Source organism: Kocuria sp. (genome assembly GCF_030538595.1).
GTDB lineage: Bacteria > Actinomycetota > Actinomycetes > Actinomycetales > Micrococcaceae > Kocuria.
Window position 1 is genome coordinate 1 of record NZ_JAUNTS010000007.1, and the last position, 57,671, is coordinate 57,671.

At 63.8% G+C, this 57,671-nt stretch carries 50 protein-coding genes and 1 tRNA gene (1 of these 51 running past the window's edge); 18 read left to right on the forward strand and 33 right to left on the reverse strand.

What is annotated here, in order from left to right:
* Positions 1–296: 296 nt before the first annotated feature.
* The 5 genes from Q4G32_RS07225 to Q4G32_RS07245 form a co-directional block, all read right to left on the reverse strand.
* Positions 297–395 carry a 30S ribosomal protein bS22 gene (locus Q4G32_RS07225; RefSeq protein ID WP_005504750.1) on the reverse strand — a complete coding sequence of 33 codons (99 nt, stop codon included), beginning with the start codon at positions 393–395 and terminating at the stop codon, positions 297–299.
* 195 nt (positions 396–590) lie between these two features.
* On the reverse strand, positions 591–1,544 hold the full coding sequence (locus Q4G32_RS07230; protein ID WP_303350366.1) for a FadR/GntR family transcriptional regulator: 954 nt from the start codon (positions 1,542–1,544) through the stop codon (positions 591–593).
* Positions 1,545–1,572: 28 nt separating this feature from the next.
* Positions 1,573–2,919: an NADP-specific glutamate dehydrogenase gene (gene gdhA, locus Q4G32_RS07235; protein WP_303350368.1), complete on the reverse strand. Its 1,347-nt coding sequence runs from the start codon at positions 2,917–2,919 to the stop codon at positions 1,573–1,575.
* 131 nt (positions 2,920–3,050) lie between these two features.
* A complete protein-coding gene (locus tag Q4G32_RS07240) occupies positions 3,051–3,440 on the reverse strand; it encodes an ArsR/SmtB family transcription factor (RefSeq protein WP_303350370.1) in 390 nt (129 codons plus the stop codon).
* 97 nt (positions 3,441–3,537) lie between these two features.
* Complete coding sequence (locus Q4G32_RS07245) at positions 3,538–4,653, reverse strand: acetoin utilization protein AcuC (protein ID WP_303350581.1); 1,116 nt, start codon at positions 4,651–4,653, stop codon at positions 3,538–3,540.
* A gap of 549 nt (positions 4,654–5,202) precedes the next feature.
* On the opposite strand from Q4G32_RS07245, the gene Q4G32_RS07250 reads away from it, so the two are divergent.
* The 4 genes from Q4G32_RS07250 to Q4G32_RS07265 all read left to right on the forward strand — a co-directional run bounded on the left by Q4G32_RS07250 (position 5,203) and on the right by Q4G32_RS07265 (position 9,487).
* A complete protein-coding gene (locus tag Q4G32_RS07250) occupies positions 5,203–6,630 on the forward strand; it encodes a TrkH family potassium uptake protein (RefSeq protein ID WP_441327478.1) in 1,428 nt (475 codons plus the stop codon).
* A complete protein-coding gene (locus Q4G32_RS07255) occupies positions 6,623–7,297 on the forward strand; it encodes a potassium channel family protein (RefSeq protein ID WP_303350372.1) in 675 nt (224 codons plus the stop codon). The genes Q4G32_RS07250 and Q4G32_RS07255 overlap by 8 nt, the downstream gene beginning before the upstream one ends.
* Before the next feature lie 60 nt (positions 7,298–7,357).
* On the forward strand, positions 7,358–8,458 hold the full coding sequence (locus tag Q4G32_RS07260; protein WP_303350374.1) for an alpha/beta hydrolase: 1,101 nt from the start codon (positions 7,358–7,360) through the stop codon (positions 8,456–8,458).
* Positions 8,459–8,575: 117 nt separating this feature from the next.
* Entirely contained in the window at positions 8,576–9,487 is a 912-nt protein-coding gene (locus Q4G32_RS07265) for a CPBP family intramembrane glutamic endopeptidase (protein ID WP_303350376.1), read from the forward strand.
* A 34-nt stretch (positions 9,488–9,521) separates the two neighbouring features.
* On the opposite strand, the gene proC is transcribed toward Q4G32_RS07265, so the two are convergent.
* The 8 genes from proC to Q4G32_RS07305 form a co-directional block, all read right to left on the reverse strand.
* Positions 9,522–10,508, reverse strand: coding sequence for a pyrroline-5-carboxylate reductase (gene proC / locus Q4G32_RS07270; RefSeq protein ID WP_303350378.1), 987 nt, complete (start codon positions 10,506–10,508; stop codon positions 9,522–9,524).
* Between the two features lie 51 nt (positions 10,509–10,559).
* On the reverse strand, positions 10,560–11,423 hold the full coding sequence (locus tag Q4G32_RS07275; protein WP_303350380.1) for a sugar phosphate isomerase/epimerase family protein: 864 nt from the start codon (positions 11,421–11,423) through the stop codon (positions 10,560–10,562).
* Between the two features lies 1 nt (position 11,424).
* Entirely contained in the window at positions 11,425–12,405 is a 981-nt protein-coding gene (locus Q4G32_RS07280) for a Ppx/GppA phosphatase family protein (RefSeq protein WP_303350381.1), read from the reverse strand.
* A 9-nt stretch (positions 12,406–12,414) separates the two neighbouring features.
* The gene (gene topA, locus Q4G32_RS07285) at positions 12,415–15,231 is read right to left on the reverse strand and encodes a type I DNA topoisomerase (RefSeq protein ID WP_303350383.1); all 2,817 of its coding nucleotides are present in this window, start codon (positions 15,229–15,231) and stop codon (positions 12,415–12,417) included.
* Between the two features lie 217 nt (positions 15,232–15,448).
* A complete protein-coding gene (locus Q4G32_RS07290; protein ID WP_303350385.1) occupies positions 15,449–15,913 on the reverse strand; it encodes a pyridoxamine 5'-phosphate oxidase family protein in 465 nt (154 codons plus the stop codon).
* 76 nt (positions 15,914–15,989) lie between these two features.
* Positions 15,990–17,717: a DUF7059 domain-containing protein gene (locus Q4G32_RS07295; RefSeq protein ID WP_303350387.1), complete on the reverse strand. Its 1,728-nt coding sequence runs from the start codon at positions 17,715–17,717 to the stop codon at positions 15,990–15,992.
* Positions 17,714–18,622: an oxygen-dependent tRNA uridine(34) hydroxylase TrhO gene (gene trhO, locus Q4G32_RS07300; protein WP_303350389.1), complete on the reverse strand. Its 909-nt coding sequence runs from the start codon at positions 18,620–18,622 to the stop codon at positions 17,714–17,716. Before trhO ends, Q4G32_RS07295 begins: the two co-directional genes overlap by 4 nt.
* 66 nt (positions 18,623–18,688) lie before the next feature.
* Positions 18,689–19,144 carry a pyridoxamine 5'-phosphate oxidase family protein gene (locus Q4G32_RS07305; protein WP_303350405.1) on the reverse strand — a complete coding sequence of 152 codons (456 nt, stop codon included), beginning with the start codon at positions 19,142–19,144 and terminating at the stop codon, positions 18,689–18,691.
* A gap of 263 nt (positions 19,145–19,407) precedes the next feature.
* Between Q4G32_RS07305 and Q4G32_RS07310 the strand changes: the two genes are divergently transcribed.
* On the forward strand, positions 19,408–21,747 hold the full coding sequence (locus Q4G32_RS07310; protein WP_303350407.1) for a DEAD/DEAH box helicase: 2,340 nt from the start codon (positions 19,408–19,410) through the stop codon (positions 21,745–21,747).
* Positions 21,748–21,750: 3 nt separating this feature from the next.
* Here the strand turns inward: Q4G32_RS07310 and Q4G32_RS07315 are convergent, their stop codons facing one another.
* The 7 genes from Q4G32_RS07315 to ssd all read right to left on the reverse strand — a co-directional run bounded on the left by Q4G32_RS07315 (position 21,751) and on the right by ssd (position 27,416).
* A complete protein-coding gene (locus Q4G32_RS07315; RefSeq protein WP_303350410.1) occupies positions 21,751–22,209 on the reverse strand; it encodes an Rv3654c family TadE-like protein in 459 nt (152 codons plus the stop codon).
* Positions 22,196–22,690 carry a TadE family type IV pilus minor pilin gene (locus Q4G32_RS07320; RefSeq protein WP_303350412.1) on the reverse strand — a complete coding sequence of 165 codons (495 nt, stop codon included), beginning with the start codon at positions 22,688–22,690 and terminating at the stop codon, positions 22,196–22,198. Before Q4G32_RS07320 ends, Q4G32_RS07315 begins: the two co-directional genes overlap by 14 nt.
* A 204-nt stretch (positions 22,691–22,894) precedes the next feature.
* Positions 22,895–23,146, reverse strand: a complete 252-nt coding sequence (locus tag Q4G32_RS07325; RefSeq protein WP_303350414.1) for a DUF4244 domain-containing protein — start codon at positions 23,144–23,146, stop codon at positions 22,895–22,897.
* Between the two features lie 97 nt (positions 23,147–23,243).
* Positions 23,244–23,834, reverse strand: coding sequence for a type II secretion system F family protein (locus Q4G32_RS07330; RefSeq protein ID WP_303350416.1), 591 nt, complete (start codon positions 23,832–23,834; stop codon positions 23,244–23,246).
* Positions 23,831–24,916: a type II secretion system F family protein gene (locus Q4G32_RS07335; RefSeq protein ID WP_303350418.1), complete on the reverse strand. Its 1,086-nt coding sequence runs from the start codon at positions 24,914–24,916 to the stop codon at positions 23,831–23,833. The genes Q4G32_RS07330 and Q4G32_RS07335 overlap by 4 nt, the downstream gene beginning before the upstream one ends.
* Positions 24,916–26,094, reverse strand: coding sequence for a TadA family conjugal transfer-associated ATPase (locus Q4G32_RS07340; RefSeq protein ID WP_303350419.1), 1,179 nt, complete (start codon positions 26,092–26,094; stop codon positions 24,916–24,918). The genes Q4G32_RS07335 and Q4G32_RS07340 overlap by 1 nt, the downstream gene beginning before the upstream one ends.
* The gene (gene ssd, locus Q4G32_RS07345; RefSeq protein WP_303350422.1) at positions 26,091–27,416 is read right to left on the reverse strand and encodes a septum site-determining protein Ssd; all 1,326 of its coding nucleotides are present in this window, start codon (positions 27,414–27,416) and stop codon (positions 26,091–26,093) included. The genes Q4G32_RS07340 and ssd overlap by 4 nt, the downstream gene beginning before the upstream one ends.
* A 154-nt stretch (positions 27,417–27,570) precedes the next feature.
* Between ssd and Q4G32_RS07350 the strand changes: the two genes are divergently transcribed.
* Positions 27,571–29,418, forward strand: coding sequence for a bifunctional 3'-5' exonuclease/DNA polymerase (locus Q4G32_RS07350; protein WP_303350424.1), 1,848 nt, complete (start codon positions 27,571–27,573; stop codon positions 29,416–29,418).
* Between the two features lie 16 nt (positions 29,419–29,434).
* On the opposite strand, the gene Q4G32_RS07355 is transcribed toward Q4G32_RS07350, so the two are convergent.
* Entirely contained in the window at positions 29,435–30,274 is an 840-nt protein-coding gene (locus Q4G32_RS07355) for an NUDIX hydrolase (protein ID WP_303350426.1), read from the reverse strand.
* A 2-nt stretch (positions 30,275–30,276) separates the two neighbouring features.
* Positions 30,277–31,209 (reverse strand): endonuclease III, encoded by a 933-nt coding sequence (gene nth / locus Q4G32_RS07360; protein ID WP_303350428.1) that lies wholly within the window; start codon positions 31,207–31,209, stop codon positions 30,277–30,279.
* 277 nt (positions 31,210–31,486) lie between these two features.
* Between nth and acs the strand changes: the two genes are divergently transcribed.
* On the forward strand, positions 31,487–33,430 hold the full coding sequence (acs, locus tag Q4G32_RS07365) for an acetate--CoA ligase (RefSeq protein ID WP_303350429.1): 1,944 nt from the start codon (positions 31,487–31,489) through the stop codon (positions 33,428–33,430).
* A 181-nt stretch (positions 33,431–33,611) separates the two neighbouring features.
* Here acs and Q4G32_RS07370 read toward each other — a convergent pair whose 3' ends face one another.
* Entirely contained in the window at positions 33,612–34,814 is a 1,203-nt protein-coding gene (locus tag Q4G32_RS07370) for a MarP family serine protease (RefSeq protein WP_303350432.1), read from the reverse strand.
* A 274-nt stretch (positions 34,815–35,088) separates the two neighbouring features.
* Here Q4G32_RS07370 and Q4G32_RS07375 point away from each other — a divergent pair, with 274 nt between their 5' ends.
* Positions 35,089–35,766: a Crp/Fnr family transcriptional regulator gene (locus Q4G32_RS07375; RefSeq protein ID WP_303350434.1), complete on the forward strand. Its 678-nt coding sequence runs from the start codon at positions 35,089–35,091 to the stop codon at positions 35,764–35,766.
* 178 nt (positions 35,767–35,944) lie between these two features.
* On the opposite strand, the gene Q4G32_RS07380 is transcribed toward Q4G32_RS07375, so the two are convergent.
* The 3 genes from Q4G32_RS07380 to Q4G32_RS07390 are packed head-to-tail and all read right to left on the reverse strand — an operon-like array spanning position 35,945 to position 37,570.
* Positions 35,945–36,913 (reverse strand): NUDIX hydrolase, encoded by a 969-nt coding sequence (locus Q4G32_RS07380; protein WP_303350435.1) that lies wholly within the window; start codon positions 36,911–36,913, stop codon positions 35,945–35,947.
* Positions 36,897–37,370 (reverse strand): RidA family protein, encoded by a 474-nt coding sequence (locus Q4G32_RS07385; RefSeq protein WP_303350436.1) that lies wholly within the window; start codon positions 37,368–37,370, stop codon positions 36,897–36,899. Before Q4G32_RS07385 ends, Q4G32_RS07380 begins: the two co-directional genes overlap by 17 nt.
* 2 nt (positions 37,371–37,372) lie before the next feature.
* Entirely contained in the window at positions 37,373–37,570 is a 198-nt protein-coding gene (locus Q4G32_RS07390) for a hypothetical protein (protein ID WP_047689651.1), read from the reverse strand.
* Positions 37,571–37,673: 103 nt separating this feature from the next.
* On the opposite strand from Q4G32_RS07390, the gene Q4G32_RS07395 reads away from it, so the two are divergent.
* The 3 genes from Q4G32_RS07395 (at position 37,674) to Q4G32_RS07405 (ending at position 41,083) form a co-directional block, all read left to right on the forward strand.
* Entirely contained in the window at positions 37,674–39,944 is a 2,271-nt protein-coding gene (locus tag Q4G32_RS07395; RefSeq protein ID WP_303350437.1) for a transglycosylase domain-containing protein, read from the forward strand.
* Positions 39,945–39,959: 15 nt separating this feature from the next.
* On the forward strand, positions 39,960–40,919 hold the full coding sequence (locus tag Q4G32_RS07400; RefSeq protein ID WP_303350439.1) for a metallophosphoesterase: 960 nt from the start codon (positions 39,960–39,962) through the stop codon (positions 40,917–40,919).
* 87 nt (positions 40,920–41,006) lie between these two features.
* Positions 41,007–41,083: transfer RNA gene (locus Q4G32_RS07405), tRNA-Pro, on the forward strand.
* Between the two features lie 1,204 nt (positions 41,084–42,287).
* Here Q4G32_RS07405 and Q4G32_RS07415 read toward each other — a convergent pair.
* A complete protein-coding gene (locus Q4G32_RS07415; RefSeq protein ID WP_303350583.1) occupies positions 42,288–43,277 on the reverse strand; it encodes a phosphoribosylaminoimidazolesuccinocarboxamide synthase in 990 nt (329 codons plus the stop codon).
* Positions 43,278–43,298: 21 nt separating this feature from the next.
* Positions 43,299–44,594 carry a phosphoribosylamine--glycine ligase gene (gene purD / locus Q4G32_RS07420; protein WP_303350441.1) on the reverse strand — a complete coding sequence of 432 codons (1,296 nt, stop codon included), beginning with the start codon at positions 44,592–44,594 and terminating at the stop codon, positions 43,299–43,301.
* A 93-nt stretch (positions 44,595–44,687) separates the two neighbouring features.
* Here purD and Q4G32_RS07425 point away from each other — a divergent pair, with 93 nt between their 5' ends.
* From Q4G32_RS07425 to purM, 5 genes are all read left to right on the forward strand, one after another.
* Positions 44,688–45,830, forward strand: coding sequence for an asparaginase (locus tag Q4G32_RS07425; protein ID WP_303350443.1), 1,143 nt, complete (start codon positions 44,688–44,690; stop codon positions 45,828–45,830).
* A complete protein-coding gene (locus tag Q4G32_RS07430) occupies positions 45,830–46,243 on the forward strand; it encodes a sterol carrier family protein (protein ID WP_303350445.1) in 414 nt (137 codons plus the stop codon). The genes Q4G32_RS07425 and Q4G32_RS07430 overlap by 1 nt, the downstream gene beginning before the upstream one ends.
* A 96-nt stretch (positions 46,244–46,339) precedes the next feature.
* Positions 46,340–46,786 (forward strand): hypothetical protein, encoded by a 447-nt coding sequence (locus Q4G32_RS07435; protein WP_303350447.1) that lies wholly within the window; start codon positions 46,340–46,342, stop codon positions 46,784–46,786.
* A 4-nt stretch (positions 46,787–46,790) separates the two neighbouring features.
* Positions 46,791–48,323 carry an amidophosphoribosyltransferase gene (gene purF / locus Q4G32_RS07440; protein ID WP_303350449.1) on the forward strand — a complete coding sequence of 511 codons (1,533 nt, stop codon included), beginning with the start codon at positions 46,791–46,793 and terminating at the stop codon, positions 48,321–48,323.
* 10 nt (positions 48,324–48,333) lie between these two features.
* Positions 48,334–49,491: a phosphoribosylformylglycinamidine cyclo-ligase gene (purM, locus tag Q4G32_RS07445; RefSeq protein WP_303350450.1), complete on the forward strand. Its 1,158-nt coding sequence runs from the start codon at positions 48,334–48,336 to the stop codon at positions 49,489–49,491.
* A 148-nt stretch (positions 49,492–49,639) separates the two neighbouring features.
* Here purM and Q4G32_RS07450 read toward each other — a convergent pair whose 3' ends face one another.
* The 4 genes from Q4G32_RS07450 to Q4G32_RS07465 all read right to left on the reverse strand — a co-directional run bounded on the left by Q4G32_RS07450 (position 49,640) and on the right by Q4G32_RS07465 (position 54,250).
* A complete protein-coding gene (locus Q4G32_RS07450; protein ID WP_303350451.1) occupies positions 49,640–49,849 on the reverse strand; it encodes a DUF3073 domain-containing protein in 210 nt (69 codons plus the stop codon).
* Positions 49,850–50,020: 171 nt separating this feature from the next.
* Entirely contained in the window at positions 50,021–52,690 is a 2,670-nt protein-coding gene (gene clpB, locus Q4G32_RS07455; protein WP_303350452.1) for an ATP-dependent chaperone ClpB, read from the reverse strand.
* A gap of 283 nt (positions 52,691–52,973) precedes the next feature.
* Positions 52,974–53,600, reverse strand: a complete 627-nt coding sequence (locus Q4G32_RS07460; protein ID WP_303350453.1) for a CDP-alcohol phosphatidyltransferase family protein — start codon at positions 53,598–53,600, stop codon at positions 52,974–52,976.
* Entirely contained in the window at positions 53,597–54,250 is a 654-nt protein-coding gene (locus Q4G32_RS07465; RefSeq protein ID WP_303350454.1) for a hypothetical protein, read from the reverse strand. The genes Q4G32_RS07460 and Q4G32_RS07465 overlap by 4 nt, the downstream gene beginning before the upstream one ends.
* Positions 54,251–54,392: 142 nt before the next feature.
* On the opposite strand from Q4G32_RS07465, the gene Q4G32_RS07470 reads away from it, so the two are divergent.
* Together Q4G32_RS07470 and Q4G32_RS07475 are read left to right on the forward strand one after the other, a co-directional pair.
* Entirely contained in the window at positions 54,393–55,427 is a 1,035-nt protein-coding gene (locus Q4G32_RS07470; RefSeq protein ID WP_303350455.1) for a cation diffusion facilitator family transporter, read from the forward strand.
* Positions 55,428–55,483: 56 nt separating this feature from the next.
* Entirely contained in the window at positions 55,484–56,905 is a 1,422-nt protein-coding gene (locus Q4G32_RS07475) for an HAD family hydrolase (protein ID WP_303350457.1), read from the forward strand.
* A 129-nt stretch (positions 56,906–57,034) separates the two neighbouring features.
* Here Q4G32_RS07475 and Q4G32_RS07480 read toward each other — a convergent pair whose 3' ends face one another.
* Positions 57,035–57,671, reverse strand: the 3' portion of a protein-coding gene (locus Q4G32_RS07480; protein WP_303350458.1) for an NAD-dependent epimerase/dehydratase family protein. 344 nt of this gene lie beyond the right edge of the window; 637 of the gene's 981 nt are visible here — the last part of the coding sequence; its start codon lies off the right edge, out of view; it ends in the stop codon at positions 57,035–57,037.

Here is a 57,671-nt window from a genome sequence, read left to right on the forward strand (position 1 = left end):
TGAAAAGGAATCCAACCACCGCGACACCCGCGGCACCAGCAAGCCTCACACTGACCAGCATCCTAGCCAGCCGCCCGCTCCTGCGTCCCGGTACGCAAACGACCACTAAACCAGCCTCTCAGCGGCTCTTTGCGTACTACCTGTGGCTTTTTGCGTACCGCGCGGTCATCACCTGCCTGATGCCGAGAACAGGAGACGCAAAAAGCCGTGGGTGGGGCACTCATGACGAGTACCCCACCCACGGACTCACCGGCAGCACCGGAAAGCGCAGACCCACCGTGGATCTGCGCCCAAGATCACTTCTTGTTGCGGCGCTGGTGGCGGGTCTTACGAAGCAATTTACGGTGCTTCTTCTTGGACATACGCTTGCGGCGCTTCTTGATGACGGAGCCCATAGACGATCCTCACTTGTGTCTGGTCGGCCCGGTCCGCCATGCAGTGTCACGTGCGGCTTCGTAGCCTTTGCAAGGCTCACGACGGCGGTTCTCCGGGTGGAACCGGAAGGCCACTATCACGGCCTTCCGAAGATTGGTTCCCCGGAAGTCTACCCGCTCCGACTGCCCCGGCGTTATTCGGGGGTTCAACAGGGGTTAACCCGTGCGGCGTTCGCCCTGACCCGCACCGAAATCATCCGGCACGTCATCCCCGTCAGCCGCGGGGTCTGGATCGGCAGGAGCCTCGGCGGAATCGACGTCGTGACCCGAATTGCGCGCCACCTGCAGTGCCACGGCCTCCTTGACCGGTGTCTGCTCCGCTGTTGAGTCCGGGGACTCGCTGCTGTTGGACCACACGCGCCCGGAGGCCAACGGCCCCGTGGTGGGGCCCACCGTCTCTTGCGAATCCGTGCGTGGGGCACGGTCCGGGTCCACGCCGGCCTCCACGTACTGGTACTCAATGTGCTCCTCCACCAAGCGCGCGGCCAAGGTGTTGTCACCGGCCAGCACGGCGGAGAAGATGGCCTGGTGTTCAGCTCGAATCCGGTCCACGGTCTTGGACCACAGCGGAACGTGCCCCACCAACGCCATGGTGTACTCGTAAATCGAGTCCCGCAGCGCAGACATCAGCGCCGCCACCAACGTATTGCCCGCGGATTTCACCAGGGCAATGTGGAAGCTCACATAGAGGTGATGGAACTCTTTGAGGGAGATGTCGTCCCTGCCCATTTCCCGCAGCAAGGTACGCAGTTCGGCCATGGCCGGGGAGCGGTTGTCCGCGTTGCTCAGCGCCCAGGTCTCCAGCAGAACGCGGGTTTGCACAATGTCCCGCAGCGGATAGTCCGCCGTGGCCATGTGCAGTTGCAGTGCTGGGCCCGCAGAAGCTGCGGGCTCACGCACCAACATGGGCAGGATGGTCTTGCGGCTGCCTTCGTACAGCCGCAAGACACCCTGCGCTTCCAGGATCTTGAGGGCTTCGCGCATGGTGCCACGGTTCACGCCCAAAACGGACGCCAGATCCCTGTCCGACGGGAGTTGTTGACCCAGTACCAGGTTCCCGTCGAACAGCTCGTTCTCCAACCATTGGAGGACTCTTCTATGCGTGGCCATGCCCTTTAGCCTACGTGCATCCCAGCAATCAGATGACGCCCTGCGCGAGCATTGCGTCAGCCACCTTCATGAATCCCGAAATATTTGCACCTGCAACGTAGTTGCCCGGCAGGCCGTAGTCCTCAGCGCTGGCGGCACAGTTGTCGTGGATTCCGCGCATGATTTCGCGCAGCCGGTCATAGGTGTAATCAAAACCCCAGGAATCACGGGAAGCATTTTGTTGCATCTCCAGCGCAGATGTGGCCACACCGCCGGCATTGGCAGCCTTGCCGGGGGCAAAGAGCACATCCGCGTTCTGGAACAGGCGCGTTGCCTCCGCCGTGGTGGGCATGTTGGCACCCTCAGCCACAGCCACAACCCCGTTGTTCAGCAGGGCCTTGGCATCCCGCCCGTGCAGTTCATTCTGGGTGGCACACGGCAAAGCAACATCCGTGTCCACCTCCCACACGGACCCCTTGCCCGTGGGAATGAACTTGGCGGAGCCTCCGCGGCGCTCCACGTATTCGTTGATCCGCCCGCGTTCAACGTCCTTGATCTGCTTCAACAGCTCCAGATCAATACCCGCCGGGTCATGCACATATCCGCTGGAGTCGGAGGCGGTGACCACGTTGGCGCCAAAGCGCTGAGCCAGCTCCGTGGCGTAGATGGCCACGTTGCCGGAGCCGGAAACGGAAACGGTCTTGCCGTCCAGTTCATCATTGCGGGAGGCCAGCATGTCCTGCACGAACATCACGGTGCCGTAGCCGGTGGCCTCCGTACGCACCAGGGACCCACCCCAGGACAGCCCCTTGCCGGTGAGCACCCCGGATTCATAGCGATTGGTGATGCGCTTGTACTGGCCGAACAGGTAACCGATCTCACGGCCACCCACGCCGATGTCTCCGGCGGGAACATCCGTGTACTCACCGATGTGACGGTAGAGCTCGGTCATGAAGGACTGGCAGAACCGCATGACCTCTTCATCCGACCGACCGGCCGGGTTGAAGTCCGAACCACCCTTACCGCCGCCAATGGGCATGCCGGTCAGGGAGTTCTTGAAAATCTGCTCGAACCCCAGGAACTTGATGATGCCCAGGTACACGGAGGGATGGAACCGCAGTCCACCCTTGTACGGGCCCAGCGCGGAATTGAACTCCACCCGGAAACCGCGGTTGATCTGGACCTTTCCGGTGTCATCCACCCACGGCACCCGGAAAATGATCTGCCGCTCGGGTTCACAGATCCGTTCGATCACGGAGGCATCCAGCAACTCAGGCCGACGCGAGACCACCGGACCCAAAGACTCCAGAACCTCATCCACCGCCTGAATGAACTCAGTCTCACCGGGGTTCCGTTTGAGCACGGCATCGCGCACGGGCTGCAGTTTTTCGTCCACCTCAGGCACCTTTCGGTTACTTCACTTGTCTTGTTGAGCACGCAAACCCACGCTGTGGGCAGTGCGCGCACCTGCACTTGAGTCTGGCAGACCGGCCACCGCGGGGACAGCCGAGCGCACCAACACCATTCTCAACGACGACGGCGCCGGAACACCGAAGCCAAAATTCCACCCCGCTGTGGCTGCTCCTCCGATTGGGGCACCACGAGCGGGTCCAGGACCTCTCGATCCACCTGCACGGTCTCCTGCGGCACTGCGGGCACCCCGGAGGTGAACTGCTCCAACCACGTGGTGAGTGGGGCCAGTCCGGTGGGTTCCACGGTGTAATAACGCCGCTGTCCATCCGCGCGCTGCGCCACCACCTCCGCTTCCCGCAGGATGCGCAGATGCTTGGACACCGTGGGTTGGGAGGCTCCCACCGCATCCACCAACTCCCCCACGGACAGTTCCCCGTGGCGTAGAGCTTCCACAATGGCGCGCCGCGTGGGTTCGGCCAGCGCGGCAAAAATCTCCTGGGTCATTCTCAGCACCCTAACCACTGCGGCGACTTCACCGTGACGACGACGCCGCGGCACCCTCAAGGTATACGGCCTGACCGCGGTGAGTCCGGCGCATGCGCTAGTCGTACCAGGGATCCAGGCCCCACTGCGGGAACACTTCACGGCGGGTGGCCATGACCACGCGGTCGGTGTCGTCGTCGGGGTCAAAGCCAACTTCCCAGGAGCGCCACCACAGGTCAACGCGGTCACCCATGTATTCCTGCGGATTGCCCCCGTAATGCTCTTTGACGTAATCACGCCACGTGGGTGGGACGGGAGTGGTCACGGGCAGCGGTTTACCGGTGACCACCGCCACAAGATGGGACCAGGACCGGGGAACGACGTCGTAACAGTCGTAACCACCACCGCCGGTGGCAATCCAACGGCCTTCACAGAAACGGTCCGCCATCTCCGCCACGTGCAACATGATTTCGCGTTGCCCGTCCACACTGACCCGCAGGTGGGTCAGGGGGTCGGACAGGTGGGAGTCGCAGCCGTGCTGGGACACAATCACTTCCGGGCGGAACTGCTCCACCAAGGCTGGGACCACCGCGTGATACGCGCGTAGCCACTGGGCGTCCTCGGCCGTTGGCGGCATGGCAATGTTCACGGAGGTGCCCATGGCCTCCCCTGTACCGATTTCATTGGCAAAGCCGGTACCGGGGAACAGCGTGGTACCGGATTCGTGCAGGGAAATGGTCATCACATTGGGGTTGTCAAAAAAGATGGATTGTGTGCCGTCCCCGTGGTGACCGTCCACATCCAGGTAAAGCACTCGTTTGACACCGTTGTTGAGCAGGTGGCCAATGGCCACCGCGCAGTCGTTGTAGACGCAAAAACCACTGGCCTTGTCCGCAAAGGCATGGTGCATGCCCCCGCCAAAGTTCACCGCACGCACCGCGGTGCCATCCAAAATCGCTTGTGCCCCCTGGAAAGAGCCACCTGCAAGGCGCGCTGAAGCCTCATGGATTCCGGCATAACCCGGGGTGTCCTCAGTGCCCAGCCCGCTGTCAGGACGGGACAGGGTGGGGTCCGCGCTGACCGCACGGACAGCAGCCACGTAATCGGCGGTGTGCGCCAAGGTCAGGTCGGCATCTTCCGCGACCTCCGGAACCTCCACCGTGACAGACTCCCGCTGATCAAGCCCGTACTCCTGAATCAGCCGCCACGTGGCATCCAACCGTGAAGGGTGCATGGGGTGATAGGAGCCGAAGTCATAGTTCAGCAACTGCGGGCTCCAAAAGAGCCGGGTGGGCTGCGGGGCTACTGTTGGCTGAGTCACACCCTTATTAGATCACTCGCACCCGCTCAGACCACTCGCGTCCACCACTGCGTGACAAAGTGTGCGGCAACAGACCTCCACGTGTGCAAGCGCAGGCGTACATTGTGCAGTGGTCGGCCAGATGTTCACCACCGTTGGCCAGCCGTGTTCGTGACTGCTGGCCAGCGTGTACGTCACCGATGTCTGCAAGACGGTCACGGTGGGGTCATACTGTCTCCCGTACAGTTGGGCTGCTCGATCAACCAACGCCAAGCTGACAGCCAGCCCATCCAGCCAAGATCCCGTCTGACCAGTCATCGTTCGGCCCTTCCGGCCGACATCCGGCCTGGCCAGCTGGCCCCAGCTCACCCAGCCGCCACACAGCCTGATCAACCATCACCCAGCCACAGCCAGCCCATCCGGCCCATCCAGCCGACAGCCGGTTTGTGCGGGCACACCCCTTGACCCTCCCAGGAGACCTCGGTGCCACAGACCCTGGGGGCACGCCTCCCCTCAGCAAAGGCCACGCACGTGCGTGGTGCGCTGGGAGCTACCCGGGATCTGATTGACCGCCTGGCCCAGTCCTCCCCCGCCAGGTTGGCGGTATTGGTGTTTGCTGCCGTGGTCATCCTGTTCACGGCGTTGCTGTGGCTGCCCGCATCCTCCCAAGACGGCCGGGCCACCACCTTCACGGATGCCCTGTTCACGGCAACCTCCGCCGTGACCGTCACGGGACTCACCGTGGTTCCCACAGCTGACCATTGGTCCCTGACGGGTCAGGTGATCATCCTGCTGGCCATTCAAATTGGTGGTTTGGGCACCTTGACCATGACCTCCATTCTGGCCATGGCCATTGGCAGACAGTTGGGGTTACGTTCCAAATTGATCACCCAGGAAGCCCTGAACGTGGGGCGTCTGGGTGAAGTGGGCTCGCTGTTGCGCACCGTGGTCATCACCTCCGTGGTGATTGAAGGCACCCTGGCAGTGATCTTGACCATTGGTTTTCTGGTGGCCGGAGAGAACCCTCTGACCGCGGTGTGGCACGGGGTGTTCTATTCCATCTCCGCCTTCAACAATGGTGGTTTCACACCACATTCAGATGGGCTGGTCCCCTACTTTGACACTGCTGCTCACACCTGGCTGATCCTGTTTCCCACCGCACTGGGGGTGCTGCTGGGTTCTCTGGGCTTTCCTGTGATTTTGGTACTGCGCCAAGTGGGGTGGCTGAAGTTCTCCCGGTGGAATCTCAACACCAAGCTGACTGTGGTCACCACGTTCGTGCTGATGTTTGTGGGGTGGGTGTTGTGGACCGCCTTTGAGTGGAACAACCCGGCCACCATCCAGGGAGAATCTACCGGTCACAAGATTTTTCAGGGCTTTTTTGCCTCCGTCATGATGCGCTCGGGTGGGTTCAACCTGGTGCAGATGAGTGAGGCTGAGCCCGTGACCCTGCTCCTCACGGATGCGCTCATGTTTGCCGGTGGCGCCCCCGCGTCCACTGGCGGCGGGATCAAGGTGACCACGCTCGCCGTCGTTGTCCTGGCCATCCTGGCCGAAGCCCGCGGTGATCGCGCCGTGATCGCTTTTCACCGTACCGTCCCCGAATCGGTGCTCCGCATTGCCATCTCCGTGATCGCCATGGGTGCCACCATTGTGCTGGTGGCCACCGGCGTGCTGATGGCGCTGTCCGGGCAGTCCATGGACCGTGTGGTGTTCGAGGTGATTTCCGCCTACGCCACGTGCGGGTTGTCCACGGGGCTCTCCGCGGAGATGGGCGCGGCGGGTAAAGCCGTGCTGGTGGTGGTCATGTTGGTGGGCCGCATTGGTACCACCACGGTGGCCACCGCTTTGGCGCTGAGGTCGCGGCGCAGGTTGTATCAATACCCGGAAGAGAGGCCGATCATTGGGTGATCGTTACAGCAAGTCGCATGAAGTGCCCGTCCTGGTGATCGGCATGGGCCGCTTTGGCACCGCCACTGCCCTGCAACTGATCTCCCAGGGTAGGGAGGTCATGGGTGTGGAGCGCGACCCCTCCCTGGTACAAAAATTGGCCGGTCACATGACCCACATTGTGCAGGCAGAGGCCACCGATATTGATGCGCTGCGTCAGTTGGGTGCCGCCGAATTCAGGCACGCCGTGGTGGGGGTGGGCACCTCCGTGGAATCCTCCGTGTTGATCACCGCCAACCTGGTGGACCTGGGGGTGGAACGGATCTGGGCCAAGGCCATCAGCAAGTCCCACGGCAAGATCCTCTCCCGCATTGGTGCGCATCACGTGATCTTCCCGGAAGCCGACGCCGGGCGCCGCACCGCCCACCTGGTCTCCGGCCGGTTGCTGGACTACATGGAGTTCGACGACGACTTTGCCATCGTCAAAATGTACCCACCCCGTGAAACGCAAGGTTTCACGCTGGCGGAATCGGATGTCCGAGCCAAGTACGGGGTGACCGTGGTGGGCGTGAAAGCCCCCGGCGAAGAATTTAGTTACGCCACCCCTGACACCACCGTGACGTCCAGGGATACCCTGATTGTTGCCGGACACACTCAATTGATCGAACGGTTTGCGGCCCGGCCGTAAACCGGTGCCGGTTCAGCGGTCTGACTTACGACGGCGCATAGGTTGTCAAGGGAGTTCGGGATGTCTGCTCGGTCGCGCCAGATCGTGCTGATCGCTGTCTCTGTGGCTGTGATTCTTCTGTTGCTGGCATTGATCCTGAATTGGGACCGGGTGCGTAGCTACGAACAGCAGGTTGAGGAAGATGTTGTTGTGGGCCCTACTGCAGACAGTCCGGAACCGGCGGCCACGGCGGTGCCGCCCGCCACCGCTCCCAGTTTTGGCCCGGCGCGGGTCACAGACCAGGAGCCCCTGAGCGATCGCACCACCCTGTACTGGCTGTCAACACCTTTGGTGACCATGCCGGAATCCGCCGATGGCCCCACCGTGATGGTCACTCTGCCGGACGGTTACAACCCCTCGCGTCACTACCCGGTGCTGTATCTGCTCACTGGGACGGCAGAAGGGGAGGCCCCGGAGAGCTGGTATGACGAAGCCTCCGTGGAGGATGCCACGACTGGATTGGATGCCATTGTGGTGGCGCTGGATGACGGGTGGTACGGCTGGTACACGGACTGGACCGTCCCGGGAGATGAACCTCAAGCCTGGCGCACCTTTCACCTGGAGCAGATGATTCCGTGGGTGGATGCCACGTTCCCCACCATCACATCGCCTTCAGGCCGAGCAGTGGCAGGTGCCTCCGCAGGTGGATTCGGGGCCATGACGTATGCGGAAGTGCGGCCAGACCTGTTCGGCGTAGCCGCCTCCTTCTCCGGGCTGCTGTCTTTCCACATCCCGGAGGAAAGGCAGGATGTCCTGGCGGAAGCCTACGAAGCCTCCGGTTCACCACACGCTTTGTTCGGCGACGGCGAGCGCACCACCCAGGCGGACTGGGATGCCCATGATCCGTCCCTGCACACGGAATCATTGCGGGGAAAGCCCCTCTGGATCTATTCGGGTTCTGGCAACGACTATGAGGCCTCCTTGCAGGAGACCTCCGATACCTTTGCCGCGGCCGCCCGCACCTCCGGGGCGCACGTCACGGAACGCACCTACGCAGAACTCAACAACGACGGCGCCTATGCACCCGCAGGCATCTGCACAGAAGGCCACGAATGGGAATGCTGGTCCATGGCCTTGTACGACTGGACGCCGGAGCTCCAGGGATACTTCGATCAACGCTGAACCAGTACCCGTACCCGTGCTCTCCACCTACATGCTGATGATCTCCTCCGATGTACTGAGACAAGTCGGCACTTCTGGCTGAGGCGCTGCCCATCAGCTCTTCCTAAAGTTGCCGACATGGCCAGTCCTTCATCTCAGCCCGCTGCTCGCCCACGTATTCCGGCCTGGGCACGGGTACTGCTCACCTCAGTCCTGCTCATGCCCTTGGCTTCTACGCCCCTGCTGGGCCTGGCGGTCCCGGCGGTCAACGCACGTGCCCAGGAACCCACCCTTGCCGGCGCTCTCACACTGGTGTGTGTTTTCAGTATCGCCCTGGTGGCCTACCTGCTGGCCTCACTGGGCTTGGTGCGCTGGTTGGACCGCCGCCCGTTCTCCGCACTGGGTTTGCAGCTCAGCGCCCGAGCAGCCCTTGCTTTCGGCGCAGGTGTGGTGGTGGCTGTGGTCCTGGGCGTGGGCGGAACTGCGCTGGCAATACTCCTCGGTATCGGTAGGGATGCCACAGATGCGGCAGACAGGTTCCTGGCCTACCCGGACCTTGCGTTGCTGATCCTGCTGCTGGGCCAGGCCTTCATCCTCCAGGGGATCGGGGAGGAGGTGCTGTTTCGCGGTTACTTGTTGCAGTCATTGAACCGCTGGCCTGTGCTCGGTGTGTTCATCACAGCCCTGGCTTTTGCGGTGCCCCACCTGACGTCACAGGGCGGTCAGGAGTCATGGGTGGAGCACCTGATCTACCTGTGGGTTCCGTTCGGCTTCTCCATCAGTGCTGCCGCCCTGGCCATCGTGTTTGGTTCGGTGTGGGCTGCGGTGGGCATCCACGGAGGATTCCACGTGGCCACCTACGTGAGCTTTGCCGTGGGCCTCACGGTGCAGGGCCCGGGGCTGTGGCTGCTCCTGGGCACCTTGCACCTGTTGACTGGCGTGATCGTCATGGCGCTGACACCTCGCACACGGTGGCATCAGATAGCCGTCAACGGCCCCTACACCCGCTGCCCCGAGCTCGCCCCCACAGCCCAGGTATCGCGCAGCTGAGGGGATCGAATGAAGTGCCCGGTCAGTCAGAGTGTCAGCCGCAGAACTCCTGCTCCATCTCATCTCCGCGATTGGCCGATGCCGCCACAGCATCCGCCACCAACTGCTCGATCCCACCGTCCAGGAAGGTGTTGATCGCCCGTTCGGTGGTGCCGTTGGGGCTGGTCACGGCTTTGCGCAAGGATTCGGCGTCGGCATCTTCCGGGGAGAGCAGCACACCGGCGCCGCTCACGGTTTCCTTGGCCAGGACACGGGCCACATCCGCATCCAGCCCCAACCTTTCGCCCGCCTTCTGCATCATCTCCGCCAGGAGGAACACATAGGCGGGCCCGGACCCGGAGACCCCGGTGACCGCACGTACCTGGGCTTCCTCCACGGTCACCACGGTGCCCACCTGGGAGAGAACTTCCCGCACTGTCTCCAACTGCTCGGCGGACACGTGCTCTCCCGAGGTCACGGAAATCACCCCACGCCCCACCGACGACGGCGTATTGGGCATGGTCCGCACCACTGGTTGGCCATCACGCAGATGATCCGCCATGGCGGACAGTGTGATGCCCGCTGCCACGGAGGCCACCACGGCGGTGTGGGGTAGTGCTTCTGCGATCTCATCGCACAGCTCCAGAATGGCGTAAGGCTTGACCCCCAGCAGCACCAGGTCAGCCCCCTCCACCGCGCGGGCGTTGGCCGCCGAGTCAGACTCCGAGGCGAAAACCTGCACCCCGGTGTCATCAGCCAATGCCTGTGCGGAGTCGGCTGATCGTGTGGTGGCCCGGACTCTCTCAGCGGGGACGCCGGAGGCCAGCACCCCCCGCAGGATGGCACCGTTCATGGAACCGGAACCCAGGAATGCGATCACCGGTCCGCCAGAACCGGATGCTCCGATTTCTGCTGCACCGGCTTCGGTCGCACCGGCTTCCGCGGCGCTGGTTTCAGGTGCATTGGCTTCTGCGGCACCGGTAGGGCCACTGTGCTCCGCTCCAGATTCAGATGGGGCGGCGTGGGTGGAGGCGTCAGTCATGGTGGTGTCCTTTCGCAAGTGCTTCAGCGTTCGGGTGTGCCAACCAGGCTCTCAGGCTCCCGCACTCTTACGGAAATGGGTGTGCGCAAAGTCCAGGGACTCAGCCAACATGGCATCACGCTGATCTTCAGACTTTGCCGAACGGGTGTTCACCTCCACACCGAGCACACCTTCCCAGTCCTGCTCGGCCAGATAGCGCAGCGATTCCGCCACGGGCTGTTGCCCGTGGCCGGGCAACAGGTGCTCATCAGAGGTACCGCCGTCGTGACCGTCCGTGAGGTGAATGTGGCCCAGCCGCGGGCGTAGCTCCTTGATCGCGTCCAAGGAATTGACCTCAGCTATGGAGGCGTGGGAAAAATCCCAGGTCACCCAGTCGTAGTCGAATTTCCTGGGGTCCCAGTGGGGGCGGTACATCTGCATTTCCCGCCCGCCCACACGCCAGGGGTACATGTTTTCCACGGCAATGCGCACACCCGTGATCTCAAAAAGCCGGTGCACCCCTTCCACGAAGGAGCGGCCGTACTTGGGCTGCCAGGCAAATGGCGGGTGGGCCACCACCACTTCAGCACCCACCTGCTCCACCATCTTGGCAGCCATCTGAATCTTGGTCCACGGGCGGCCCCACACCTGCTGGGTGAAGAACAGCGTGGGAGCATGAATCGCAGAAATGGGCATTTGGTACTTCTGGGAAGCATCCAGCAGCTGGTGGGTCAGCTGGGTCATCCGCTGGTGGGTGACAAGCACCTCCACGGAGTCGTAACCCAGCTCGGAAGCCACTCGAAAAGTCTCCGGTGGCTCAGCCAGGAACAAGCAGCTGGTGGACAGCGCCACATGCGGGGTGGGCCCGGAGCTCTGCGCTGCATCCCCGCGCAGCCCAGGCTGGCGGTCCGGTGAATCGCTCGGTCCCTCTGTCATCTCAAACCGCCTTCCCCGTGATCTCCGACGGCCGGTTCAGCACCACATCCGGGTCCACGTGCAGCCGGTCCAGCCTGCGCAGAATCACTCCTTCGCGCAGCGCCCACGGGCAGATCTGCACGGTTTCCACTCCCAGCATGGACATTGCACTTTCGGCCACAATGCCCGCGGCCAACATCTGAGCCGCGCGGTTCACGGACACTCCGGGGAGTTCAGCGCGCTCGGTGGCGGTCATGGCCTCCATTCGCCGGGTCCACAACCGCAAGTCCTCCAGGTGCATGGGCCTCGGTACGTAGGGCCCCTCCCCCTTGGGTGCCGCCCCACAGATGCGCGCCAACGACCGGAAGGACTTGGAGGTACCCGCGGTCAGCGTGGGTACCCCCACCGCGCCGATGGTTTCCACAGCCGGAGCCAGCACTTTCGCCACGTGCTGGCGGAGGCGCTTGGTCTCCGACGGCAGGGCCGCCTCCCCGTGGATGAGCCGCCGGGTCAGTCGCGCGGCCCCCAACGGGACGGACACGGCAGCAGCCGGTAGACCGTTGTCCCCGATTGCCATTTCAAAGGACCCACCACCAATGTCCAGGTCCAGAATCCGACCGGCACTCCACCCGAACCAGCGCCGTACCGCGGAAAACGTCACCGCCGCTTCCTGGTCCCCGGAAATCTCGATCAGATTCACCCCGGAGTGGGACTGCACATGCTCCAGGACTGCATCACCGTTACCGGCCTCCCGAATGGCTGAGGTGGCAAAGGCCAGGAGGTCTTCGGCGTCGTTCTCCGCGGCAAAATCCCGGGCCTCCGTCACAAAGGCGGTCAGGGCGTCACGCCCCTCGGGGCTGATGTTGCCCGCCGCATCCAGGTAGCGCACCAGTCGCAGATCAGTTTTGTGGGACGCGTATGGCACGGGCTGCGATCCCGGGTAAACATCCAGCAGCAGAAGGTGAACGGTATTGGACCCGACGTCCAGAACTCCCAAACGCATGGGGCCACCTCAGACTTTCGTGGACGCGGAACGCTTCCGGGTGGTGGTCCCGGCTTTCTTGCGCGTGGCGGACTTTGTCCCGGACTTGGCCCGCGACGACGACGCCCGCCCCGCCTTCTTGGGAGCCGGACCCTTGGCGCGCTTCTCCGAGAGCAACTGGCTGGCCCGCTCAGGAGTCATCTGCTCCACAGTTTCGGAGCGCGGCACAGTCACGTTGGTTTCACCGTCGGTGATGTATTCACCGAACCGGCCTTCCTTGATGATCATGGGACGCTCGGTGATGGGGTCCGTTCCCAGATCTTTCAGGGGAGGTTTGGCGGCGCCGCGGCCGCGCTGCTTGGGCAGGGCGTAGATCCGCTGCGCCTCCTCCACGGTGATCCCAAAGATCTGGTCCTCGGAAGTCAGCGAGCGCGAATCCGATCCCTTTTTCAGATACGGACCGTAGCGGCCGTTCTGGGCGGTGATCATCTCCCCGTCCTTGTCCGCCCCCACTTCCCGGGGCAAGGACAGCAGTTTCAGGGCATCGTCCAGGGTCAGTTCCTGCATGTCCATGGACTGGAACAGCGACGCCGTCCGCGGCTTGGGTTTTTCAATTTTCTTGGGCTTGGGATTGCCGTTCTTGTAGTACTCGGTGGGAATGGCATCCAGCTCTTCCTGAGTGGGCTCGGGGATGACCTCCGAAACATAGGGCCCGTAGCGGCCGTCCTTGACCACAATGGTGCGTCCGGTCTGGGGGTCGCTGCCCAGCTCACGACCATCTGCCCGGCCAATTTCCATGAGTTCGGCAACCTTCTCAGGGGTCAACTCATCCGGGGCCAGTGATTCCGGGACATTGGCACGGACCGGATCAGTGACCTCCCCGGTTTCCTCATCCACGGAGCCACCGGTTTCCAGGTAGGGGCCGTATTTGCCCACCCGCAGTGTGATGTCATCCGTGAGTTTGATGGAGTTCAAAGCCCGGGCGTCAATGTCACCCAGGTCATCCACGATTGGTTTGAGTCCGTTGTCCGTTCCTTCTTCACCGAAGTAGAACCGTTGCAGCCACTCCTGGCGGTCCTGCTCACCGCGGGAGATGCGGTCCAGGCCCTCTTCCATTTCCGCCGTGAAGTCGTAATCCACGTAGTCGGAGAAGTGTTCTTCCAATAGCCGCACCACGGAGAAGGCGGTCCAGGACGGGATCAGCGCGGTGCCGCGGACCTTGACGTAGCCGCGGTCCACAATCGTGGAAATCACAGCTGCGTAGGTGGATGGACGGCCGATTCCCATTTCATCCATGGCCGCCACCAGGGAGGCTTCCGTGTAGCGGGCCGGCGGGCGGGTGGAGTGTCCGTCAGCGGTCACCTCCGCAGCTTCCAGGGAGTCGCCTTCCTCCATCTGAGGCAGGCGCTTGTCCCCCCGGCCGCCCTTGCCGGACTCCGTATCCCCGTCCTTGCTGGTGTCCTTGGCCTCCTGGTAGGCGGAGAGGAATCCCGGGAAGGTGATCACGGTGCCGGAGGCGGTGAACTCGGCAACCCGGCCATCCGTTGCGGTGGCCCCGAGCCGCACGGTGGCGGTGAATCCCTTGGCATCTGCCATTTGGGAGGCCACGGTGCGCTGCCAGATCAGTTCGTAGAGCTTGAACTCATCCGCGGACAGAGACTTACGCACCTGGTCCGGGGTCCGGAAGGAGTCACCGGCGGGCCGGATGGCTTCGTGTGCTTCCTGCGCGTTCTTGGATTTGGAGGCGTAGCTGCGCGGTGAATCCGGCACGTAGTCCGCGCCCCACAACTCCTTGACCTGACGACGCGCTGCGTTCACAGCCTGCGTGGACAAGGCCACGGAGTCGGTACGCATGTAGGTGATGTAGCCGTTTTCGTACAACCGCTGAGCCACCTGCATGGTCGAACGGGCCGAAAAATGCAGTTTCCGCGCAGCATCCTGTTGCAGCGTGGACGTGGTGAACGGTGCCTTGGGCCGGGAAACATACGGCTTGGTCTCCTGGGAGACCACGGTGAAGGCAGCCTCAGCCAGACCTTGGGCCAGGGAGGTGGCTTCCTGCTCGCCCAGATGCACCAGCGTGCCGGGTTTCTTCAGGGCGCCGTCGTCGTTGAAATCCTTGCCGCCGGCCACTTTCTTGCCATCCACGGTGACCAACCGGGCGCCAAAAGTGGCTCCCGAATCCGGCCCGGTGGTACAGGTGAACTGGCCGCTGAGATCCCAGTAATCGGCGGGGACAAACGCCATCCGCTCGCGTTCGCGCTGGACCACCATGCGGGTGGCCACGGACTGGACACGACCAGCGGAGAGTCCGGAGGAGACTTTGCGCCACAGCACCGGAGAAATTTCGTAGCCATAGAGACGATCCAGCACACGCCGCGTCTCCTGGGCGTCCACCAAGTCCTGGTCCAGCTCCCGCAGTTCACCAAAGGCGCGCTCAATGGCTTCCCGGGTGATTTCCGGGAAGGTCATGCGGTAGACCGGCACCTTGGGCTTGAGCACCTCATACAGGTGCCAGGCAATGGCTTCACCCTCACGGTCGCCGTCAGTGGCCAGATAGAGGGCATCACACTCTTTGAGCTTGCGCTTGAGCTCCGTGACCTTCTTCTTCTTGTCCGGATTGACCACGTAGTACGGGTCAAATCCAGAGTCCACGTCCACGGCGAACTTGCCGTACGGGCCCTTCTTCATCTCCGTGGGCAGCTCCGAGGGCTGCGGGAGATCACGAATGTGCCCCATGGAGGAATCCACTTCATAGGCATCACCCAGGTACCCCGCAATAGTCTTGACCTTAGACGGGGATTCCACGATGAGCAGGCTCTTGCCTGTTCCCGTGTTCTTTGTGGCCACAGTCTCTCCTCAGCCTTTCCTGGGCGGGTTCATGGTGCAGTGCTCACAGTGCATGAGTTCACGGCGCGGTGATCACACCGTAACTTCCCCACCTTAACCGCACGCCGAACCTCCCGTACGCGCACCATCAAGGGGAACCCGCACCTTACCGCGTACTGGCGGTCCGGCCTGGAGGTTCAGGAACGCGGCCGGGAGACACGGCCGTGCCAAGGGTGGGTCAGTCTTCGTCCTCAGCGGATTCTGCGGTGGCTCCCTCTGCAGTGGAGGCTGAAATGGGGAAAGCCCGCCCGGAGACCTGCTCGGGTTCAATCACCACAAAATAGGGTTTGAAGGAACGCACCCACGGGCGCAGGTTCAGACCTTCGGCCATCTCGAACTCGGGGCCGTCCTCAATCCGGCGGGCGCGTCCGTGGACCACCACAGAGGTGACTTCCTGGTGGTCGTCATCCAGGCGCACTTTCCGGTCAGCCTCAAAGGCCACGTGATTGTTGATGACCAGGGAGGCCAGCTTGGAACCCTGAGCGGTGCGGAACCACAGCTTGCGCTGATGGACCACAAAGTTCACGGGGAAAATGTCCACCACCCCGCCCACCACAACGGCCAGTCGCCCAAACGGCTCCGAGTCCAGCAGCTCCCAGGCTTCATCACGGGTCAATTCGCGGTATCGGTTCTCGGTGCTCATGGGCCCATTCTTTCACCACCGGACCCACCCCGGTCAGCCCCCGAGGCGCAGTTGAGGATATGTTGCGCGCATCCCCTCAGTCGGCTTGCAAAAAGCCGTCGATCAGCAGGTGCCGGGTTTCAGCCAACACAGCTTGGGCCTCCTCCGATGACTCCGCGCCCTGACCCTCCGGGGCTTCCCATTCCAGCAGCGCGGCCAGGGCACTCACGATCTGAGCCACGGAGAGTTCGCCGTCACAAGCTCCTACCAGCCCGGCCGTGGCCGAGGTCAACACGGCTGTTCGCTGCATCCCTGCACCTTGACGCAGCAGGATGACGGAGGGGTCTGGCGCACCGGGACGCCCGTGGCGTTCCTCCGTCACATGCTCCGGAACGCTCAGATGGAGATCCACCCACCGCTGCCCCAACGCGTCCAGGACATTCTGACGCTCCACGGTGGCCGCCGTGACCACTGCAATGGGCTGTTGCAGCGGGTGGGTGACTTCTTCACAACGACGACGCCGCTGCCGCCCCTCTTCCGGAAACTCCATCCGCAGGTACCCAAAGCCCACAGCCTCAACATCCCGGGAGCTGAAATCCTCCAGGTAGGCACGGTAGGCGGCCTCATACCTGGAACGCTCCAGGTGTTCGGAAGCATCCCGCAGCCAGGTTTCCGCGTACTGTTCGGGGGTCTCGGTCTCCCGCTGGATGAGCCAGGCATCCAAAACCTCTGGAATCCAGGAGGACACCCGCCGGGACCAGTTGGCAACCCCCTGTTCCCGCGGTATCTCCCAGTTGGCCAGCAGATGCGCTGTGGCGCCGGGGGCCATCACGGTGTGCAGGCTGCTGACCAGCTCGGCCACCAAGCTGTCGCCGGGTTTTCCAGCATCGCGGTAGGTGTAGCGATCCCCTGCACTTTCACCCGCGGTGCGTGGAGTGATCACGAACGGCGGGTTGGTGACCACCAGGTCAAACAGTTCACCGGCCACCGGCTCCAACAGTGATCCCTGGCGAAGGTCCACGCGGGCAGCCAGGTTGTGGGCATCCAGGCCAAGTGCCGGAGCATTGAGCATCAGATTGAATCGGGTGAAGGCCAGGGCGCGTTCGGACAGGTCCGTGGCCACCACGTGCCGGGCGTGTTCCAACAGGTGAAACACCTGAATCCCGCAGCCGGTCCCGATGTCCAAGGCCCGTTCCACGGGCCTGCGTTCCGTGATCTGGGCCAGCGTCAGGGAGGCTCCGCCAATGCCCAGGACATGATCGTGGCGCAACGCCGCACCCGGACGTTGAAAGGCAGTCAGATCCGCTGCCACCCACAGGTCCAACCCGCTGTCCGAGGAGTGCAGATCAAGGTCAACAATCGAGCGAATCCACGCTCCGGCAGCGTCACCACCTCCTGCGGTGGTGACTGGGCCCCGGTCTGTGTCTGTACCGGTGGCACCGTCTGCAGCGTCAGTTTCGGTGGTCGCGCCCACAGCTGTGCCCGGTAGGTATTCCACCAGGCCCAATTCCGCCCATTTGGTCGGCTCCACCTGTGGCAACACGGCATGGAAGTCATGAGTGCTCAGAGGTCTGGCCAGTATGAACATGTGAATCAGTGCCGACAGGGCGTTCCAGGTTCCTGCGTCACGGTGCCCGTCCAGGGCAAGAAGAGCAGGAACTGCCTGATCGCGGCTCAACGCCTGAACTGCGGCATCCCCCAGGTGATGGCTCACGCCCTCCACCGTGAAGTCGGCAGCTTCCAAAACCTGGCGGAATGCCTCAATGGCGTCCGGGTCATCAGAGCGCGGCGCTGCGGGCACACGGCTGAAAGCAGCTGGGCTCACGCGTTCACCTCCGGGTGGGCCGGGCGGCAACCTGCGGGGCAGGTCAATCCGGCGTCGTCGTGAATCCGATGGTGCTCCGGACAGGTCAGGAACCGGTGGTGGCAAGTGGGGTCCGAACAGTTCACGAAAGTCTTGGCGGGAGCGCCGCACACATCGCAGACACCGATCACGGCAGCTTGGTCGGAGAAGTCAATGGCTCCGCGGGCATCGAAAACCGCCAGCGACCCCTCCCACAGTCCCGAATCCTGGCGGGCTTCCCCGTACCGCACAATTCCGCCGTCCAGCTGGTAAACCTCCTGAAAGCCGCGCTGGATCATCAGTGCGGAGAGAAATTCGCAGCGGATACCGCCCGTGCAGTAAGTGACCACGGGTTTGTTCTTGAGGTCGTCATACCGCCCGGATTCCAGTTCCCGGACAAAGTCATGCGTGGTCTCCACCTGCGGGACCACAGCGTCCTTGAACTTCCCGATCCGAGCTTCCCAGGAGTTACGGCCGTCAAAGAACACCAAGTCATCCCGGGATTCCGCCAGCTGGTCCAGCTCTTGCGGGGTGATGTGGGTGCCGCCACCCACTACGCCGTCGTGATTGACCTGGACCTCCCCGGGTGCGCCGAATGCCACCAATTCATCCCGGACTTTCACGGACAGTCGGGGAAAGTCTTGGGCCGAACCGTCAGACCATTTCAAGTCCATCCCCCGGAACCCGGGGTAGGACCGGGTGATCTTGGCGTACTGCTTGAGGGCATTGACCTCCCCGCCCACGGTCCCGTTGAGACCTTCCGGGGAGACCAAGATGCGCCCGCGTAGCCCCAGGCGTTCACACAGTGCGCGCTGCCACAGGGCAATGGCTTGGGGGTCAGGCAACGGGGTCAAGCTGTAGTACAGGAGAATGCGATTCACAGACACGGCACCAGGGTAGCCGCGCGGTAGTACACGCCGGTGCCGCGGTCATTGCAGACCTGCCCCAGCCACCTACCCCAGGCGAAAGCTGCGCCCCGTGACCCGGGTAGGTTCAATCTCCACGAACTCGATCTTCTCCGTGTCCAACCACGGTTTGAGATCCAGTGACTGCGCAAATTCCAGCTCGGCGGCCTCCGTGAGCTGACGGGCGCTTCCACGCACCATCACCGACCACGCGGAGTCTCCGGCCACCCGGTCAATTTCCAGGGCCACCTTGCCCGTCAGGGTGAGGCGGAACAGCTTGGCCCCGCGAGCGGTACGGAAGTACAACTTGCGGTTGGCTGCCACAAAATTGATGGGGGTGATCTCAATGTCTTCATCGTCCATGGTGGCCAGCCGACCAAACCGGGCGGCCTCCAAATACTCCCAGCACTGCTCGTCCGTCAGTGCGGCGCTGGCCGTGGATTGCTGGTGGGCATTGCTGTGATCCGGCAAGGGGCCTGGGTTCATCATGCTTCCGGTGCTCATAGTTAGATTCTTGCACCGGCCGTGGTGAGCCTCACACCGTGGCCGTTTCTTCCATTGCTCGCTGAAACGGTGGGCAGCCCACTGAAGCCGTGGAAAGCCTGCTGAAGCGGCGGTCGGCCTGCTGTATCAGTGAGCACAAAACGGCCAGCGGGTACCGCGGCCTGGTCGGCGGATGCAGTGGTCTGGACGCAGTTGCGACAGTCTGGCGGGAGGGTGCAGCGCTCTGGTCGGCGCAGGCAGTGCGTGGATGGGAGAATGTAGCGGTGCCCGAATCCAATGCTCTGATCCCCCTCCTGGGACGTGGTAGCGCACCCCAGGAGGTCCGGCACATCCGTCATCTCCCGGCCCGCCAAGCTGTCACCGCACCGTGGCCGGATTCCCTGCATCCAGACGTCACAGCCGCGTACCAACAACTCGGTGTTCCAGCACCGTATCGGCATCAGGCGGAAGCCATCACAGCGGCCCAAGGTGGGCACACGGTGGTGGCCACGGGAACGGCGTCGGGAAAATCCCTGGCTTATCAGGCACCCGTACTGAGCGCGATTCACACCGGGAGACTGATCGCTCAGCAATCTCCGGGCGTGCTCCAGCACCCGGAAGAGGCCACGGCGCTGTATCTGGCGCCCACCAAAGCGCTGGCTGCCGATCAGCTGACCACCCTCCGGGCCCTCACCCAGAACTTGGCGGTTCGCGCTCACACCTACGACGGCGACACCCCCACCGAGCAGCGCCGCTGGGTACGCGACCATGCCGACCTGGTGCTGTGCAATCCGGACATGCTGCACGCTGGGATACTGCCTCGCCACGCCCACTGGTCACGATTGCTGCGCAGATTGCGTTATGTGGTGGTGGACGAGGCCCACGTGTACCGGGGAGTGTTCGGCTCCCACGTGGCCAATGTGCTGCGGCGGCTTCGGCGCGTGGCGGCACTGTACGGCGCTGATCCGGTGTTCATTGCGGCTTCAGCAACCTCTGCTGCACCGCAGGAATCATTCGCCCGCCTGATTGGAGAAGATCCAGCCTCAGTCACCGCCGTGACCAGGGACGATTCCCCGCACGGTGCCGTCACCGTGGCACTGTGGGAACCCGAACAATCCGGTCCGGAGGGTGAGAACGGTGCCCCCACCCGGCGCAGTGTGCTGGCTGAAGCCGCGGACATGCTCACGGACCTGAGTCTCAAGCAGGTCCGGACCCTGGCTTTTGTGGGCTCACGGCGCGGTGCGGAAACCGTGGCTCAGATGGCCCACCAGCAGTTGGATGAGGTGGAGCCGGGGCTGGCGCACCGGGTGGCGGCCTACCGCGCTGGATTCTTGCCGGAGGAACGGCGCGAGTTGGAGGAACAACTGCGTGACGGTCGCCTGCTGGGCTTGGCCTCCACCTCCGCGCTGGAGTTGGGGATCGACGTCGCCGGCCTGGATGCCGTTCTGGTGGCGGGTTGGCCGGGGACCCGGGCATCGTTCTTTCAGCAGGTGGGCCGGGCGGGCAGAGCGGGGCAGGAGGCGTTGGCGGCCTTCATTGCCCGCGATGACCCCTTGGACACCTATTTGGTGAACCATCCGGAAGCCATCTTTGACACTGCGGTGGAAGCCACCATTTTTGATCCCGGCAACCCGTATGTTCTGGCGCCGCACCTGTGCGCAGCTGCGGCGGAACAACCGCTGACGGAGGCAGACCTGGTCCTGTTCGACCCCTCAGCGCCAGCAATTCTGGAATCCCTGGTGCGGGCCGGTCAATTACGACGCCGCCCCTCCGGCTGGTTCTGGACCCGCTCAGAAGACCCCGCCGCGTTGGTCTCCATCCGCGCTGAGGGTGGCGGCCCGCTGCAGATCATTGAAACGTCCACTGGTCAGCTCTTGGGCTCCATTGGTACCGGTCAGGCCCACCAGCAGACCCACCCCGGTGCGGTGTACGTCCATCAGGGGCGCAGCTACGTGGTGGATGAACTGGACCTGGAGCACCACGTGGTCTCCGTGACCCGGGCGCATCCAGATTTTTACACCATGGCCCGTGAGGTCACCTCCGTGGCAATCCTTCAAGAGCAGCGCAGGGAGCAGTGGGGACCGATCACCGTTCACACCGGGGACGTCCAGGTGACCTCCCAGGTGGTCTCCTACCAGCGGAAGGCCCTCCCCGGCCATGAAATCCTGGGTGAAGAACCCTTGGATCTTCCATCCACGGATCTGTTCACCACATCCGTGTGGTTCACCATGCCGGGACCGCTGTTGGCTTCGGCCGGAATCCAAGAACCAGACATTCCCGGTGCCCTTCACGCCGCCGAACACGCCATGATCGGCTTGCTGCCGCTGCTGGCCACCTGCGACCGGTGGGACGTGGGCGGGCTGTCCACGGCCTTGCATGCAGACACCGAACTGCCCACCATCTTTGTGCACGACGGTCACCCCGGCGGCGCAGGTTTTGCCGAACGCGGTTACAACATGGCCACCCGGTGGCTGACGGCAACCAAGGACGCCATAGAGTCCTGCGAATGTGAAACGGGCTGCCCCTCCTGCGTCCAGTCCCCCAAATGCGGCAACCGCAACAACCCGCTGGACAAGGCCGGAGCCATCAAGCTGCTCACCGCGTTGCTGAGTCACGCGCCGTGAGACTCAGGGGTCGCTGAACGGACTGTTTTCCGGTGGACCGGCTCGGCTGATGTTCTTGGCCTGCCCCAGTGGCGCCAGAACTCCTGTCAGATCCACCCCTACCTGAACGTCCACGGTGGTCAGTTCGGGCTCAACCAGGGCGCACTCCAACAATTCAGCGTCATTGCTCTCAGCGACTCGACGAGCCATATCGCAGGGGTCCCCTGGCATCAGCCCCCGTGCCACATCCGCTGCGGCCAGGGCAGAGAGGTCGGCCACGTTTCCGGCACGATGTTTCACAATGGCGGCTTGACCCACCAGCAACACCACACCCAGCAGAAAGATGGCCACCAAAATGGTGCTGAGGGCAAAAACTGTCCCGGCACCTGAGTCAGCATCTGAGGGACCACCGCCCCGGCCAAGACCGGGCAGGGGTCCACGGGCCGGCTCTGAGCCGGCACCCGGAGTCTCACGGTAGCTCATCAAGAACCACGCCCTCCGTGATGGTGGAGGCCGAGGCGGAGAGGTCCAGAGCACCCCAGTCCCCCAAGATGCCCGGTGCCGGCATCACAACTTCTGCCTCCGCCCGGCCGTTGCGAATTTCCACCGCGACCCGAGCACGATCACCGGCAATGGACCGGGCCTCTTCCACCGCCGCATCCGGGGTTTCCCCGCGAGCCACCACTCGGGCAGCAGCACCGGCAGCCTCTTCACATCGGACTTGGGTGGCAGCGGCGGCTCCGCCAGCCAGAACAACGGCCAGTACCAGTACGATCGCCGGCAGCACCATGGCGGTTTCGGCCGTGACCGCGCCGTCGTCAGGGCCGTCATCAGGATTGGGGCGATCATGGGGGCAATCAGCTGCGAAAGCGCCCCTGTGAGGCTCCACCGCGGACTGCCCACGGTGCCGGCGCCACCGCTGAAAAGTGGTGCTGGCCCGCAGGCGAAACTGACGGCTGAACATGGTGACCTCCGGAAGTGAGAGCGGGCGGGATTCTTGTCATGACGAGGCGATGAGCGCGGTTCGATGACTTGACGTGCGCGGCGTTCGCACTGGCACGCCGCGCAATGGAGTGGTTGGATGGGGGTGGTTGACGACAACCATCCGAGCTGAACGGATGGGGGAAGTCCTCGGGCCGCCACCGCGTTCCGGCGGCGGCCCGAGTGCTCAGATGCCCAAGGCTTTGTTGATGATCGCCATGATCAGGTCGCTCACAGCATCGGAGGCGATCACAGCTGCCATGACTCCACCGAAGGCCGCCGCAGCCAAGAGCACGATGGCGTACTCCACCGTGGAAGCTCCAAGGTCCGGGTCCTGAGCCAGAACCTCGGTTCCGGGGGCCACCACCTGGCCTTCCAGAGCTTGATCTGCGGGAGCCTCAACGGAGGTGGCGGCAACGGAGTTGTTGTTGGTGAACATTGTTCTTCCTCTTTCTGTTGGCCCTGTGCGGGCTGTTGACCGTCACCGCGGGTGCGGTGACGGGGCTTGTGGGCGGTGCGCCAGCACCGCTGCCCGGTCAGAAAAAATCCGGAACCAGGCCGATCAGGACGGGGACAATGCCCCAGGCAATGAAGGCGGGGAGCGAGCACAGCCCGAGTGGGACCACCAGGTGCACAGCGAGCTTTTCCGCCGCAGCCTCTGCTCGTCGGTGTTCAGCACGACGAACCTGAGCGGAGGCCGCCCGCAATGCGGAGGACGACGGCGCACCGGACACCGCTGCAAACGTCAGGGCGGCGCGTAGATCCCGAACCGCCATGGGAGGTGTGGCAGCGGCTGCCCAGGCTTGCCGCCACGGCAATCCCAGGCTGAGCCCGGCCCCCACAGTCCGCAACGCACTGCCTGCTGGACCATCCACCGTGGACCCCAGAACCGTCAGGCTGCGTTCCACCGGAACACCGGCGTCCAACATGGAGGCCACCAGTTCCACCAGAACTCCGGCCGACACCGGAACAGGGTCTTTCTGGGTGTCAGGGGCTGTTGCCCGGTGTGGGCTTGGCTCGAAGCTGCGCAGCGGATCACGCCGGGTGGGTAACCACAGCAGCGCCAGGGAGGCCGCCACCAGCACTGCAACTCCCGTACTGGCAACCAGCGGCTCAACGGTGTTCATGAGGTCACCTCCCGTGGGGCCACCCCGGTGGGGCGCTCCACAGAAGCACGGCGGTTCCTGCGGCCGGGTGACGTCTGCGCAGGTGACGTCCGCGCAGGGGCCGCATGGGCACGGGCCGTCCGACGGGTCAACCGGTTGCGGTGCGTGGTCTCGGTGGGGTCCGTGGCATGTTCGGCCCGCTGTACCAGGCGCCCCGTCCAGACCCGGCCGATCACGGTGAGTAGCGCTCCCACTGTCCCGGCGGCAATGCCCCACGGCGTGGTCAACAGGGTCCGGATGGGATCTGCTCCGATCAGCATTCCCAGACCCAGCGCCAGCACCGGCAACCAGGTCAGGATTCTGACTGTGGCCCGTGATCCCGCCAGTGCGGTTTCCCGTGCGGCTGCTGCGTCCAAGTCCGCCTCCGTGGCCTCAGCCAGTCCTTCCAGCAATGTGGCCAGGGGCGCACCCGTCCGTTCGGAGACCTCCCAGCACCGTGCAAGATCTGCCAGCACGGAGGTTTCCACCCGCCGCAACCGGCGGTCCTTGGACTGCGGGGCCTGGGAAAGTGTCTGCAGCGTGGTTGATGGCGCCCGCCCCACGGAACCGGCACGCGCCACCGTGGTGCAGACCTGTTGAATGCGTTGCCCCGTGGTGGTGGGGTCTTGGGTTTCAGCCAGGGAGGCGGCAGCCACCTCAAAGGCTGAGAGGGAGCTACGTCCCACGCGCAGGAGCGCTCCGAGTTGCCGCATGAAAACCACCCACTCGGCAGCCTCCGCCGTGGCTTGGGCGCCACGCCACGGCAAGATTCGGCTGGCAACTGCCGTGAGCAACCCGGTGCCGGCCAAACCTCCACCCATGTCATCCCCGTGGTGGCCCTGAGTCGTTGCGTCACCACCGGTTTGTCCCGAATGGGGCTGTCCGCTCCGGGACAAACCACCCGACGCAGCACCGCGGCCACGTCCAGGCTCACTTCCGGGCCGGGAACCGGCCGCCTTGACCACCCGCGAGCGCGCACCTACGGGGGTCAGCAGCAACCCCAGACCCAGCACCCCGATCAGCACACCCAGGACGGTCACACCAACAGTCAGTGCAGCACTCATCACCGCTCACCCCGCTGCGCCAGACTCAGAAAGTGCTCCCACCCCGGACCCTGCCGATAACCGGTGGCCTCACGGGTGCAAGCGGTGGTCATCCGTAGCGTTCCGCGCACTTCCTCCAACAAGGACACGGTGTGCACCACCCGCTGCGGTCCGCGGCGATCAAGATGAACCACCAGGTCCAGGGCACAACCCGCCTGCAAGGCAATGGCCTCACTGCTCATCCCGCCCAGAGCTCCCAGCGCTGCCAGGCGAGCAGGCACGGCATCGGCTGAATTGGCGTGAACAGTCCCCGCACCCAGGTGACCGGTGTTCAGCGCCGTGAGAAGTTCTCGAATTTCGGCACCGCGGCACTCGCCCACCACAATCCGATCGGGCCGCATGCGCAGGGATTGCCGGACCAACTCGGCCAGTTCAATTGCCCCGGCTCCTTCCACGTTGGCGTGGCGGGCCTGCATACCCACCACATGTGGGTGGAGTGGGCGCAGTTCGGCGGCGTCCTCAATGAGCACCATGCGTTCATCCACCGGACAGGCGCTGAGCAGGGCGTTGAGCACTGTGGTTTTGCCAGCACCGGTGGACCCCGTGACCAGCAGATTTGCTCCACCGGCCGTGGCTGCCATCAGGTGATCCAAGACCTCCTGTGTCACCGTTGAGCTGGCCACCAGATCCGCCACTGTGATCACATCCCGGTGCCGGAACCGCACGGAAATCAATGTTCCACCCGTGGAAATCGGTGGAAGAACCGCGTGAACTCGCATGCCGTCGGCGGTTTGCACATCCACGCAAGGGTGGGCTTCATCCAACCGGCGGCCCGCAGCCTGGATCAGACGCGTGGCCAGGGCACGGACTTCGTCGTCGTCCTTGAAGGGGGATGGCACACGTACGGGACCGTGTCCCGCTTCCCACCACACATCGTGGGCTCCATTGATCCAAACATCGGTGAGTCCGGAGGCGGGAAGGAGGTGTTGCAAGGGGCCCAGGCCGGTGAGCTCGGCCCGGATGCTGCGCACGGCGTGCAGTGTCCCTGCCGCACCCAAGACGTGGCCGGAGGAGCGTACAGCCTGCGCAATGCGTTCGTCAGTGACCGCAGAACCGTCCAGCAGGAGAGTTTCCCGCACCGTTTCCAACAGGGCTGAATCCACCGGGACTTGGGCGCGAGTAGGAGTCTTGGCATTCATGACCCATTACCCCCGTAAGTCAACTCGACGGAACCTGCCAGGCGGTCCGTGAGCTGGTCCCACAGAGCGGCAACGCATTGCTGATGTGGGCGCTTGCGTCCCCGTTCCAGCAATCGACCGCTTTCAGCGGCTTCCGGTACCCGCCCGTCGAATCGCACGGCACCCAGCGGCTCGCGGCCCAGAGCATCACCCACCAGGGAATGGTCAATGTCCGCCACGTCCACGCCGCACAGCACGAACTCCACGGGTACCGGTCCCAGTGCCGTCGCACTGCGGTGCGCGGCAAGAACTCCCCGAACCGTGCGCGGCAACGCCACCACCACCACATCGCATTGCCCCGCCAGAGAATCCCGCCCGGAACCGATCCTTCCCAGATCCACCACCACCGCATGGCTAACCGTGCGCAGTGCCGCGAGCACGGAGACCCCCGGGAAATCGTGGCGCTGCACCGACTCCCGATCCCAGGACAGCCAGCTCAGGCCGGGCTGATCGGGGTGACCCGGCAGCAGCGGCAAGAGCTGTTCACCACGCAGCACGCCCCGGGAGCGGCTCAGATCCGGCCACCTCATGGCCTCCAAAGACTCCAGCCCCAGGAGAACATCCACCCCGCAGCTGTCCGGGTCGGCATCCACCAGGACGGTCTGAGCTCCGCCGGCGGCCGCATCCGCAGCCAACCAGCAGGCCAGTGTGGAGGCACCCACGCCACCCACTGCACCCACCACGCCCACCACCACGGCTTGGGAGGTCTGTGCCGTCTCCGTCCGCGGCGCCAGCCGATCAGCCAACCAGGATTCGGCTGCGGGCAGCACGGCCACGGGGCATCCACCCAACAGAGCGGCCGCATCCCACAACCCGTCGTCCTCCGGCCGACCCAGCAAAACGACGTCGCCGCCACCTCCCCGCGTGGCCGGTCCGTCCGTGAGCGCTTGAACGTCCAACAGCTGCACGTCAGTGCCCGTGAGTCCACCGGCGGTGGCCGCCACATACAGGGAAGCACCCGCGGAGGCACAGATTCCGCTCACCATCTCCCGGACAGCGGAATCGTGGGTCACCAAACCCACACGCAGTCCGTCACCGTCAACCACTTCACCGCCACGGAATCCCCGGTGTGTCCAGGAGGGATCGTGCGCCCACAAGAGATCTGCGGTGCAGTTCTCCTCTACCGGGCCACCTGCCTGGACATCACGGCCATTCCCCGTGGCGAGTTCATCGCCGACCCCGGGTCGAGCCTCTGTCCCCGGGGTGCTGGAATGCTCGGGGTGCCACGGGAGTGCCGTGTGGGCTGCTCGTGCCCTGCGGCCGGTGCTGGTTGCTGTGTTCATGACCACAACGGTGCGTGCTGTGGGGCACATCCCGCTGACCGCTCAGGTTCAAATGTGCACAACCTCTAGACCCCGTGAGAACTTTTTTGGTTGTGGAGCAACGCGCGCTGGGCAACGAACCTGACCGGATCGGGTGGGCAGGCACAATGGATGGGTGTTCGTCGTCGTCGTTCCCTCCCAAGGTCTCAGCACAGAACCGGGCGACGCACGAACCACAGGCGGGCAGGATGCGTTTCTGGTCCAGGACGTGGATGCCCGGGGCAACCCCACCGGCGCCATCACCAGCCTGAGCCTGTCCGAGCTGACCGCATTCATCCGGAACAGGGCGCGGACTGCTCAGGAGGATGCAGTGGCCGCGCCTCGGTGGGTCTTTGAGCGCAGCGTGACTGTTTTTCCGCAGCTCTTGTCCCAGGACCCCGCTGTACCGCTGACCCACGTGCATGATCTGCGGCTGGTGCAAAACATCCTGCAGACCGCAGCGGATGCCCCCGGTTCCGGGGTGGTGTATCAACCCGTGCTGACGCCTCTGCCGCAGCACGAACATCCCGGGGTGGCTCCGCCGCCTCCCGTGCGTTCCGCCTGGAACTCGCCCGCCCAGGGTCAGTTGGGGCTCTTTGACTCCCTCCCGGCATCAGGAACTCCCGCCGAAACTTCACCCCCACCTGCCGGGGAGGATCTTGTGGCACCTGTGATCGCCGAACTGGCAGCACAGTGGAAAGCCATCACGAACGCTCGTTCTCCCCAGAAACTGGCGTTGTTGGCGGCTCTGGAATCCACGGGCGCACTGTTGGCCGCGGACATGCACCGCGTTGGGATCGCCTGGGACACCTCCGTACACCGGTCCCTCCTGGAAGATGCCCTGGGGCCTGAACCGGCCCCGCAGCAGCGGCCCGCAAAAATGGAAACTGCCGCCCGTGCCGTGCAAACCGCCCTCACTGCCCCCACCGTGAACCCGGATTCCCCCCAGTCACTCCTGCGTGCACTGCGAGCCGCCGGCGTTCCGGTGGATTCCACCAGCCAGTGGCTTCTGACCGGTTGGGTCCAGGCCGCACCGGCCTCCTCACCCGGTGAACGCGAACGCCGCCAAGCCATGATCGGCCCGGTCCTGGAATACAAAAAGATGTCCCGGCTACTGACCGCCAACGGCTGGCACTGGCTGGAGAACTGGGTACGTGCGGACAGATTTCACGCCGAATACGTGGTGGGCGGTGTGGTCACGGGGCGGTGGGCAGCGCGCGGGGGTGGTGCCCTCCAGATCCCCAAAGTGGTGCGCTCAGCCGTGCGCCCCGGGCCCGACCGCAAACTGGTGGTGGCCGATGCCGCTCAACTGGAACCCCGCGTTCTGGCCGTGTTGGCCCGGGACCAAGCTCTGGCAGAGGCTTCCCGCGGCCGGGATCTCTACCTGTCCATTGCTGAACAGGGCCGGGCACGCTCCACCGAACTGACGGAACGCAACCACGCCAAAGTGGCGCTTCTGGGTGCCATGTACGGGGCAACCACCGGTGACAGTGGCCGATTGATGCCGCAGTTGACCCGCATGTTCCCCAAAGCAGTGGCCTACGTGGAACACGCAGCACGCGTTGGTGAACGCGGCGGGCAGGTGTGCACTTGGCTGGGCCGCTGGTCACCGGCCCCGGATGAGCAATGGATGACGACGACGGCGGACACCGCCACCGCAAGCAGCGAACGCCGAGCGCGCAGCATGCGCCGAACCCACGGCAGGTTCACCCGCAATTTTGTGGTTCAAGGCTCCGCCGCCGAATGGGCCATGGCGTGGATGGGCCGTATCCGCACCGGCCTCAAACGGGCCCATCTGGATGCTGACCTGGTGTTCTTCCTGCACGACGAGATCATGGTGGACACCGCAGCCAAAGATTCCCAGCGCGTGGAGGACATTGTGCGTGCAGCCGCTGATGAGGCCGCACGCATTGTGTTCGGCCCGGTCCCCGTGGAGTTTCCCGTCACGGTGGTCACCGTGGACAGCTACGACCAAGCCAAGTGAACAGCGGCCTCCCCAGCTACAGCGGAGCGGGGCGAATGTCCGTGGTGTCCCAGGGAAGGTTCCAACCCGCAGCGCTCAACAGATGATCCAGCAAAATGCCGGTGAAGCCCCACACCACCACGTCCCCGCTGCCCCCCGCTGGATCGGTGATGGTGCGCGGTATGCGAAACGCCGGCGAGCGGTGACGCAGCCTGGGGTAATCCGGACCCGGTATCTGCACCTCCGCGTAGTGCCGGTGTGAAGCGTTCACCAGATCGGCAATGGGTGTGCGAAACACCAGAGAAGATTCCGCATGATCCACCACCTCCACCGGCACGGGCTTGGACCACCACCCCACCACGGGCGTCACCTGGTGACTGGAAACGGCCAGCGGCGTGCGCGGCAGCATTCCCAAGATTTCGACGCCGGCCGGGTCGAGCCCCGTTTCCTCCTGCGCCTCCCGCAGTGCTGCCCGAACGTAAGCGGCCTGCCCCACACCCCCCGGTAGTTCCACGCGATCCGCCGGATCATGGGGGTCGCCGTCCTCCGGGTCCAAACGACCACCTGGAAAAGCCACCTGCCCCGGATGGGCACGCAACGTGGGGGCCCGCTGCACCAACAGCAGATCAAGGTCCGGCGGAGTTTCATCCAGGGCACCCACCAGGATCAACACGGCAGATTCGCGCATGTTCTCCCCCGCCGGAATGTCCTGAATCCTTAAAGGCCCTCCCCCGTCAAGCTCCCGGATGGCGCGGATCAATTCCTGCCTGGCCCCGTGCTCCCCTCTGACGCGGGATTGCTCACCCACCGAACCGGAGGCGCGGTCGGTGACCTGGCCCCTGGCGGGGTCTTGCGCAGACATGTGCTCGGAGACCATGTTCACAGCTCCAATCCGTGCCCGGTTGCCCGCAGCTCACGGCGGGTGAGCCCACCCATGTAGCCGCTCAGCAAGTCCTCCCGCCCGGTGGCGAACTCGTAGGTGAACAGGGCCGCCGCGACCTCCGGCTCCGTGGGACCGGCCCCGTAGGACGGGCACAGATCGGCCACCGGGCACACCCCGCAGGCAGGTTTCCTGGCGTGGCAAATGCGCCGACCGTGGTAGACGAGCCGATGGGAGAGATCAGTCCAGTCCTTGGGCTCGAACAACTCCATGACATCTTGTTCCACCTTGACCGGGTCCTCCTGCTCGGTCCATCCGAATCTGCGCGCCAGCCGACCAAAGTGGGTGTCCACGGTAATTCCCGGCACGTCAAAAGCATTGCCCAGAACCACATTGGCGGTTTTGCGCCCAACCCCCGGAAGCGCCACCAGCTCGGTCAGACTGCCGGGGACGGCGCCGTCGTGCTCATCCTCCACCCGCTGCGCCAAGCCCTGGACGGCCTTGGCCTTGGAACGGTAAAAGCCCAGCGGGCGCAGCATTTCCTCAACCTCCACCCGTTCCGCCTCAGCCAGCGCTCGCGGAGTGGGCCAACGTTCAAACAACGCCGGGGTGGTGGCATTGACCCGCACATCCGTGGTTTGCGCGGAGAGCACCGTGGCCACCAACAATTCCCACGCTGAGCCAAAATCCAGTTCAGCCACGGCGTACGGGTAGGTTTCCCCCAGGATGGCGTTGATCTTGCGCGCTCGCCGTTTGAGCCCCAAGTCAGATTCGGTTTTCCCGGTTCGACGTCGCCGCGCGGCTCCTGCCCGAGCCTTGGCCGGGTCCACCACCCGTACGTGATCTGGCACCGGCCCCCCGTGGTTGCGGTGCAGGGGGTGGCCTCCCGGCGGTGGAGCAGGCGGGGTGGGGGTGCCGTTCGTCGTCGTCATGGCTCCGATGCTACGTGTCAGCTCGGACGTTGCAGCGGACTGCTTTCTGCAGCCCTGGGGGGCTACGGCGGTGGAATCCACCCGCCAGCCACCCTATGGACGGGCCTGTCCGGGAGACCAAGTTAGACACGTGTGGAATCCGACCCCGTGAGTGCTCTAGTCTCAAAGCGAACATGTGACGCCGGGCACACCGTCCGGCAGTCCTGGCCGTCCGGACCAAGAGCGCCACTGGGTGCTCACCCCCGGACCCGAGCCCCTTGGTAAGGAGCACAAGTCGATGACCGAGCAGAGCAACGAGCAGCAGACCTACGCACCCCCGCAGGCATTCGTGGAGCAGGCCAATGGCGGCCCAGAGCTCTACGAACAGGCCGAGGCGGAAGGTACGGAGTTCTGGGCCAACCAGGCCCGGGAACTGCTCACCTGGTCCAAGGACTTCACCACCACTCTGGATTGGTCCAACCCGCCATTTGCCAAGTGGTTTGAGGACGGCACTCTGAACGCCGCCTACAACGCCGTGGACCGCCACGTGGAGGCCGGCAACGGTGACCGAGTGGCCCTGTTGTTCGAGGGCGAGCCCGGCGATTCCCGCTCCTACACCTACGCGGAACTCAAGGACGAAGTCTCCAAGGCCGCCAACGGTTTCGCTTCCCTGGGCGTGCAAAAGGGCGATCGCGTGGCCGTCTACATGCCCATGATCGCGGAGGCCGTGATCACCATGCTGGCCTGCGCCCGCTTGGGTGCCATCCACTCCGTGGTGTTCGGTGGTTTCTCCTCCGAGGCCGTGCGCTCCCGGGTGGAGGACGGCGAGGCCAAGCTGGTGGTCACCGCCGACGGTTCCTACCGCCGCGGCAAGCCCACCACGTTGAAGCCGGCCGTGGATGCTGCCCTGGAAAAGGGTGGGGACTCCGTCCAGCACGTGCTGGTGGTCAAGCGCAACGGCGTGGACACGGAAATGACTGAGGGCCGGGACGTGTGGTGGCACGACGTCGTGGACACCGCCTCCACCGAGCACACCCCCGCGGAGGTCGGCGCGGAGGACCCCCTGTTCATTCTCTACACCTCCGGCACCACGGGTAAGCCCAAGGGTGTTCTGCACACCACGGGTGGTTACCTCACCCAGGGTGCTTTCTCCATGAAGTACACCTTTGACCTCAAGCCGGAGACTGACATCTACTGGTGCACCGCGGACGTCGGATGGGTCACCGGGCACTCCTACGTGGCCTACGGTCCGCTGGTCATGGGCGCCACCCAGGTGATCTACGAAGGCACCCCCGATTCCCCGCACCGCGGCCGCTTCTGGGAAATTGTGCAGAAGTACGGGGTGACCATCATGTACACCTCCCCCACCGCCATCCGCACCATGATGAAGTGGGGCGAGGACATCCCCGCCGAATACGACCTCACCTCACTGCGTCTACTGGGCACCGTGGGCGAGGCCATCAACCCGGAGGCCTGGACCTGGTTCCACCGCGTGATCGGTGGCGGAAACTGCCCCATCGTGGACACCTGGTGGCAGACCGAAACCGGCGCGCACATGATCACCCAGCTGCCCGGCGTCACCGTGGCCAAGCCCGGTTCCGCCCAGCGCCCTCTGGCCGGGGTCAAGGTGGACGTGGTGGATGAGATGGGCGAATCCCTGAACAACGGACAGTCCGGCTTCCTGGTGGTCCGCGAACCGTGGCCGTCCATGATGCGCACCATCTGGGGCGATGACGACCGCTTTGTCCAGACCTACTGGTCCCGCTTTGACGGCATGTACTTTGCCGGCGACGGCGCCCGGTTCGACGACGACGGCGACATCTGGATCCTTGGCCGTGTGGATGACGTGATGAACGTGTCCGGTCACCGCCTCTCCACCTCGGAGATCGAGTCCGCACTGGTGTCCCACCCGACTGTGGCGGAGGCCGCCGTGGTGGGTGCTGAGGACGAAACCACCGGCCAGGCCGTTGTGGCGTTCGTGATCCTCACGGATGAAGCCACTGGCGAAGGTCACGACAAGGTGGAACTGGGCGAAAAACTACGTGCTCACGTGGGCCAGGAGATCTCACCGATCGCCAAGCCCAAGCGTGTGCTGATTGTCCCGGAACTGCCCAAGACTCGCTCCGGCAAGATCATGCGCCGTCTGCTCAAAGATGTGGCGGAGGACCGTCCGGTCGGGGACGTCACCACCCTGGCAGATCAGACGGTCATGCAGCAGATCGTGGATTCGTTGCAGGACTGAAACCACCGGGCGGGCTGCTCGCGCCTGTCTGAGCAGTCTGGACTGTCTGGACTGTCCGGGTCATCTGAAATTTGTTGCGCCCCATCGGTTTCGATGGGGCGGCACACATTTCAGATGGGTGTTTGCATCCAGGTGTCTGTCTGCACCCGGGTGCCTGTTGCATCCCGGTGCCTGCTTTCGCTCAGGCGGCCTGGCACACTCCGGTGTCCACAGCTGCCGTGGCCCCCGCTGAATCTGCCAGGACGTCACTGAGCGTTGCGGTGTCAACTGCGTACCCGGCCGGATCATTGACAGCCTTGCCGAACACCACCCCGATCACTTGACCGTCCATGTCAACCAGGGGACCGCCGGAGTTTCCCTGCTGCACGTTGCCGGCGAACTGCATGACCCGCACCGGTTGGGACCCGTCCATGGAGCCCATCACGGTGTAGGCGCTGCCCTGCACCGTGGCCGGGCCAATACTCAACGGGCCGGAACCGGGGTAGCCAATGAAAGCAGCCTCTGTCCCTTCACCCGCACCGTCCGCGGCAATGCTCAACGGCGCCAGGTCCAACTGAGGCACACTCAACACAGCCAGATCGTGTTCGGGCACAAACTGCACCACCTCCGCCGTGTGGCGCTGTCCATCCGAGCTGAACACGGAAACTCCATCAGTTCCCTGAACCACGTGGGCGTTGGTCACCACTTGCCCCTGAGCGGTCACAAACCCTGATCCCGATTGGTTGTATCCGCAGCGTGTGGCCGAACCCAGGATGTGCACGGTGGAGGCGGAGGCGGCCACAACTTCCGGATCATCCACTTCTGTGGTGGGCGGTTCCACGGACGGGAAAAGCAGTGCATCCAGCTCCCGCATGGCGGGTGCCCCGGCAATCTCTTCCTGGGCGGTGCTCAGTCCCTCGGTCACCTCCCGCGGAGTCCACTGCTGCATGGCAGCCAGAGTGCGGGAGGTTTCCAGCTGCCCGTTGAGCCACGGCATGGGCACCTGGCTGAGGAACCCACTCATCGCCAGTACCACCACGCCGCCTATTGCCGCACCGATCACACCGCCACCGGCCTGATCCACACCCGTGAGAACTTTGGATTTGCGCGGTGGTGCACCCGTGATCCGGCCCAACAGCCCTTCGCCCAGGGATTGGCCGCCCAGCATGCAGACCAGCAGCACCACACCCACCACGGCCAGACGGACCCAGCGGTCAATGGATGCCACATCAATGTTGGGCAGCAACCACAGGGCCAGCGCACCCCCGAGCACCAGTCCCACGGCGCCCCCGATGGTGCGCCCTACTCCGCGAACAGCCCCGTGCAGCACAAAGAGCAGCAGCAATGCCAGAATCATCAGGTCCAATATGTTCAGGCCAAGAAACAGGTCACTGTTGAACTCCACGTAGGTCTCCTGCGAATAGTGGGGGCCACAGGTTGTTGGCCCCCGGATGATGGACGAACAACAGTAAGCAGTGCCCCTGTGGAACCCATGAGAATTGGCTTGGGGCCACGCCTGAAGGCAATTCCATTTGGAATCGCGCCACGTCGCACTAAAGTGGTACTGATGATGTTGACTACGTCACATCCAAGTACCATCCAGTTGACCATCTGAGCCGAATCTCATGGAGCATGATCTGACTCAGTGACAGCTGACCCACACCAACACGAGGAGCATCATGGATACTGACGTCCTACGACGCGCACCGCTTTTCGCCTCCCTGGATGACGAGGCCTTCGCGGCGCTCACGGACGAAATCACCGAGGTGGAGTTGCCACGCGGTGCCACGCTCTTCCAGGAAGGCGACCAGGGCGACCGCCTGTATTTCATCATTTCGGGCAAGATCAAACTGGGGCGTACGGCCAGCGACGGCCGTGAGAACCTGGTTGCCGTGATGGGTCCGGGTGAGCTGTTCGGGGAAATGGCGCTGTTTGATCCCTCACCGCGTTCCACCGCAGCCACTGCGGTGTCTGAGTCTCACCTGGCCGGGCTCAACCATGACAACTTGAAGAAGGTCATTGAGCGCAGCCCCGCTGTGTCGCAGCAGCTTCTGCAAGCCCTGGCCCGCCGTTTGCGCCGCACCAATGAGAACCTGGCGGACCTGGTGTTCTCAGACGTGCCCGGCCGTGTGGCCAAGGCCCTGCTGGACCTGGCGGACCGTTTTGGTCGTCAGACCCCGGATGGCGTGCTGGTGGCTCATGAGTTGACGCAGGAAGAACTGGCTCAGCTGGTGGGAGCTTCCCGCGAAACCGTGAACAAGGCTCTGGCCGAGTTTGTGCAGCGCGGTTGGATCCGCTTGGAGGCCCGGGCTGTGGTCATCCTGGATGTGCAGCGCCTCAAACAGCGTTCCCGCTGATTGACCCGATCCAGACGCGACGGCCACTGACGGAGGGCTGTTCCCCGCACAGGGTGTGCGGGGAACAGCCCTCCATTGCCATGTCCGTGCCTTTGCCATATCAGCGCCTTGTCATCTGGTTGTTGCCACCTGGTCGGTTGTTATCTGGCGGCTGTTACCTGGCCAAGTGTTGCCCGGCTCAGATCCCCTGGCGTGGGCGGTGACGGCGGGGTCTTCTGGGCAGCACCAGCTCATAGGAACCATCCGTCTCCACCGCCAGGTCCGGAACCTGCGGGCTGAGATCGCGGGGTCTGGCAATGACCTCCACCACCGAGCGTGCTGCGGCCAGCTCCTGCAACAGCCCGCTCATGGTGGCTCCCAGCAGATCGCGTTGTGACCGCCCCACTGTCTGGGGGAGACCCAGAGTGTCCCCCAACCACGTGTCCATTCGGTCTGCGCGCGAATCAACCTGACCGGTCTGCGGCTCCTCAAGATGTGCCACCAGCCGGTCCACGGTGGCCCACAAACCGGGTTTTGGATGGTTTGGAATCTGAGTGACCGACTGCCGTTCCGGAAGTATGACGGCAAAAAAACGAGTGTCGTACCGCCGGTGCAGAAACTCGGGTGTGACCCAGCGGGCCACTGGCCACAGCAGATCCGTTCGCAGTTTCAGATGACGCGAATCCAGTAGCTGACCCATGGTGAGAGTGCGGGCCAGGACTTCCTCCCGCCCCACCATCCAATCGCGTCCGTCCCCCGTTTCCACGGTGGAGTACATGTCCGGTCCGGCCAGCAGAATCCCGGTGCGCTCAAAGAGTTCACGGGCTGCAGCCACCACGGTGCGGCGGGTCACCCCAACGTCGTCGCACCACCGCCGCCCCCACGCGGTGGAGGATGGTCCCACCCACGGCAGGGGATCGTCGTCGTCGCCATCCACCGGACCTCCGGGAAAGGCCACGGGCCCGAACGGCGAGCGCTGCGCGTGGGTGGTCAGGTAGGTCTCCACACCGTCGGGGCTGTCGCGTAGCAGCATCAGCCCCGCGGCATCCAGGGGTGTGACCGGCGTCAGCTGCCCTTCAGATGCCTGCCAGACTTCTGCGGCCTTGCGGTACTCCGGCAGCAGTGGAAAGCGACGCGGCTGGTGGCCCCGGTCAGGCGAATTCGGCAACCAACTCGACCTCCACCGGAGAGTTCAGCGGCAACACCGCAACACCGACGGCGGAGCGGGCGTGAATGCCGACCTCTCCCAGGACATCCCCCAGGAGGTTGGAGGCACCGTTGAGCACACCGGGCTGTCCGTAGAACTCAGGATCGCTGGAAACGAATCCCACCACCTTGACCACTCGCACCAGCCGGTCAAGATCCCCGATCACACCTTTGACGGCGGCCAAGGCATTGAGCGCAGCAATTGCTGCCAATTCCTGCGCCCGCTGCGCAGACACCAAGCCTGCGCCTTCCCCCACCTTGCCGGTCTCCGGTAGCTGCCCCTCAACAAAGGGCAGCTGCCCGGAGGTGTGGACGCAGGAGCCTGTGATCAGCGCCGGGACGTAGACGCCGGCGGGAGCCGGAACTTCCGGCAGGCTCAAGCCCAGTTCACGGATGCGCTGTTCAACGGCGGAGGCCATGCTCAGGCCTCCTTGGGACGCTTGAAGTACGCAATGGGGTTGGTCTGCACCGGTGCGTTCACGGCAGCATCCGGAACGGAGGCCTGCTGGGTCCCGGGCAGGACTGCCACCAGTTCCCAACCTTCAGAACCAAAGTTGTCCAGGATCTGCTTGGTGGCGTGGATCATGATGGGCGCGGTCATGTATTCCCAGGTAGTCATGGCTCCACACTATCGGGTGGTGCTCGGTGGGATCATCTTGCTGATCAGTGTGGCGCTGGCTACGAATCTCCAGGTTCCCAGATACGGCTTGTAAGCTGACCCAATGGCTTCATCCTCCAACTCCTCCGCTGACCTGAACGGCAGCTCAACGCTGGGCAGAGTGGTCGCGTTCATCGCCACCAGCTTGTTGGCTGGTCTTGTGGTGACCGGATTGGTATTCCCCCCGGCAGCAGCAGTCGGTATGGCCGCCAACGGTTCCATCGGGTGGTTCAAGGACCTCCCCACGGACTTCCAGGACGGCCCGCTGTCCCGGTCCTCCACCGTGTATGCCCGGGATGGTCAAACAGAGTTGGCCACGTTCTACGCGGAGAAGCGCACTCCCGTCACATTGGATGAAATCTCCCCCAACATGCAGAGCGCCATCCTCTCCATTGAGGACCGGGACTTTTATGAACACGGTGGCGTCTCCATGGCGGGCATTGTCCGCGCCATCGGTAACAACGTCCTGAACACCGGTGGCCGTCAGGGTGCTTCCACCATCACCCAGCAGTACGTGAACAACCTGATCATTGACCAGGACGTTCGCGCTGGACGCGATCCCTCAACCCTGGGTGCCAACAAGGGCTACGCGGACAAACTGCGTGAGGTGAAGCTGGCGCTGTCCATGGAGGAACAGAAGTCCAAGGATGAAATCCTGGAGGGCTACCTCAACATCGCCATGTTCGGTACCGGTAATTACGGGGTGGAATCGGCCTCCGAGTATTACTGGGGCATTCACGCCTCTGAGCTCAGCATTGCCCAGGCGGCAACTCTGGCCGGTCTTGTGCAGTCCCCCGCCTATTACGATCCCTCCGTCAATCCGGAGGTCTCCGTGGAACGGCGCAATGTGGTGCTCTACACCATGTTGGATGAGGACCGGATCACCCAGCAGGAGTACGACGAAGCCATCAACGAGCCCCTGAACCTGGATCTGCACCCCACCTCCGCCGGTTGCACGGCGGCCACAGATGCACCGTACTTCTGCAATTACGTGGAGAATCAGATCCTGGCCTCTGATTCCTTCGGCGCCAACCCGGAGGAGCGTCTGAACACTCTCCAGCGTGGCGGCCTCAACATTGTGACCACCTTGGACATTGATGCCCAGCGTGAAGCCAATGATGCTGTGAATGAAACCCAGTCCCGGGACAACAACCCGGACAGCATTGGTAGTTCGATCGTCTCCCTGGAGCCCGGCAGCGGCAACATTGTGGCCATGGCGCAGAACACGCACTACACCTCTGATGAAGGTCCGTCCAACACGGTGTACAACTTCAACACTGACACCTGGGACGGCGGTACGGGCGGTTATCAGGTGGGGTCAACCTTCAAACCCATGACACTGCTCGCCTGGGTTGACGACGGCCGTTCTGTTGGCCAGCAAGTCAACGCCAGCCGCATGTCTTATCCTGCCGATTACGCATGGCGGGCTTCCTGCGTGGAGGGTGGCGCGGTCTTTGAGCCTGGTAATGACGGCTCAGGGTTCAGTTTCCAAAACGCTGAACGCGGCTTCAACCAGAACATGGCCGTGGACTACGGCATGTACAACTCCATCAACTCGGCTCTCTACGCCATGGCCGCAGATCTGGACCTGTGCCGGATCGGTGAGCTGGCGGAAGCCATTGGTATTCACAACGGTCAGACCGGGGAACCCGTGAACACCACCCGGCTTTCCACCCTGCTGGGTGGTTCGGATGACAACATCTCCCCCATGACCATGGCCACTGCATACGCCACCTTTGCCAACGACGGCGTGCGGTGTGATCCGCGGGCCTTCATGTCCGTCACTGACTACACGGGCCGCGAGTACGACGTTCCCCAGGCCAACTGTGAACGTGCCATCAGCGAAACTGATGCCCGCACCGTGAACTTTGTTCTGGAACAAGTGCTGATCCGCGGTTCGGGTTATCAGATTCCCATCGGTCTGCCCAACGCTTCTGCGGGTAAGACCGGTACCACGGACAACTCCACGCAGACCTGGATGGTTGGCTACACCCAGGGCCTGTCCACCGCTTCCTGGGTGGGTAACTACCTGGCGGGCTCACGCTCCCTGAACGATCTGTCCATCAGCGGAGACACCCCCAAGAACCAGACCTCCAACCCGGATGACTTTGTGGATGGCTCCACCTACGCCGGTGGCCAGTGGCAGCGATTCATGAATGCGACGGCGCGGAACTACAACACGGATTCGTTCCCCGAACCGCCATCCAGCATGACGGAAGGCAACGGCGCCAGCCCCAGGCCCAACAGCGGGTCGAGTTCCAACACGAACAGCAACTCGAACACCGGCAGTAATTCGACTACCGGCAACAATTCGAGCACCGGTAACAACAACTGATCGGATGACCGTCTGATGTCCGCTGGAGCCAAGCTCGCGTCCGTGGCCGCCACCACCCTGGCGGCCACGGCCGTTTCCGGCGCTGCTGTCACCGGCTGGGCGGTGTTCGGGGAACGCAGGCGTTTTCGTGTCCGCACGGAGACCCTTCCGGTTTTGGCACCTGGTAGTCCCGACTTGCGAGTGCTCCACATCTCCGATCTCCACACGGTGCCCGGCCAGACGGCCAAAAAGAAGTTTGTTCACGGCCTGGCCGAACTGGAGCCGGACCTGGTGTTGGACACCGGGGACAATCTCTCCCACATGGATGCCCTGCCGTATCTGTTGGAGATCCTGGAGCCACTTTTTGCTTTCCCGGGACTTTATGTTCCGGGCTCCAATTGTTATTTCGCCCCCATGCTCAAGAACCCTGCGCGCTACCTCTGGAAAGGGTCCACCGCCGGGGAAGATCGCATGGAAGCCCGTATCCTCCCCTGGCAGCGCATGCACCGCGCCTTCGACGACGCCGGCTGGGTGGGTGTGATCAATCGAGCGGACCGCCTGCGGGTTGGCCGGCACGTGCTGGAGGTTTCCGGTGTGGATGACCCACATCTGGGTTATGACCAGCACCCAGGTTTCTTACCCTCCAGCGAGCCTGGCAGCGGGCTGGGGCAGTTCCACCGAGCGGACACCGCTGCGGAGTCCTCCTTGCGGTTGGGTCTGACGCACGCACCCTATCTGCGGACCTTGAACCGGTTTGCCGCAGATGGTGCCGATCTGATCGTGGCCGGCCACACCCACGGTGGGCAGGTGTGTTTACCGGGAGGCCGCGCTTTGGTGAGCAACTGCGACCTTGAGCCATCCCGTTGCAAAGGCGTGACCGCACAGGGTGGGGTACCCGTGCAGATTTCGGCCGGTCTGGGTGAGTCCCGATTTGCCCCGGTCAGGCTGTTCTGTCCGCCGGAGGCTGTCCTCATGACCCTGACGGCAAGGGCCTGAACAGTCCTGCCGCTGATTTCACATCCCGTTGGGCACCCCGTATGATGATCGGGTTGCCCGCGGGTCGGAAGTACCCCGGTGCCACATCGGGATGTGGCGCAGCTTGGTAGCGCGCCTCGTTCGGGACGAGGAGGTCGCAGGTTCAAATCCTGTCATCCCGACCATTCGGTGAGATCACCACAACGGTGGCCCCGCTCAACACTGAGCGAGGCCACCGTTTTCACAGCTCCCCCACTCCCCATCTGATTGCAGATATGAGCGCCATACCGTGGGAACTCGGCGCATTTGGGGGAACTCACCGGTCAACACAAGGGTTATAACGCCAAAATGTGTGTAAATCCCGGGCGTGTTATGGGCGCCAGCGTCCTGCCCAGTCGTGTTGGAAGCGGTTGCCGTCTTCGGGACTGAACCCGGTGTTGTAGAGCACTGGCCCGATCTGTTCCTCTCGTTGCGTGTGCTGTGGTCGTAGTGGGGTCCAGTGTTCTTCTCTGACAAGGTCCCAGGGGTCGTGGGGGTGTTCAGTGAGGCTGCGTTCGGGGTGATCTGAGCCGATGGGGCCCGGTGAGACCCGGGGTAGGTGCGGTAGCGGAAGAACTGATCCCACCGTGCCTTCCCAGCTTCCATAGACACCTAACCCTCGCAAGCCGTGCGCAGTTTGATACCCCATCAGCCCTGACGAGGTATCAAACTGCGCACGGCTTGCGGGTTAGCCACAGGGTATGCACTGGTAGCCGGTGGAACCAGCGCTGGTGGTGCCGTTTTTGACCAGGGGGCGGGTGTATACACCACAGGTGGGTCTGTTTCGTGGAAGGGGCACCTGACATGCTCTCAAAGCATGTCAAGGCTGGTGTTGCCCTACTACTGGTTGGGATCCAGGGGCCTGCCCTACACACTTTTAGGCGTATAACCCCAGCACAAGCTAACTGCTCAGAGCGGGCTCACCGGGCAGAACAGGCGCACCGTCCAGGACATGTGGATGGGGCCGTGTTCCCGTGGACAAGATGGAGCGGCTCCTTCGTGGGCCGAAGGAGCCGCTCAGCGTTCCACCTCAGATGGTCTTGGTTCAGCGCCATTCCACAAGGGGATCCAAGCCTTGGGCGGCGTCCAAAGAACCGGGTGCCGATGGGGAGAGCATCAGCAGTCCAAAAGACCCTTCCGGAGCTTCACGATCCGGACACCGCATCTGCTGTCAGCCCGAGGGGTGGAACGCCCCGGTAGCAAAACACCATGTTCCTCACCGAATCGCTTTGCCCGAATCTGGTCGTCCCGGGCAACGCTCACAAGAAGTATCCGAGTCAGTGTCCGCGTGCACCATGGACTTTGGTCCAGGTTTGAACAAAAAGCTCAAGAATCTTGGCTGTACCGGCGTCAGGCAAACGGGCCGGCAGCATCAAAACTCAAACCGGTGAGGCGTTCGTAGCCTTCAATGTAACGGCTGCGGGTTTTCTCCACCACGTCCTGCGGAAGCGGCGGGGTTGGCCCGTCACCGGACCAGCCGGAGTTCTCAGAGCGCAACCAATCCCGGACAAACTGCTTGTCAAAGGACGGCTGTGCCTGGCCCGGCCGCCATGTCTCGGCCGCCCAGAACCGGCTGGAATCCGGGGTCAAGACCTCATCTCCCAGCGTGATGGCGCCGCGGTAGGAATCCAGCCCGTATTCCAGTTTGGTGTCCGCCAAGATGATGCCGCGTTCCCGGGCGATTTCCTCTGCCCGGGAGTAGATCTGCAAGGAAAGCTCCCGCAGTCGCTCCGACACCGCTCGCCCCATGCCATCCACCATTTCCTCAAAGGTGATGGGTTCATCGTGCTCCCCCACCTCGGCTTTGCCTGTGGGGGTGAAGATCGGAGACTGCAGCCGTGAGCCGTCCACCAGGCCATCGGGCAATTCAATCCCGCAGATCTGGCCGGAAGCGCGATAGTCCTTGAGCCCTGAACCGGTGAGGTAACCGCGAACGATCCCCTCAATGGGGAACATCGAGAGGTTCTTGCAGACCATGGCCCGCCCCGCCACTTCAGCCGGAACGTTGGTGCTCAGCACATGATTGGGAACTTCCGCGAGTTGGTTGAACCACCACAGGGACATTTGCGTCAACACAATGCCCTTGTCCGGGATCTCCGTGACCAACACCTGGTCGAATGCAGACAGACGATCCGTGGCCAGCACCAGCACACAGCCGGCGCGGTATTCGGCGTCGTCGTCCAGGGAGGTCCCCGTGGCCACCATGCGGTCGTCCTCCGGGACGTAGAGTTCCCGGACCTTGCCGGAATACACGTGCGTCCACCCGTCCAGCTGAGGGGGTGCCGGGTGCCCGGGGAACACCGGGTGTTCGGGCCTGCCATCGGGCAGGACGGTGGGCATGGGCTCAGCTGTCATGATGTGTCACTCCTGGCTTTGGGCCGGAACGGTGATGTCCCCACGGGCCGCTCGTGCAGCAATGTCCGTGCGGTGTTGGGAGCCTTCCAGTCCAATCTCTTGAATCCCGGCGTAGGCCCGCTCCCGCGCTTGATCCAGGGTGTGCCCCAGGGCCACCACGGACAGCACGCGTCCGCCGTCGGCCACCACCTGGCCCTGCTGGTCAAAGGCCGTGCCTGCGTGCACCACGGACACCCCCTCCAGGGCCGCGGCGCGCTCCAGCCCCGTGATCACATCGCCCTTGCGGGAGGTCTGGGGATACCCCTGGGAAGCAACGACGACGTTCACCGACGTCTGCGGCTTCCACCGCAGTGGCAGGTGCTGGCTGCCTGCCAACTGACCGTTGGCCGCGGCCAAAAGCACCTGCCCCAGGGGGGAATCAAGTCTGGCCAGCACGGACTGCGTTTCCGGGTCCCCAAAGCGCACGTTGAACTCAATCACCCGGATACCGCGCGGGGTAACCGCCAACCCGCAGTACAGGACTCCGTTGAACGGGGTACCGCGCAGGGCTAGTTCCTGAACCACTGGACGGGCAACGGTCTCCAGGACTTCCTCCACAAAGTCATCCGGCAACCACTCCAAGGGGGTGTAGGCCCCCATGCCGCCGGTGTTGGGGCCCTGATCCCCGTCAAAAATCCGCTTGAAATCCTGCGCCGGAGACAGGGCCACCACGTCTGCGCCGTCGCTGAGCACAAACAGGGACACCTCCGGGCCGTCCAAGAACTCCTCGATGACCACGTGGCCACCCGCAGCAAAACAGGCCGCCGCGTGTTCGGCGGCCTCCTGCTGATCCTGCGTCACCACCACACCCTTACCTGCGGCAAGGCCGTCGTCCTTGACCACGTACGGGGCTCCGAACTCCTCCAAGGCAGCAGTCACCTGCCCGGCTGTGAAGCACGTGTGGGCTGCCGCGGTGGGCACCTGCGCGGCTGCCATGATCTCCTTGGCAAAAGACTTGGAGCCTTCCAGCACCGCAGCCCGAGCCGACGGGCCGAAGACCGCAAACCCGGCCTCACGTAGCGCATCTGCAACTCCGGCCACCAGCGGAACCTCCGGGCCAATGACCACCAGATCAGCGCTCAGTGAGCGGGCCAGCTCCACGGTGGCGGCGGCGTCGTTGGTGTCCAGCGGGTGCACCGGGACTTCCGCAGCCATGCCCGCGTTCCCGGGGGCGGCGTGAACCTCCTGGACTGCGGGATCGCGCAGCAGCGCGCGGACAATGGCGTGTTCACGACCGCCGGGACCGATCACCAGAGTTTTCACGATCAACAGCCTAATTGCACGGACCGGGATTGCGCCGCGCGGCATGCCTGTTGGCGGTCCACGCGCAGGGCAACAGTGCTGGATACTGGAGCCATGACCACCCAGGAATCCCCCGCACCAGATCCTCGGCCCGGATCAGATCTTGACATTGGACTCGCCGTCAACGGCACTGTGGAGTTGGCCCGTGTACGCCGCAGCGGCTTGGTGGAGTCACGGCATCTGGGTGCCGCCGTGGTCACGGCCCCTGATGGTCAGACTCTGGCGGTTCTGGGGGACGCGCAGGCCCCCATTTTTGCCCGTTCCGCCCTGAAACCCTTTCAGACCGCCGCCTCCCTGACCGCAGGTGCCCCCATCCAGTGGGACCAGATTGCGGTGGCCTCCGGTTCACACCAGGCCACCGATGAGCAGATCGCTTCCGTACGCAGCATCTTGGCCAAGGTGGGGCTGGATGAGTCCGCCCTCCGCTGCCCTGCCGCGGACCGCAGGGGTCGCCCTGCCTCCGCCGACGACGCCGGTTCCCCCCTGAACTACGCCTGTTCCGGGAAGCACGCCGCATTTTTGGCCGCGTGCGTGGAGAGCCAGTGGGACACAGAAACCTATTTGGACCCGCGTCATCCCCTCCAGCGGGAGGTGGTGGAAACCATCACCCAATTTGCCGGTGCCGAACCGCGTCTGATCGGTACGGACGGGTGCGGTGCACCGCTGCCCGCAATCACCCTGACCGAACTGGGCCGGATGTATTCAGCCTTGGGTGCAGCTGCGTACAACATTCAGGCAGATGCCCGCCTGGCCACGGTGGCCACCGCCATGCTGGACTACCCCGAATTTGTGCATGCCCCGGGGCGGGCCAACACGGTGGTCATGGAAGAGCTGGGAGTACTGGCCAAATTCGGCGCGGAGGGTGTGCTGTGTTTGGCCACCCAAGGTGGCGTGTCTGTAGTCATCAAGTCACTGGACGGCAGCGGGCGAGCAAACCACCTGGTGGGTCTGGAACTGTTGATTGCCGCGGGCGCAGTGGACGCCGTAGCGGCGCGGACGGTTGCACAACGCCTGACCCCGCCCGTCCTGGGCGGCGATCTGACCGTGGGGGCCTTTGAACTCGGGGACGGAGCGCTGACAGCGGTGGAGCATCTGACTGGTCGCGACTCCGAGTCCCAGGGCTCAGAACCACCCCGTACGGATCACGCGGGGAGTTCAGATGCCCCCCTGGCCGCCGGTGGGGAGTCTGCCACCTGATGGGACGGCGTCGTATTGATCCGGCGGACGGCACCCTGGCTCTGGCGGCCTGGCGGCAGGCAATGCCCACCTCCGAGCCGGAGGATGCCGCCCCGGGCACGGCCGTGATGGCGCCCGTGGACCGCAAGACCCTGGCCACCGCAGTGCGCTTCACCCTGGAGGAACTGGGCGAGCGCGTCCCCGGCAACAGCGTGGAGGTCCGGGTACCGCCCTTTGGGGTCACCCAGTGCATCCCCGGGCCGCGGCACACCCGTGGCACACCGCCCAATGTGGTGGAAACAGATGCCGCCACGTGGCTGAAACTCGTCACGGGGCGGCTGACCTGGGACCAAGCGCTGGCCAGCGGGGCGGTCAACGCCTCCGGCACCCGCGCGGAGTTGGAGACGGTACTGCCCTTGTTCACCGGCTCCTGAACACTGTTCCCCGGCTCCTGATCGCTGCGGAACCCGCACCACCCAGGACCGGAAACCCTCAGAAGGAACCCGGCAAGTCGCGTTAAGCTGGCCTTCATGGTTCCCGCCGATCAGCCCAACCAACAGCACTCTGAGAACAACCCGCTGGATTCCCACCCCGAGCCAGCGGAGACCGCGCACAACTCGCACCGTTCAGAGACCGTCACGTACCGCCGAGCACCCAAGCTGCCCGTCTTCCTGATCTTGGGAGGTGCCCTGGGCGCTGTTCTGGGCCTCTTCGTGGGAGTTTTCGGCGCAGGCAATGCCATGTTCACCACCGGCCAGGTGGTGGGCTACATGATCGCCATTTTCACGCTTCTGGGTTTCTCCGTGGGCGCCGTCGTCGCGTTGATTCTGGATCGCATGTCCCTGAAACGGGCACAAGAACTGGATGCCCAGGTTCAGATCCATTCCACAGCGCACCGGGCCACCGAACCGGAGCAGGACAGGGGTGGGGACCCAGATCCGCAGGCTCCCACCACGGCTCCGGACGTGAGAGACTGACGCCGTGGCGCGCCCCGATGGAAAGCTGAGTTTTGAAACTTACCCCGGTGAAAAATCACCCCAGGACGAATGCGGTGTGTTCGGCGTCTGGGCCCCGGGGGAAGACGTTGCCAAACTGGCCTACTACGGCCTGTACGCGCTGCAACATCGCGGGCAGGAGTCCGCAGGCATTGCCACCTCAACGGGTTCCCGGATCAACGTCTACAAGGACATGGGGCTGGTCTCCCAAGTTTTTGATGAAGCCACGCTCAACACCCTGACCGGACACATTGCCGTGGGGCACTGCCGCTACTCCACCACAGGTGGTTCGCACTGGGCCAATGCCCAGCCCACACTGGGCGGCACCCCGCACGGCACCGTGGCCCTGGCTCACAACGGGAACCTGACCAACTCGGCCAATCTGTACGACTCACTGATTGACAAGTCAGGGTTCCCCTCCCGCGGTGAAATGGCCATGGGCAACACCACCGACACCGCGTTGGTCACTTCCCTGCTGGCCGAGCACCCCCACGGGTCCTTGGAAGAAGCCGCAATGGCTCTGCTGCCGCAGTTGGTGGGCTCCTTCTGCCTGACCTTCATGGACGAACAGACGCTGTATGCCGCACGAGACCCCCAAGGCATCCGGCCCCTGGTGCTGGGACGCCTGGAACGCGGGTGGGTGGTGGCCTCAGAAACCGCAGCCCTGGACATTGTGGGCGCCTCCTTTGTCCGCGAGGTGGAACCCGGAGAGTTCCTGGCCATTGACCAGGACGGCCTGCGCTCCCAACGCTTTGCCGAAACCCGGCGGGCCGCCTGTGTTTTTGAGTACGTCTACCTGGCCAGGCCGGACACCTCCATTCACGGACGCTCCGTGTACGAATCCCGCGTGGAGATGGGCCGCCAACTGGCCCATGAACATACCGTGGAGGCGGACCTGGTCATGCCAACCCCGGAATCCGGCACCCCCGCAGCCATTGGTTACGCGGAAGCCTCCGGGATTCCGTTCGGCAACGGCCTGGTCAAGAACGCCTACGTGGGGCGCACCTTCATCCAGCCCTCGGACACCATCCGGCAGTTGGGCATCCGGCTCAAACTCAATCCGCTCAAAGACGTGGTGGCAGGCAAACGCCTGGTGGTGGTGGATGACTCCATTGTCCGGGGGAACACCCAACGGGCGCTGGTGCGGATGCTGCGGGAAGCAGGTGCGGCAGAGATTCACGTCCGGATTTCCTCACCGCCCATCAAATGGCCGTGCTTCTACGGCATTGACTTTGCCTCCCGGGCCGAGCTGATTGCCAATGGGCTGGCCGTGGAGGACATCCGCGAGTCATTAGGTGCCGACTCACTGGGCTACATTTCCGAAGACGGCATGGTGGCGGCCACGCAACAGAAGCCCCATGAACTGTGCACCGCGTGCTTCTCCGGACGTTATCCAACGCAGCTTCCAGCCGCTGAGGACCTGGGCAAGTCCGTGGTGGAGACCCGCCGCAGGCCCAGCCTCCCGGCTGCAGCCAACGACGTCGAAATTCATTCCGCCCAGCCCGCCACCGAGCAGTGAGGACACCGCGGTGACCGAACCCACCAACTCCCAGCAGTCCATCACCTACGCCGAATCGGGTGTGGACGTAGAGGCCGGGGACCGCGCCGTCGAGCTGATGAAATCGGCGATCAAGGCAACGCACAGTGATCAGGTGATCGGTGGCGTTGGCGGTTTTGCCGGGTTGTTCGATGCTTCCGCCCTGACCGGCTACCGGCGGCCCTATCTGGCGACCTCCACGGACGGGGTGGGCACCAAAGTGGCCATTGCGCAGGCTTTGGATGTTCACCACACCATCGGGTGGGATCTGGTGGGCATGGTGGTTGACGACATCGTGGTGGTTGGCGCCAAACCGCTGTTCATGACCGATTACATTGCCACCGGCAAAGTTGTTCCGGAGCGGGTGGCTGACATTGTCCGCGGTATCGCCGGCGCCTGCTCCGCCGCCGGAACAGCTCTGGTGGGTGGGGAAACTGCGGAACATCCGGGCTTGCTGCGACCGGATGAGTACGACGTCGCAGGCGCTGCCACCGGTGTGGTGGAAGCCGATGAGTTGCTGGGACCCCACCGTGTGGCCGCCGGTGATGTGCTGATCGGGATGGCTTCCTCCGGGCTGCACTCCAACGGCTATTCGCTGGTACGCCGCGTGGTGAGTGTGGCCGGTTGGTCCTTGGACCGTGACGTTCCGGAGCTGGGCCGCTCCCTGGGTGAAGAGCTCCTGGAGCCCACCCGCGTGTACGCCGCTGATGTGCTGGATCTGGCAAGCACCTTCCCCGTCAATGACTCCTCCGGACAGACCGGTCACGGTGTTCGAGCCTTCACGCATGTGACCGGTGGTGGTCTGGCAGCCAACCTGGCCCGCGTGCTTCCGGCGGGCCTCACCGCCACGGTGGACCGAGGCACCTGGTCCCTGCCCCCGGTGTTCCAGCTGGTCTCCACGTTGGGCAATGTTCCACTGGCCGATCTGGAGCGGACGCTAAATCTAGGGGTCGGCATGATCGCGGTGGTGGATGGCTCCGTGGCGGATGCAGCTGTCAAACACTTGGAAGAGCGTGGAGTGCCCGCCTGGATCTTGGGTTCCGTGGAGGCAACGGACCCGGCTGCAATGGGCACTGGCCCCGACTGGGTTCAGGGCGCCAAGGGCGTGGACGGCGGGGTGGTCCACATGACGGGCACCTACACCAGCTAACCCGCCCTCCCCTTCCCCCTTCCCCTCCGCCGAAATCATGGTTTGGCTGGAAAAAGAGCCCAAAAATTGGGTCAAACCATGATTTCGGCGGGGGAGGAGGGCAGGAAAAAGGGGGGCCACCAGGTGGCCCCCCTTTTTTTACAGCGCGTCAGCGGTAGTCGTCGTCGGAGTCGTACCCCGAATCCTCCGAGTAGTCATCACCATCGGTGAAGTCATCACTGTAGGGAGTCACCGCCGGTCCGCTGTTACCGGACTGCCGTAATTCCCGTTGCAGGGCGGAGTAATCGGTCTGCGGGCTGAAGTATTTCATCTCCCGCGCTTGTCGCGTTGCCTTCGCCTTTTGACGGCCGCGCCCCATGAGCGTGACCCCCTCTGTCTCTCGGTCCCGGTCGGCGGTACGTTTGGCACACAATACGGCCCCGGTTGTTTTCAGTCTGTGTCGTGGCCCCAGCGTACACGTTCGCGCCGCGCGGCTCGACTCCCATGCATCCGCAATCTGCGAACACCCAGGTGCCGAGCCGCGCACGGCTCACCCCTGTGCGTGCTGGTCCCCGCCCTGATCTTCGGTGTCAACGACGCCGCCCGGCTGAGTCTGGTCTGCATCATCACCAGCCGTGACAATCAAGCCGTCCTCCGCCACATCAGGATTGACGTCCACCCGCACGGTGTCACCATCCGTGATGGCGCCCGAGAGCAGACCCTTGGCCAGTTTGTCGCCAATCTCACGCTGGACCAGGCGCCGCAGCGGACGGGCACCGTAGGCGGGATCATATCCAGCCAGACCCAGCCACTCCGTGGCCGCTGGAGTGACATCCAGGCGCAACCGGCGCTGCGCCAAACGCTGCGCCAGGTGGCGAATCTGAATGTCCACGATCTTGGACAGATCCTCCGTGGAGAGCGGGTCAAACATGATCACTTCATCCAACCGGTTCAGGAACTCCGGCTTGAAGGAAGCATTGACCACGTTCATCACGGCGTCCTTCTTGGCGCGATCATCCAGGGCTGGATCAACCAGAAATTGACTACCCAAGTTGGAGGTCAAGATCAGGATGGTGTTGCGGAAATCCACGGTGCGGCCCTGACCATCCGTCAGCCTGCCGTCATCCAGCACCTGCAGCAAGATGTCAAAGACCTCCGGGTGGGCCTTCTCCACTTCATCCAGCAGCACCACCGAATACGGACGACGCCGCACGGCTTCCGTCAGCTGTCCGCCCTCCTCATAGCCGACGTAACCGGGAGGGGCACCGACCAGTCGAGCCACAGAGTGCTTCTCCGCGTACTCGGACATGTCAATGCGAATCAACGCGCGTTCGTCGTCGAACTGGAATTCAGCCAGCGACTTGGCCAACTCGGTTTTGCCCACGCCCGTGGGACCCAAGAACAGGAACGATCCGATGGGCCGATCCGGATCCGCGATCCCGGCGCGGGAACGCCGCACGGCATCTGCCACAGCCACCACGGCCTCCGCCTGGCCGATCAACCGCTGCCCCAGACGCTCCTCCATGTGCATGAGCTTTTCGGTTTCGCCCTGCAACATGCGCCCGGCGGGGATGCCAGTCCAGGCGGAGATCACTTCAGCAATGTCATCCGCGGTGACCTCCTCAGACACCATGGATTCACGATCAGCTTCAGCACTTTCCTGTTCCTGCGCCACATCCAGCTGTTTCTGCAGGCCGGGGATTTCCCCGTACAGCAGACGCGATGCCTCGCCAAGATCGCCGCCACGTTGGGCACGTTCGGCCTGGGAACGCAGTTCGTCGATCTTGGCTTTGAGGTCACCCACACGGTTCAGGCCGGCTTTTTCCTGTTCCCATCGGGCGTTCAAGGAATCCAGCTCCGCCTGCTTGTCCGCCTTGTCCTTGCGCAACGCAGCCAGACGCTCCACGGAGGCAGGGTCGGTTTCATCCTTCAGTGCCAACTCCTCCATGGTCAGGCGGTCCACCTGACGGCGCAGCTGGTCAATCTCCTCCGGTGCGGAATCAATTTCCATGCGCAACCTGGATGCGGCCTCATCCACCAGATCAATGGCCTTGTCCGGCAGCTGGCGCCCCGGAATGAACCGGTTGGACAGGGAGGCTGCGGCCACCAAAGCAGAATCGGCAATCTGCACCTTGTGGTGGGCTTCATACCGTTCTTTGAGTCCGCGCAGGATGGCCACGGTGTCCTCCACCGACGGCTCCCCCACATAGACCTGCTGGAAGCGCCGCTCCAGTGCGGCATCCTTCTCAATGTTTTCCCGGTACTCGTCCAGGGTGGTGGCACCGATCAGGCGCAGTTCACCGCGGGCCAGCATGGGCTTGAGCATGTTGCCGGCATCCATGGACCCGTCTGAGGAACCACCGGCACCCACTACGGTGTGCAGTTCGTCAATGAAGGTCACCACTTGGCCCTCTGAACCCTTGATTTCATCCAGGACGGCCTTCAAGCGTTCCTCGAACTCGCCGCGGTACTTGGCCCCGGCCACCATGGACCCCAGGTCCAGGCTGATCAGGGTCTTGCCGCGCAAAGTCTCCGGGACATCCCCCTCAACCATGCGCTGGGCCAGCCCCTCAACGACGGCGGTCTTCCCCACTCCCGGTTCACCGATCAGCACGGGGTTGTTCTTGGTCCGGCGCGAGAGCACCTGCACCACCCGGCGGATCTCCGAGTCACGGCCGATCACGGGGTCCAGCTTGCCCTCACGAGCGATGGCCGTCAGATCAGTGCCGTATTTTTCCAGAGCTTGGAAGGTGCCCTCTGGGTCCGGGCTGGTCACGCGTCGGTCGCCGCGAACGGCCGGAATGGTGTCCTTGATGACTTTGGCCGTGGCGCCCGCCTCAGCCAAGAGATTGGATGCGGAACTGTCCACCTCCGCCAAGCCGTAGAGCAGGTGCTCGGTGGAGACGTATTCATCTCCCAAACTTTGCGCAAATTTTTCAGCAGTTTGGATCACCGCAAGGCTTGCGCGGTTGAACTGAGCCTGCGCCGCAGTGGAACCGGTTGCAGAAGGCAGGGCGGACACCGCCCGGGCGGTCTGGCCCGCCAAGGCTGCCACGTCCACACCGGCAGCGGAGAGAACGGCGTCCGCTACGCCGTCGCGCTGCTCCACCAGTGCCTTGAGTAGATGGATGGGTTCAATCTGGGGATTACCTGCTGCAGATGCTTCCGTGGCTGCGGTGCTGACGGCCTCTTGCGAGCGTGTGGTGAGCTTGGTGTCCATGTCACTCCTTGTCTGATGGTTCGCCGGTGCTCGTGGCACCAACAGACCAACAGTTGGAGTGGTGCCTATTTCATAGTTGAGTCTACTGGTATCAACTTTCTTTCGCTAGAAGCACTCAAAAATTACAATGTGATGCGCGTCAACTCAGCCCACCCATGCGCCGAGCACCACCGGAAACTCTTTGAACGCGGCAGATGCGTTTCCACGTGCTCTAAAGCGCACTCCGCGCGTCAAAAGCTCTGGCCCCAGCGGCCCAGGCGCCGGATCACGCCCCGGGGCCTGGCTACCCGCGGAAACGACGGCGCCCCAGCCAAGCCAGGCGCACGTACATCACACCCGTGATGATGTGAATGAACGCGCCAACTTCCACGCACACCACACCAATGACTCCGAGTGCAGGCTGCGCAAAGGCGGGACCGGCCAGGACCGCCACTACTCCCACCATGGTCAAGGCCGTGCGGAATTTGCCGATCCAATTGACCTTCATGGCGTCATGGGCATCCAGGACCAGGATGATCACCAGCAGCATCAGATCCACGCTGGCAATGATCACAATGGCCCACCAGGGCAAAAGCCCCTCCCACGCAAGAGCTATCACCACCAGGCCCAGACCCAACCGGTCCGCCAGGGGGTCGAATTTGGCACCGATCGCGCTGTACTGATCCAGCAGGCGGGCCAAGAAACCGTCCACCCAGTCCGTCAGACTGAAAATTGCCACCAAGGTCAACGGCAGCCATGGGCGTTCATCAATGAAGAAGATGGAAGCCACGGCCGGGATGATCAACACAAAGCGCAGCAGAGTGAACAGATTTGGGATGGTCCACAAGCCGCTGTCGCGGTGGTCAGCAGTCTCCGCACCCGCAGGTGGTGGCACCAGACCGTCCCGCACCGCCTTACGAATACCGATCATCGGGATTCCCCGTATTCCCGGGCGAACTCGGCCGGGTCACGAAAAGAGCTGACCCACTGCTGGCGCAAGCGGTCCTCTTCATCGGGATCGAGTTCCAGAGTGTCGCCGCGCAAGCGTGCTTTGGTGGCCCGCACATCCAGTGCGGCACTGAGGACCGCACCGGCGGCAGCCGCGAAGGTCAAAACCCCCACCGTATTAGCAAACCCGGCGCTCAACCCCACGGCATCGGGGCCTGCCGCCGCCATGAACAAGGACTGACCCCGGCCATCAATGAGGTCCGGTAGGAAAAAGCCCAGGACCACAGCACCAACCCACGCGCAGATCGTCAGGATGGTGGTCACGGGAGCCGCCAGGCGCGGCCTGTGGTGAGCCGACTCCATCAAGACCAATGCCGCAGAAATCCACAACAGGAGCCCCAAGGGCGCAGCCAATGCACCGAGCCAGATGAAGGCACGCTCACCGGGACCACCCAGAGGCACGGAAGCCAACACCAGCCAAGCCGCCAGCACCAAAGGTACGAATGGAGCCACAACGGGCACCACTTTCTGCACCACGCCACCGCGGCGATCCGTGAAGATCACCGGAAAATCCCCATCAGATTCAGGCGCGGAGTCAGATGAGCGAGTCATGGCCACAGGGTCGGTTGGCATGGCTCAATTCTACGAACCTGCGCCGACAACACAGCCACGTCGTGTCACACAGCACCTCCCATCCCCCGAATCCCCGCCCTCCTGACCTGCGGCGTACAGCACATGTCAGCACACCTGAACATATATATGCTATTTTTCTAATATGTCATCGCAGGAAAGCCATTCCCACAGCCATGATCTAGCTGCCTCCTCCCGCACCAGGCTGGCCATCGCCTTCACCATCACCACCACCGTTCTGATCGCCCAGATTGTGGGGGCCGTCCTGACGGGTTCCCTGGCGCTGCTGGTGGATTCCGCTCATATGGCTGTGGACTCGGTGGGACTTCTCATGGCCCTGTTTGCCTCCATCCTGATCACTCGTCCGCGCTCCTCGCGGCGCAGCTGGGGATGGTTACGCGCAGAAATCATTGCCGCCGGAGCGCAAGCCACGGTGCTTTTGGCCGTGGGCATCTACGCCATGGTCGAGGGCATCCAACGTCTGGCCTCCCCCGCCCCCGCTGAAGAGTTCGACGTCGTGCTGCTGGGTGTGATCGGTGTGGTGGGGCTGCTGGCAAACATCGCATCCTTACTGGTGCTCACCGCCGCACGCCAAAACTCCCTCAACATGCGTGCTGCTTTCCTGGAAGTTCTCAATGATGCCCTGGGCTCGGTGGCCGTGATCGTGGCCGCCGTGGTCATCGCCACCACCGGCTGGACCGGGGCCGACGCCGTGGCGGGCATGCTGATTGCCCTCCTGATCATTCCCCGGGCAGCCCGCATTCTGCGGGAGTCCGGCTCCGTCCTGATGGAATCGGCGCCCCGCGGCCTGGACCTTGAAGAGGTGGCGGCGCACCTGGAGACCGTGCCGCGAGTGGTGGCAGTACATGATCTTCACGCCTCCCTGGTGGCCACCGGGGTGCCCGTCCTGACCGCTCACATTGTGGTTGAGGACGCTGTTTTTCACGACGGCGGTGCCCCCGGCATCCTGGATGCCCTTCAGTCCTGCGCGGCTGAGCACTTCCCGGTGTCCGTGGAGCACGCCACGTTTCAGCTGGAGCCGGCAGATCACGTTGACCATGAAGTTCTGGGGCACGGCCCCATTCCTCCCTCCGACCAGCGTGACGCCGAACAGAAGGAGCACGCACCAGCACAAAAATGCGCGCAAGCAGGAGACTGTGAGGGGATGTTGCGCGGTTGAGCCGGATCGCTGCAACGAATGCGCGCCCGTGGAAGGTGTCCCGATAGGGTGACAGCATGTCGCCGCGCACTTTTCCCCAGGCAGTCCTTTTTGACCACGACGGCACCCTCGTGGACACCGAACCCATCTGGGGCCGAGCAAAAGCTCGATTCGCCGCAGAAAACGGTGGGACCTGGAGTGAAACCGACACACTGGAGACCATCGGCCTCCCGGCTCGGGTCACCGTGGATCGCCTCCGCACCAACGGCGTCACCGAACTCTCCGACGACGCCCTGATCAGCGAACTCATGCGCGTTTCTGCGGAGGAAGTTCAAGCCTCTCCGCCTGAACTCATCCCGGGTATACCCGAATTGCTCCAGGAGATTGCGGATGCCGGTCTGCCCACTGCAATTGTGACCAATGCCGCCCGTGAGATGGGTGAATACACCGCAACATTGGCCCCGGAGGGGATGTTCGACGTCGTCATCGGCAATGAAGAAGCCGAAGGTGGAGTGGCCCCCAAGCCGTCCCCGGAAGGCTATCTGGAAGCTGCGCGCCGCTTGCGTGTGGATCCCTCCGAATGCGTGGTGCTGGAAGATTCTCCGTCCGGAGTGGCTGCAGCCCAGGCCGCGGGCATGGTGGTTGTGGTGCTGCCGGGCGCCGTTCCCGTTGACCCAACTCACGGTGCCGTGCACGTCAACGACCATCGGCAAGTCACGCTGTCCTTGCTGCAGTGGCTGGACCCGCAACGCGCTTCCTGGCCCAAGGCGGTGCTGCTGGATCACGACGGCACTGCGGTCAACACCGAACCCGAGTGGGCTGCGGCCAAGCGCGCCGTGGCCGCCGAATATGGTCAGGAATGGACCACCCAGGACGATCACGCGGGCCTGGGCCAAACGGTGCAGTTCTCCGCCCAAATGATGGTGGACCGCGGCGCCGACGACGACGTCCAGGAGATCACGGAGAAAATCGGAGCCCATGTGGTGGATGCCATCCGCGACGACGTCCCCTTGATCCCGGGCATCCCCGAACTTCTGGAGGAGCTGCGGCTGGAGCGCATTCCCGCCGCGCTGGTCACCAACGCGCTGGCCTCCGTGGTCACCACCACCGCTGCGGCCCTGACGGAGAACATCCGCGCGGTGGTCTCCCGGGAAGATGTGGAGAACCCCAAGCCTGCCGCAGAGCCGTATCAGATGGGTGCCGAGCGCCTGATGTGCGCAGCTGAGGACTGCATTGCCCTGGAGGATTCGCTGGCCGGAGCACAGTCGGCAGTGGCCGCCGGTATGCCGGTGATCCTTGTCCCAGGGGACAAACCGGTAGACCCGGAGCCGGGATTTGTGCCGGTTGAAGCCCACACGGACGTCACGTTGGAGCACATCCGCCAGGTGGGTCCGCTCATTCCGGATCTGCCCCGCGCCGACGGTCCTGCCACGCAGAATCTGGAGCACGGCGCCACCCGGCGTCCGGCCGGAGAGATTCTGACCGTCAACTGGCCGTAACCACCCGGGCTCTACCCGCCTGTGTCCGCCCACTTCCCACCCGAGTGTCGAGCTCCCACAAAGACGTCGATTCCCCACCTCCTAGCGGCTGAAAACGCACTGAGATGGGGAATCGACGGTGTGGGTGCCCTAATCCGCCAAGGTTTCCCGCAGTGCGCACTGCCAGTTGGTGGGGCCCCAGCCGAACTCACTTTGGGCGGCGGTGGAGTCCACTATCCACGGCAATTCAAACTGGTGCCGAGTCTCATCCAGAGCCCGAACCAACGGGTGCACCCGAGCAGCTGCCATGATCGGCGACGGCACGCGACGAATGCGGGCCGGTTCCCGCTCAGCCAGTCGAGCGACGTCGTCCGAGACCTCCCGCATGCTGCGCGCCTCAGCCGTGGGCACATGCCACACCCGGCCCCAACGCCTCCCAGCCTGATCAGAATCCACCAAGTCAGCCACCAGTCGGGCAATGTCTGGCAAATACGTCCAGGAGTGGGCCGCATCCAGACTCCCCACCGGAACCCACGCGGTCTTCCCCTGGGCCACCGGACGGAGGACGTAGTCCATGAGCAGGCTGACACCCGGACCTGCAGTGGCACCAAAATAGTCAGAGGCACGCACTTCGACGGCGGGGGTCGCGCCTGAACGATGCTGCTCCAGTGCCTGTTCCCACATTGCGGCGCGCACTGTTCCCTTGGCGCCGTTGGCGGCCACCGGCTGGTCTTCCGTCATAGGAGTGTTCACGCGGCCATAGGCGTAAAGATTGCCCACCGTCACC

What these genes read in the sequence shown, in the direction of transcription:
- Q4G32_RS07430 (WP_303350445.1), top strand. Translation starts at nt 45,830, where the DNA reads ATGGGACGGCGTCGTATTGATCCGGCGGACGGCACCCTGGCTCTGGCG.
- ssd (WP_303350422.1), bottom strand. Translation starts at nt 27,416, where the DNA reads ATGAACACAGCAACCAGCACCGGCCGCAGGGCACGAGCAGCCCACACG.
- nth (WP_303350428.1), bottom strand. Translation starts at nt 31,209, where the DNA reads ATGACGACGACGAACGGCACCCCCACCCCGCCTGCTCCACCGCCGGGA.
- Q4G32_RS07225 (WP_005504750.1), bottom strand. Translation starts at nt 395, where the DNA reads ATGGGCTCCGTCATCAAGAAGCGCCGCAAGCGTATGTCCAAGAAGAAG.
- Q4G32_RS07390 (WP_047689651.1), bottom strand. Translation starts at nt 37,570, where the DNA reads ATGACTACCTGGGAATACATGACCGCGCCCATCATGATCCACGCCACC.
- Q4G32_RS07395 (WP_303350437.1), top strand. Translation starts at nt 37,674, where the DNA reads ATGGCTTCATCCTCCAACTCCTCCGCTGACCTGAACGGCAGCTCAACG.
- Q4G32_RS07245 (WP_303350581.1), bottom strand. Translation starts at nt 4,653, where the DNA reads ATGCACCCTTCACGGTTGGATGCCACGTGGCGGCTGATTCAGGAGTAC.
- Q4G32_RS07415 (WP_303350583.1), bottom strand. Translation starts at nt 43,277, where the DNA reads ATGCCCACCGTCCTGCCCGATGGCAGGCCCGAACACCCGGTGTTCCCC.
- Q4G32_RS07340 (WP_303350419.1), bottom strand. Translation starts at nt 26,094, where the DNA reads ATGAATGCCAAGACTCCTACTCGCGCCCAAGTCCCGGTGGATTCAGCC.
- Q4G32_RS07435 (WP_303350447.1), top strand. Translation starts at nt 46,340, where the DNA reads ATGGTTCCCGCCGATCAGCCCAACCAACAGCACTCTGAGAACAACCCG.
- Q4G32_RS07290 (WP_303350385.1), bottom strand. Translation starts at nt 15,913, where the DNA reads ATGAGCACCGAGAACCGATACCGCGAATTGACCCGTGATGAAGCCTGG.
- Q4G32_RS07400 (WP_303350439.1), top strand. Translation starts at nt 39,960, where the DNA reads ATGTCCGCTGGAGCCAAGCTCGCGTCCGTGGCCGCCACCACCCTGGCG.
- Q4G32_RS07325 (WP_303350414.1), bottom strand. Translation starts at nt 23,146, where the DNA reads ATGTTCACCAACAACAACTCCGTTGCCGCCACCTCCGTTGAGGCTCCC.
- Q4G32_RS07260 (WP_303350374.1), top strand. Translation starts at nt 7,358, where the DNA reads ATGTCTGCTCGGTCGCGCCAGATCGTGCTGATCGCTGTCTCTGTGGCT.
- Q4G32_RS07280 (WP_303350381.1), bottom strand. Translation starts at nt 12,405, where the DNA reads ATGCGTTTGGGAGTTCTGGACGTCGGGTCCAATACCGTTCACCTTCTG.
- Q4G32_RS07330 (WP_303350416.1), bottom strand. Translation starts at nt 23,834, where the DNA reads ATGAACACCGTTGAGCCGCTGGTTGCCAGTACGGGAGTTGCAGTGCTG.
- proC (WP_303350378.1), bottom strand. Translation starts at nt 10,508, where the DNA reads ATGACTGACGCCTCCACCCACGCCGCCCCATCTGAATCTGGAGCGGAG.
- Q4G32_RS07230 (WP_303350366.1), bottom strand. Translation starts at nt 1,544, where the DNA reads ATGGCCACGCATAGAAGAGTCCTCCAATGGTTGGAGAACGAGCTGTTC.
- Q4G32_RS07450 (WP_303350451.1), bottom strand. Translation starts at nt 49,849, where the DNA reads ATGGGGCGCGGCCGTCAAAAGGCGAAGGCAACGCGACAAGCGCGGGAG.
- Q4G32_RS07315 (WP_303350410.1), bottom strand. Translation starts at nt 22,209, where the DNA reads ATGAGCTACCGTGAGACTCCGGGTGCCGGCTCAGAGCCGGCCCGTGGA.
- Q4G32_RS07265 (WP_303350376.1), top strand. Translation starts at nt 8,576, where the DNA reads ATGGCCAGTCCTTCATCTCAGCCCGCTGCTCGCCCACGTATTCCGGCC.
- clpB (WP_303350452.1), bottom strand. Translation starts at nt 52,690, where the DNA reads ATGGACACCAAGCTCACCACACGCTCGCAAGAGGCCGTCAGCACCGCA.
- Q4G32_RS07470 (WP_303350455.1), top strand. Translation starts at nt 54,393, where the DNA reads ATGTCATCGCAGGAAAGCCATTCCCACAGCCATGATCTAGCTGCCTCC.
- acs (WP_303350429.1), top strand. Translation starts at nt 31,487, where the DNA reads ATGACCGAGCAGAGCAACGAGCAGCAGACCTACGCACCCCCGCAGGCA.
- Q4G32_RS07425 (WP_303350443.1), top strand. Translation starts at nt 44,688, where the DNA reads ATGACCACCCAGGAATCCCCCGCACCAGATCCTCGGCCCGGATCAGAT.
- Q4G32_RS07475 (WP_303350457.1), top strand. Translation starts at nt 55,484, where the DNA reads ATGTCGCCGCGCACTTTTCCCCAGGCAGTCCTTTTTGACCACGACGGC.
- Q4G32_RS07275 (WP_303350380.1), bottom strand. Translation starts at nt 11,423, where the DNA reads ATGACAGAGGGACCGAGCGATTCACCGGACCGCCAGCCTGGGCTGCGC.
- Q4G32_RS07320 (WP_303350412.1), bottom strand. Translation starts at nt 22,690, where the DNA reads ATGTTCAGCCGTCAGTTTCGCCTGCGGGCCAGCACCACTTTTCAGCGG.
- Q4G32_RS07240 (WP_303350370.1), bottom strand. Translation starts at nt 3,440, where the DNA reads ATGACCCAGGAGATTTTTGCCGCGCTGGCCGAACCCACGCGGCGCGCC.
- Q4G32_RS07465 (WP_303350454.1), bottom strand. Translation starts at nt 54,250, where the DNA reads ATGCCAACCGACCCTGTGGCCATGACTCGCTCATCTGACTCCGCGCCT.
- Q4G32_RS07335 (WP_303350418.1), bottom strand. Translation starts at nt 24,916, where the DNA reads ATGAGTGCTGCACTGACTGTTGGTGTGACCGTCCTGGGTGTGCTGATC.
- Q4G32_RS07355 (WP_303350426.1), bottom strand. Translation starts at nt 30,274, where the DNA reads ATGGTCTCCGAGCACATGTCTGCGCAAGACCCCGCCAGGGGCCAGGTC.
- Q4G32_RS07385 (WP_303350436.1), bottom strand. Translation starts at nt 37,370, where the DNA reads ATGGCCTCCGCCGTTGAACAGCGCATCCGTGAACTGGGCTTGAGCCTG.
- Q4G32_RS07460 (WP_303350453.1), bottom strand. Translation starts at nt 53,600, where the DNA reads ATGATCGGTATTCGTAAGGCGGTGCGGGACGGTCTGGTGCCACCACCT.
- Q4G32_RS07375 (WP_303350434.1), top strand. Translation starts at nt 35,089, where the DNA reads ATGGATACTGACGTCCTACGACGCGCACCGCTTTTCGCCTCCCTGGAT.
- Q4G32_RS07305 (WP_303350405.1), bottom strand. Translation starts at nt 19,144, where the DNA reads ATGAGCACCGGAAGCATGATGAACCCAGGCCCCTTGCCGGATCACAGC.